Annotated in this window: 53 protein-coding genes, 4 tRNA genes and 2 pseudogenes (2 of these 59 only partly in view); 9 read left to right on the top strand and 50 right to left on the bottom strand. The window is 69.2% G+C overall.

What is annotated here, in order from left to right:
• From ON759_RS01400 to ON759_RS01305, 20 genes and pseudogenes are all read right to left on the bottom strand, one after another.
• Positions 1 to 488, bottom strand: the 5' portion of a protein-coding gene (locus ON759_RS01400) for a glycosyltransferase (RefSeq protein WP_271678563.1). Its footprint begins 529 nt before the window's first position; the window shows 488 of its 1,017 coding nt (coding positions 1-488); it begins with the start codon at positions 486 to 488; its stop codon lies beyond the left edge, outside the window.
• Between the two features lie 28 nt (positions 489 to 516).
• A complete protein-coding gene (locus tag ON759_RS01395) occupies positions 517 to 2,025 on the bottom strand; it encodes an O-antigen translocase (protein WP_271678562.1) in 1,509 nt (502 codons plus the stop codon).
• A 4-nt stretch (positions 2,026 to 2,029) separates the two neighbouring features.
• Positions 2,030 to 3,144: pseudogene (locus ON759_RS01390) on the bottom strand (DegT/DnrJ/EryC1/StrS family aminotransferase).
• The gene (locus ON759_RS01385; RefSeq protein WP_271678561.1) at positions 3,141 to 3,587 is read right to left on the bottom strand and encodes a sugar 3,4-ketoisomerase; all 447 of its coding nucleotides are present in this window, start codon (positions 3,585 to 3,587) and stop codon (positions 3,141 to 3,143) included. Before ON759_RS01385 ends, ON759_RS01390 begins: the two are co-directional and overlap by 4 nt.
• On the bottom strand, positions 3,584 to 4,528 hold the full coding sequence (locus tag ON759_RS01380) for a GNAT family N-acetyltransferase (protein WP_271678560.1): 945 nt from the start codon (positions 4,526 to 4,528) through the stop codon (positions 3,584 to 3,586). Before ON759_RS01380 ends, ON759_RS01385 begins: the two co-directional genes overlap by 4 nt.
• Positions 4,529 to 4,532: 4 nt before the next feature.
• Positions 4,533 to 5,366: a methyltransferase domain-containing protein gene (locus tag ON759_RS01375; protein WP_271678559.1), complete on the bottom strand. Its 834-nt coding sequence runs from the start codon at positions 5,364 to 5,366 to the stop codon at positions 4,533 to 4,535.
• A 63-nt stretch (positions 5,367 to 5,429) separates the two neighbouring features.
• Positions 5,430 to 6,272, bottom strand: coding sequence for a hypothetical protein (locus tag ON759_RS01370; protein ID WP_271678558.1), 843 nt, complete (start codon positions 6,270 to 6,272; stop codon positions 5,430 to 5,432).
• A 92-nt stretch (positions 6,273 to 6,364) separates the two neighbouring features.
• Positions 6,365 to 7,567, bottom strand: coding sequence for a glycosyltransferase (locus tag ON759_RS01365; protein ID WP_271678557.1), 1,203 nt, complete (start codon positions 7,565 to 7,567; stop codon positions 6,365 to 6,367).
• Entirely contained in the window at positions 7,567 to 8,493 is a 927-nt protein-coding gene (locus ON759_RS01360; protein ID WP_271678556.1) for a glycosyltransferase family protein, read from the bottom strand. Before ON759_RS01360 ends, ON759_RS01365 begins: the two co-directional genes overlap by 1 nt.
• On the bottom strand, positions 8,490 to 9,758 hold the full coding sequence (locus tag ON759_RS13925) for a glycosyltransferase family 4 protein (protein ID WP_271678555.1): 1,269 nt from the start codon (positions 9,756 to 9,758) through the stop codon (positions 8,490 to 8,492). The genes ON759_RS01360 and ON759_RS13925 overlap by 4 nt, the downstream gene beginning before the upstream one ends.
• A 52-nt stretch (positions 9,759 to 9,810) precedes the next feature.
• Positions 9,811 to 11,769 carry an acyltransferase family protein gene (locus ON759_RS01350; RefSeq protein ID WP_271678554.1) on the bottom strand — a complete coding sequence of 653 codons (1,959 nt, stop codon included), beginning with the start codon at positions 11,767 to 11,769 and terminating at the stop codon, positions 9,811 to 9,813.
• Positions 11,770 to 11,818: 49 nt separating this feature from the next.
• Positions 11,819 to 12,166: a sugar 3,4-ketoisomerase gene (locus tag ON759_RS01345; protein ID WP_271678553.1), complete on the bottom strand. Its 348-nt coding sequence runs from the start codon at positions 12,164 to 12,166 to the stop codon at positions 11,819 to 11,821.
• Between the two features lie 72 nt (positions 12,167 to 12,238).
• Positions 12,239 to 13,585 (bottom strand): hypothetical protein, encoded by a 1,347-nt coding sequence (locus ON759_RS01340; protein WP_271678552.1) that lies wholly within the window; start codon positions 13,583 to 13,585, stop codon positions 12,239 to 12,241.
• A 55-nt stretch (positions 13,586 to 13,640) separates the two neighbouring features.
• A complete protein-coding gene (locus ON759_RS01335; protein WP_271678551.1) occupies positions 13,641 to 15,038 on the bottom strand; it encodes a nucleotide sugar dehydrogenase in 1,398 nt (465 codons plus the stop codon).
• Positions 15,039 to 15,075: 37 nt separating this feature from the next.
• A complete protein-coding gene (locus tag ON759_RS01330) occupies positions 15,076 to 16,470 on the bottom strand; it encodes an O-antigen ligase family protein (protein ID WP_271678550.1) in 1,395 nt (464 codons plus the stop codon).
• Positions 16,471 to 16,567: 97 nt separating this feature from the next.
• Complete coding sequence (locus tag ON759_RS01325; RefSeq protein WP_271678549.1) at positions 16,568 to 16,999, bottom strand: hypothetical protein; 432 nt, start codon at positions 16,997 to 16,999, stop codon at positions 16,568 to 16,570.
• A gap of 122 nt (positions 17,000 to 17,121) precedes the next feature.
• Entirely contained in the window at positions 17,122 to 18,321 is a 1,200-nt protein-coding gene (locus ON759_RS01320) for a tetratricopeptide repeat protein (RefSeq protein ID WP_271678548.1), read from the bottom strand.
• An 8-nt stretch (positions 18,322 to 18,329) separates the two neighbouring features.
• Positions 18,330 to 19,721 carry a J domain-containing protein gene (locus tag ON759_RS01315; RefSeq protein ID WP_271678547.1) on the bottom strand — a complete coding sequence of 464 codons (1,392 nt, stop codon included), beginning with the start codon at positions 19,719 to 19,721 and terminating at the stop codon, positions 18,330 to 18,332.
• Positions 19,722 to 19,724: 3 nt separating this feature from the next.
• Positions 19,725 to 22,019: a GumC family protein gene (locus tag ON759_RS01310; protein WP_271678546.1), complete on the bottom strand. Its 2,295-nt coding sequence runs from the start codon at positions 22,017 to 22,019 to the stop codon at positions 19,725 to 19,727.
• A 22-nt stretch (positions 22,020 to 22,041) separates the two neighbouring features.
• Positions 22,042 to 22,758: a polysaccharide biosynthesis/export family protein gene (locus ON759_RS01305; RefSeq protein ID WP_271678545.1), complete on the bottom strand. Its 717-nt coding sequence runs from the start codon at positions 22,756 to 22,758 to the stop codon at positions 22,042 to 22,044.
• A 152-nt stretch (positions 22,759 to 22,910) separates the two neighbouring features.
• Here ON759_RS01305 and ON759_RS01300 point away from each other — a divergent pair.
• The 3 genes from ON759_RS01300 (at position 22,911) to ON759_RS01290 (ending at position 25,423) form a co-directional block, all read left to right on the top strand.
• Positions 22,911 to 22,985: transfer RNA gene (locus tag ON759_RS01300), tRNA-Val, on the top strand.
• Positions 22,986 to 23,188: 203 nt separating this feature from the next.
• On the top strand, positions 23,189 to 24,082 hold the full coding sequence (locus tag ON759_RS01295) for a hypothetical protein (protein WP_271678544.1): 894 nt from the start codon (positions 23,189 to 23,191) through the stop codon (positions 24,080 to 24,082).
• 459 nt (positions 24,083 to 24,541) lie between these two features.
• Entirely contained in the window at positions 24,542 to 25,423 is an 882-nt protein-coding gene (locus ON759_RS01290; protein WP_271678543.1) for a hypothetical protein, read from the top strand.
• Between the two features lie 72 nt (positions 25,424 to 25,495).
• Here the strand turns inward: ON759_RS01290 and cysN are convergent, their stop codons facing one another.
• The 24 genes and pseudogenes from cysN to ON759_RS01170 form a co-directional block, all read right to left on the bottom strand.
• The gene (gene cysN / locus ON759_RS01285) at positions 25,496 to 27,379 is read right to left on the bottom strand and encodes a sulfate adenylyltransferase subunit CysN (RefSeq protein WP_271678542.1); all 1,884 of its coding nucleotides are present in this window, start codon (positions 27,377 to 27,379) and stop codon (positions 25,496 to 25,498) included.
• Complete coding sequence (gene cysD, locus ON759_RS01280) at positions 27,379 to 28,284, bottom strand: sulfate adenylyltransferase subunit CysD (RefSeq protein WP_271678541.1); 906 nt, start codon at positions 28,282 to 28,284, stop codon at positions 27,379 to 27,381. The genes cysN and cysD overlap by 1 nt, the downstream gene beginning before the upstream one ends.
• Positions 28,285 to 28,315: 31 nt before the next feature.
• Positions 28,316 to 29,944: an FMN-binding glutamate synthase family protein gene (locus ON759_RS01275; RefSeq protein WP_271678540.1), complete on the bottom strand. Its 1,629-nt coding sequence runs from the start codon at positions 29,942 to 29,944 to the stop codon at positions 28,316 to 28,318.
• A gap of 15 nt (positions 29,945 to 29,959) precedes the next feature.
• A tRNA-Leu gene (locus ON759_RS01270) sits at positions 29,960 to 30,046 on the bottom strand.
• Between the two features lie 116 nt (positions 30,047 to 30,162).
• Positions 30,163 to 30,236: transfer RNA gene (locus ON759_RS01265), tRNA-Cys, on the bottom strand.
• A gap of 93 nt (positions 30,237 to 30,329) precedes the next feature.
• Positions 30,330 to 30,405, bottom strand: a tRNA-Gly gene (locus tag ON759_RS01260).
• 26 nt (positions 30,406 to 30,431) lie between these two features.
• Positions 30,432 to 31,013, bottom strand: a complete 582-nt coding sequence (pgsA, locus tag ON759_RS01255) for a CDP-diacylglycerol--glycerol-3-phosphate 3-phosphatidyltransferase (protein ID WP_271678539.1) — start codon at positions 31,011 to 31,013, stop codon at positions 30,432 to 30,434.
• A 9-nt stretch (positions 31,014 to 31,022) separates the two neighbouring features.
• On the bottom strand, positions 31,023 to 32,912 hold the full coding sequence (gene uvrC, locus ON759_RS01250) for an excinuclease ABC subunit UvrC (RefSeq protein ID WP_271678538.1): 1,890 nt from the start codon (positions 32,910 to 32,912) through the stop codon (positions 31,023 to 31,025).
• A 10-nt stretch (positions 32,913 to 32,922) separates the two neighbouring features.
• The gene (locus ON759_RS01245; RefSeq protein WP_271679004.1) at positions 32,923 to 33,390 is read right to left on the bottom strand and encodes an arsenate reductase/protein-tyrosine-phosphatase family protein; all 468 of its coding nucleotides are present in this window, start codon (positions 33,388 to 33,390) and stop codon (positions 32,923 to 32,925) included.
• Between the two features lie 4 nt (positions 33,391 to 33,394).
• Entirely contained in the window at positions 33,395 to 34,174 is a 780-nt protein-coding gene (gene kdsB, locus ON759_RS01240) for a 3-deoxy-manno-octulosonate cytidylyltransferase (RefSeq protein ID WP_271678537.1), read from the bottom strand.
• A 150-nt stretch (positions 34,175 to 34,324) separates the two neighbouring features.
• The gene (lpxK, locus tag ON759_RS01235; RefSeq protein ID WP_271678536.1) at positions 34,325 to 35,344 is read right to left on the bottom strand and encodes a tetraacyldisaccharide 4'-kinase; all 1,020 of its coding nucleotides are present in this window, start codon (positions 35,342 to 35,344) and stop codon (positions 34,325 to 34,327) included.
• The gene (msbA, locus tag ON759_RS01230) at positions 35,341 to 37,080 is read right to left on the bottom strand and encodes a lipid A export permease/ATP-binding protein MsbA (protein ID WP_271678535.1); all 1,740 of its coding nucleotides are present in this window, start codon (positions 37,078 to 37,080) and stop codon (positions 35,341 to 35,343) included. The genes lpxK and msbA overlap by 4 nt, the downstream gene beginning before the upstream one ends.
• The gene (locus ON759_RS01225) at positions 37,077 to 37,517 is read right to left on the bottom strand and encodes an ExbD/TolR family protein (RefSeq protein WP_271678534.1); all 441 of its coding nucleotides are present in this window, start codon (positions 37,515 to 37,517) and stop codon (positions 37,077 to 37,079) included. The genes msbA and ON759_RS01225 overlap by 4 nt, the downstream gene beginning before the upstream one ends.
• A 9-nt stretch (positions 37,518 to 37,526) precedes the next feature.
• Complete coding sequence (locus tag ON759_RS01220; RefSeq protein ID WP_271678533.1) at positions 37,527 to 38,159, bottom strand: MotA/TolQ/ExbB proton channel family protein; 633 nt, start codon at positions 38,157 to 38,159, stop codon at positions 37,527 to 37,529.
• Positions 38,059 to 40,544: pseudogene (locus tag ON759_RS01215) on the bottom strand (DNA internalization-related competence protein ComEC/Rec2); the annotation flags it as partial. The pseudogene ON759_RS01215 and the gene ON759_RS01220, both read right to left, overlap by 101 nt.
• Positions 40,545 to 40,616: 72 nt before the next feature.
• Positions 40,617 to 41,303 (bottom strand): lipoprotein-releasing ABC transporter ATP-binding protein LolD, encoded by a 687-nt coding sequence (lolD, locus tag ON759_RS01210; RefSeq protein ID WP_374383752.1) that lies wholly within the window; start codon positions 41,301 to 41,303, stop codon positions 40,617 to 40,619.
• 4 nt (positions 41,304 to 41,307) lie between these two features.
• Positions 41,308 to 42,555 carry a lipoprotein-releasing ABC transporter permease subunit gene (locus ON759_RS01205; protein ID WP_271678530.1) on the bottom strand — a complete coding sequence of 416 codons (1,248 nt, stop codon included), beginning with the start codon at positions 42,553 to 42,555 and terminating at the stop codon, positions 41,308 to 41,310.
• A gap of 105 nt (positions 42,556 to 42,660) precedes the next feature.
• Complete coding sequence (locus tag ON759_RS01200) at positions 42,661 to 43,125, bottom strand: hypothetical protein (protein ID WP_271678529.1); 465 nt, start codon at positions 43,123 to 43,125, stop codon at positions 42,661 to 42,663.
• The gene (locus ON759_RS01195) at positions 43,082 to 43,327 is read right to left on the bottom strand and encodes an FAD assembly factor SdhE (protein WP_271678528.1); all 246 of its coding nucleotides are present in this window, start codon (positions 43,325 to 43,327) and stop codon (positions 43,082 to 43,084) included. The genes ON759_RS01200 and ON759_RS01195 overlap by 44 nt, the downstream gene beginning before the upstream one ends.
• Positions 43,328 to 43,330: 3 nt before the next feature.
• Positions 43,331 to 44,119, bottom strand: a complete 789-nt coding sequence (locus ON759_RS01190) for a succinate dehydrogenase iron-sulfur subunit (protein ID WP_271678527.1) — start codon at positions 44,117 to 44,119, stop codon at positions 43,331 to 43,333.
• A gap of 18 nt (positions 44,120 to 44,137) precedes the next feature.
• Positions 44,138 to 45,925, bottom strand: a complete 1,788-nt coding sequence (sdhA, locus tag ON759_RS01185; RefSeq protein WP_271678526.1) for a succinate dehydrogenase flavoprotein subunit — start codon at positions 45,923 to 45,925, stop codon at positions 44,138 to 44,140.
• A gap of 4 nt (positions 45,926 to 45,929) precedes the next feature.
• On the bottom strand, positions 45,930 to 46,328 hold the full coding sequence (sdhD, locus tag ON759_RS01180) for a succinate dehydrogenase, hydrophobic membrane anchor protein (RefSeq protein WP_271678525.1): 399 nt from the start codon (positions 46,326 to 46,328) through the stop codon (positions 45,930 to 45,932).
• The gene (gene sdhC, locus ON759_RS01175; RefSeq protein ID WP_271678524.1) at positions 46,325 to 46,747 is read right to left on the bottom strand and encodes a succinate dehydrogenase, cytochrome b556 subunit; all 423 of its coding nucleotides are present in this window, start codon (positions 46,745 to 46,747) and stop codon (positions 46,325 to 46,327) included. Before sdhC ends, sdhD begins: the two co-directional genes overlap by 4 nt.
• A 48-nt stretch (positions 46,748 to 46,795) precedes the next feature.
• On the bottom strand, positions 46,796 to 46,975 hold the full coding sequence (locus ON759_RS01170; protein WP_271679003.1) for a DUF1674 domain-containing protein: 180 nt from the start codon (positions 46,973 to 46,975) through the stop codon (positions 46,796 to 46,798).
• A 40-nt stretch (positions 46,976 to 47,015) separates the two neighbouring features.
• Here ON759_RS01170 and ygfZ point away from each other — a divergent pair, with 40 nt between their 5' ends.
• Positions 47,016 to 47,870, top strand: a complete 855-nt coding sequence (ygfZ, locus tag ON759_RS01165) for a CAF17-like 4Fe-4S cluster assembly/insertion protein YgfZ (RefSeq protein WP_271678523.1) — start codon at positions 47,016 to 47,018, stop codon at positions 47,868 to 47,870.
• Here the strand turns inward: ygfZ and ON759_RS01160 are convergent, their stop codons facing one another.
• From ON759_RS01160 to ON759_RS01140, 5 genes are all read right to left on the bottom strand, one after another.
• Positions 47,871 to 50,144, bottom strand: coding sequence for a thiamine pyrophosphate-dependent enzyme (locus ON759_RS01160; protein ID WP_271678522.1), 2,274 nt, complete (start codon positions 50,142 to 50,144; stop codon positions 47,871 to 47,873).
• A gap of 48 nt (positions 50,145 to 50,192) precedes the next feature.
• A complete protein-coding gene (locus tag ON759_RS01155; RefSeq protein ID WP_271678521.1) occupies positions 50,193 to 50,834 on the bottom strand; it encodes a glutathione S-transferase family protein in 642 nt (213 codons plus the stop codon).
• Positions 50,831 to 51,379: a GNAT family N-acetyltransferase gene (locus ON759_RS01150; RefSeq protein ID WP_271678520.1), complete on the bottom strand. Its 549-nt coding sequence runs from the start codon at positions 51,377 to 51,379 to the stop codon at positions 50,831 to 50,833. Before ON759_RS01150 ends, ON759_RS01155 begins: the two co-directional genes overlap by 4 nt.
• A gap of 55 nt (positions 51,380 to 51,434) precedes the next feature.
• Entirely contained in the window at positions 51,435 to 52,598 is a 1,164-nt protein-coding gene (locus tag ON759_RS01145; RefSeq protein WP_271678519.1) for an acyl-CoA dehydrogenase family protein, read from the bottom strand.
• Positions 52,599 to 52,722: 124 nt separating this feature from the next.
• Entirely contained in the window at positions 52,723 to 53,541 is an 819-nt protein-coding gene (locus ON759_RS01140; RefSeq protein WP_271678518.1) for a glycine zipper 2TM domain-containing protein, read from the bottom strand.
• Between the two features lie 173 nt (positions 53,542 to 53,714).
• Between ON759_RS01140 and ON759_RS01135 the strand changes: the two genes are divergently transcribed.
• The gene (locus tag ON759_RS01135) at positions 53,715 to 53,933 is read left to right on the top strand and encodes a DUF6116 family protein (RefSeq protein WP_271678517.1); all 219 of its coding nucleotides are present in this window, start codon (positions 53,715 to 53,717) and stop codon (positions 53,931 to 53,933) included.
• Positions 53,934 to 53,940: 7 nt separating this feature from the next.
• Entirely contained in the window at positions 53,941 to 54,708 is a 768-nt protein-coding gene (locus ON759_RS01130) for a TatD family hydrolase (RefSeq protein WP_284698492.1), read from the top strand.
• On the opposite strand, the gene ON759_RS01125 is transcribed toward ON759_RS01130, so the two are convergent.
• Positions 54,686 to 55,483 carry a tRNA threonylcarbamoyladenosine dehydratase gene (locus ON759_RS01125; RefSeq protein WP_271678515.1) on the bottom strand — a complete coding sequence of 266 codons (798 nt, stop codon included), beginning with the start codon at positions 55,481 to 55,483 and terminating at the stop codon, positions 54,686 to 54,688. The genes ON759_RS01130 and ON759_RS01125 overlap by 23 nt on opposite strands.
• Before the next feature lie 67 nt (positions 55,484 to 55,550).
• Between ON759_RS01125 and ON759_RS01120 the strand changes: the two genes are divergently transcribed.
• From ON759_RS01120 to ON759_RS01110, 3 genes are all read left to right on the top strand, one after another.
• Positions 55,551 to 55,991, top strand: coding sequence for a cytochrome c (locus ON759_RS01120; protein WP_271678514.1), 441 nt, complete (start codon positions 55,551 to 55,553; stop codon positions 55,989 to 55,991).
• A 58-nt stretch (positions 55,992 to 56,049) separates the two neighbouring features.
• On the top strand, positions 56,050 to 56,550 hold the full coding sequence (locus ON759_RS01115) for a DUF456 domain-containing protein (protein ID WP_271678513.1): 501 nt from the start codon (positions 56,050 to 56,052) through the stop codon (positions 56,548 to 56,550).
• 96 nt (positions 56,551 to 56,646) lie between these two features.
• Positions 56,647 to 56,817, top strand: the beginning of a protein-coding gene (locus ON759_RS01110) for a phospholipase D-like domain-containing protein (protein ID WP_271679002.1). Its footprint extends 1,095 nt past the window's final position; only the first 171 of its 1,266 coding nucleotides appear in the window; the start codon lies at positions 56,647 to 56,649; its stop codon lies off the right edge, out of view.

Raw genomic sequence — 56,817 nt, 5'->3', positions numbered from 1 at the left:
AGGTAGACATCGTTGTCGAGGACCGCTTCCGGCGAATCCACGATGTCGCGATGCGGATTCCAGCGTTCGTAGAGAAAATTTCCTGCGGCATCGACGTTCGTCACCGTTGCGTGCAGAGCCATGCGCTTGCGATCATCCGCCAGCAGAGCATCTACCGACACTTGGGTCTGCTGCGGTAGGCTGATATCATCGGCTGCGACATAGACGAGGAATTCGCCCCGGGACATGTCGACGACGGCGTTCATGTGCCCGCCGATGCCAAGGTTCTTCTGGTTCCGGTTCAGGATCAGGCGCACATCCGCCGGGCATGCCCGCGCCTCCTCCTCCATAATCTCGAACGTCCGATCGCTCGATGCATCATCGGACAGGATGATCTCGAGCGGCCGGTAGGTTTGCGCGAGGGCGGCACGCACCGCATCCCGCACGTACGCCTCCTGGTTATAAGCGAACATGGCGAATGTCGCCAAAGGTTTTTGCTCGGTTTCCATGGCTGCGTCCGTCTCCAAGCGCTCCATCTCATGCATCGCGATGACCGGTGATGCGCGCAAGACCAGGAAGCCTTCGAAGCTTACGAATCAGTGAGTGTTCATGCCCGATGCGTCCTGCGAGTTCCCGCAAGCACCAGTATCCCGTCAACAGCGCCAATATTGCCCCAATTCCCAAGGAGGCAGACTCACCAAGCAATCGATCCGATGCCATGGCGGACGCCAACAACAAGGCCGATATCGCTATCAAGCGGCGCGCGGTCGGCGAATGGCGGAATCCCAGTAATCGATGCGCGACCCACATCATGGTGAGGAAGTAGGACGCGAAACAGGCGAAGAACGCATAGGCGGCGCCCGCGGCGCCGTACAGCGGCACCCACCAAGCCACGAGTGCGGCCTGGAGGGCGATGAAGAAGATTTCCGTCGCCAAGTACCAGCGCTTGGCATTCATCGCCACCTGGATGTAACCCAGTGGCCACGACACGACACGGCCAAACACACCGAGGATCATCCAGACCAGCACCTCGCCTGCGGGAGCGAATGACGCCGAGTACAGGAGCCAGATTACCCATTTCGCGAAGACCAGCGTCGCCAGGAGTCCCGGCAGGGACAGCAGGATGCCAATTTCGGTCTGCTGGTTGATCTCGCGGGCCGCCGCAGCACGGTCGTCGATCACAGCGGCCAGCCTTGGATAGAAATCGGTTCCCATCGCCGACAGGACAAAACCTGCGAACATGCCGGACAAGGACCATGCCGCCTGGTAAATGCCTACCGCTTCCAGACCATGTCCGCGGCTTAGGATCGCACGCGTATAGAACTCCAGAAGCGTGGCCAATGCGGATGAAATCATCAGTGCCACGCCGAGCGAGACCATCGGCCTGGCCTCGTTTACTGCTTGGCGCCATGTCATCGTGATCTCGGCGACGTCCACGCGTCGCACGAACCACCAACTCATCGTCAGCGAAACCGCCGCGCTGGCGAGCAGTACCGGGACGATGCCCCGCTCCCCCAGCCATGCATACAGCGCGACGATGACTGCAGTGGTAATCAGCGCACTGGCCACCTGCGCGCGCGCAATATCCCCAATGCGGCGGAGCCCGCGCAACAACGCCATCTGCCCGCCATTGATCGCATTCAACAGCACCGTGCTGCCCAGCACCGCGATCGCCCATGCATGCGCTGTGGACTCGAAAATCATCCGGCTGAGGGGAATCGCCAGTACCGCGCAAGCCGACCAGCCCATGATGCCAGTGGCCCAGCACAGCCGGCGCAGCATGCGGATGGCGCGCGCGACTGCAATCGGGTCGTCATGGGCCTGGGCGATCGACCGTACGGCGCTGCGCTGAAGACCCAGCCCGGTCACTTCGGTCGCAAGATTCACCGTGGTGGCGTAAAGGCCGACGATGCCGACCCCGGCCGGCCCCAGCAGCACCGCCACCGCCTTGACCCGCAGTAGGCTGACGAGATGGGTGATCGCCTGCGAGCCACCCATGATCGATGACGAATGCATGATCCGCTGGTACGAACTCTGCTCGCTCATGGAATTAGCAAGAAGCGCGGACTGCGTCGATGACTTTCGCAGTCGCGGACGCGCTCTGGTGCGGGCCGATCGGCAGGCTGAGCACCTGTTCCGCCCACTCGTTCGCGATCGGGAACGCATCCGGCGCGACCTTCATCGCCGCATACGCTTGCTGCCGGTGCGGCGGGATCGGGTAATGGATCAATGTGCCGATGCCTGCCTCGGCTAGTCGTTGCTGCATTGACTCCCGCCGGGGATGACGCACAACGAAGACATGCCACGAAGGATCCGCCCACTCCCGCACGACGGGAAGCACAAGTTCGCATCCCGCGAGTCCATCCATGTACTGTTGGGCGATCGACCGCCGACGCGCGTTCCACTCATCCAGGTACCGGAGCTTGACCCTGAGGATCGCCGCCTGGAGCGGGTCGAGGCGGCTATTGCAGCCTTGGACCTCGTTGACGTATTTCAGCCGCGAGCCATAGTTGCGCAACACCCTCAGACGGTCGGCGATCTTCGGGTCGTTGGTGGTGACCGCACCGCCATCCCCAAGCGCGCCGAGGTTCTTGCCAGGATAGAAACTCCAGGCTACGGCGTCGCCGTGCGCACCGATCGTTGTCCCCTTGCAACGAGCGCCATGCGCTTGGGCGGCATCCTCCAGCACGCGGACACCATGTTTCCGGCCCAGTGCGAGGATGGCTTCCATGTCCGCTGGCTGGCCATATCCGCTGGCTGGCCATAGAGGTGCACCGGCAAGATGACTTTCGTCCGCGAAGTGATTGCCGGCTCGATGCGCGCCGGGTCGATGTTGCCGGTGAATGGATCGGGTTCGACCGGCACGAGCATCGCGCCGCATTGGCTCGCGGCGAGCCAAGTCGCGATGTACGTGTTGGAGGGCACGATGACTTCATCCCCCAACCCGACATCCATGGCGCGCAAGGCAAGTTGCAACGCGTCCAACCCGTCAGCCACGCCGATCGCATGATCCGCTCCGCAATACGCGGCCCACTCGGACTCGAAGGCCTCGACTTCCGGCCCGAGGATGTACCATCCGCTGTGCAGCACGCGAGCGATCGCAGCGTCGATTTCATCCTTCAGCTCGACATACGGCGCCTGGAGGTCGAGGAACGGAATCCTCATGCCAGCGCCTGCGCAGCGAGGTACGTGCCGTAGTCGCGGAAGTAGTCGTCTTCGTCATAGCGATTGGATGCCAGCACCATGCACACCGACCCAGACGAGAAGTTGTCCAGCTCGCGCCAGATCATCGGGCAGACGTAGAGTCCTGCGTGGGAACGGTTGAGGTGGAAGCGATGCTTCAGGCGGCCGTCATCGAGCACCACGTCGAAACTGCCCGACATTGCCACGATCAGCTGGTGCAGGGCCTTGTGCGCATGGCCGCCGCGCTCGGCGCCGCCCGGTACGTCATACAGGTAATACACGCGCTGGATCGCGAACGGGACGTGCTGCTTGCCCTCGATGAAGGTCAGGCTCCCACGCGGGTCGGAAATCTTCGGGAGATCGCGCAGCCCGCAAAAATCAATGCTTCCGGACGGCCCGGCGTGGGCCTGAAGATTAGGATTCACAGCGGTCCCTCCATGTAGTCGTGGACCATCGTGCGTGCACCATAACTCTCTTTCTGCCACAACAGTCCAGCGTTAACGTCCATTCCCTGATTGACCGTCGATACGCCGAAACTCACATGAGACGCGCCCGCAACGGTAGCCTCGGCCATCAGTTCTGCGATCACCAAATCCAGCGCACCGACGCGACGTCCCTCGTCCGAACTCGCCAGATACTGGGTGTGCCAGACATGTCCATACCTGTAGACGAGCGTCCCGGCCAGCACCCGTTGGTCGAGGACCGCGAGTCTGACAAGGATGTCCCGCGGGAATGTTGCATGCAGTTGTTCAAGCTCGGCCAAGCTATGAACCGGCGTTACCCCGTGTTGGGCCAAGAGGACGTCGCACAGCAGGCCGTAGAAATTTTCGACAGCCGCATCCGTCACGGTGACGCCCTGTTTTCGGGCCCGTCGCACGGCTTGCATCTTCGAGGTATTGAAGGGGATCGCACCAGCGAGCGGGAGCAGGCTGGACAGGTCCCTCCGCACCAACGCGAAGCCGCGTCGCCATAACCCGTAATCGACCTCGGCGGATGGATAGGTGGCCAGGATTTGCGGGAGCAACTTCACGAGACACGACGTCGCCCCCCAGTCCCGTAGAGCATCTAGCAGCGCATCGACGACAGCCAACACTGCATCGCCGCGCAACTCCCGAATCACTACAGGACCACCGAAAGTCAGGCCCGGATGGCTGACGACCTTGCGCAGGGCGGGATCGAAGGCCAACGGCATGATCGCCGATGGACGCCCGTCCACGTATGCCACCGCCGACATGTCCTCAAACCTGTCTCCGTGGTACTCGATGTAGCCGCGATCGAACTGGAAGATGCCGTTCCTTGCGTCGCGCAATACGTCTCTCCAGGCACCTGCCAGTCGCGGCTGATACCGCTCGATCGTGATGTCCATTCCTTCATCCTTCGACCAGGCGTGCGTCGACGAAAATTTCTGACGCAAGCTCCGGGAACTCCTCCCCGAGTTTGCCGAGCCCCGCCAAGACATCGCTACCGATCGCGGCCAGGACCAATCGCATCTGTTCATGCGTGAACGGCTTGAGCAGGATCCCGCCCTGCTTCACCGGCTGCAGCCCCGCGCCTTGCAAATCCCTGATCAGCGACTCCAGGGTGTACACCCGATGTTGCTGCAAGAGCAGATTGCGGCCGCTCATCTGCTGGAGATCGTCGATCAGCCCCATCGCTTTTGCCATTCTGCGATGCAGGCTGGTGGCATTGGCGACGCTAACATGCACGACGGCATCCGGACCCATCACCTGGCTGATCGCATGCAACATGCGTATCTGGTCGGGGACTTCGTGCAACAGTCCGGAACAGATGACCATGTCGGCGCGACCGTACTCACTGACGATCCGATCGGCGATATCCTCGAAGAACCCCTGCTCCACTGCCATTTCAGGGTGATCTGCGGCAACCATCCGCGCCGCTTCCGCAAACTTCTGCGCAGGCTCGGCAACCACCCAACGTCGGACTGCCTCCTCGCCGGATGCAAGATAATGCGGCAGCAAGGGTTCCAGCCCGCAGCCGATTTCGATGATGTAGTCAGGTTTGTGTTCTCGCAGGCTGCGAAGTGCAGCATCGCGCCGGTACCTGACCAGTATCGGCTCGAAATCATAGTCTGATGCGTAGACATTCTCGTATGCCTGGATGTCTCGTTGGCTCGGTCCACGTGTCATCAGACGCCCTTTTTGTTTCGAATCATCAAGCGAAGCATCGTTCGTGACTTGCGGCATAGCACACGCACTCGCGCGGACAGGGCAAGCCGCGACTCGCTTTGCTGTGCGTTGCGGAAACCACTAGTACCGCTGTCCTTCGATCTCGAGGCGGAATTCAAGCGCCATGCGCGTGGTGGAATGATCCTGATTGAACGCGGCGCCATGGATCAGGAACGGGGTGAATGCCAGGACCTCGTTTGCCGCGGGATTCGGGCGCACCATGGTCATGCCCACCCGCGTATCGGCGATCCCTGGAACCCGATACTGGTTTTCGCCGATCTCGGCCCCGCTGTTGGACGTGCGGAAGACATCCTTCTCGTTGATCAGGTGGCTTCCGGCGAGCACCGGAAGCGACGACAAGTCGGAACAGCCGCAGACCGGCAGCCACAGGTTCAGAACATTCTTCCAGACGTCGAGATACGCATCCCGGTGCGGTGGATTGATATCGTAGGAATTTGGCCGGCTGATGCGCAACTGGATATGGTCGCGGCCTAGTCTCTTGACATGGGAATCCAGCGTCACGCCAAGGAATCCGCCGATCCTCGATTCGATCATGTGCGGGTCCAGGCCCAGGTCGGTAAAGCGCAGTTCGCGTGTCTGCGAAATGACCTCACGGTGCAGGTCCGGGTCGGAGATCAACTCGTGGTAGCGCTCCAGCGATGGCAGGATTTGGCCGTGCAGTTGCGGGATACCGGCGATGATCCGGTCGATGACCGCCTTGACCCGGCACTTGAACTCCACCTGCTCGGTCTCGTCCAGGAAAGGCACGTTGGCGTAGCCCAGCGACTTCAGACTCGTGCCTTCCAGCACATCCGCGTCTTCGCGATAGAGCACTTCGTCCGGCCCCCAGGAAAAATTCCCCTTGAGGTCGTACTCGAAGGACCGTCCGTCGATGCTCAGCCTGCTTGAAATCGTCGTCACCACTGGTTCGCCCCTGCGGTGGCCTCTTCCCGGACCTATCGATAAATGATAACTGAATCGCCGAGGCGGTCGACCGAAGCAGACCTCTGCCAGCGTTATCGACGCGGCACCGGCGCCGAGGAAATCCCCGCGACGAGGCGACCCAGTGAATCGGCATGACAGCGCGGATGGAAGGCCTCGCGTGCGCGCGCCAGGCAGGCCGCGCGCATCCGGCCGCGCGCGTCCGGCTCGACCGCGGCCGCGCGCGCCAGCGCCGCGAGCACCGCGTCGAACTGGTCGCCATCGCACACGATCCCGGTCTCGCCCTCGCGCAGGTAGTCGCCCAGGTCACTGGTGAGGTTGCCGATCACCGGCGTGCCGACCGCGAAACTTTCCACGAACTTGGTCGGGAATCCCGCGTTCGACTGGCGTCGATCCGCGCGCACCAGCACCGTGAAATCCGAGCGCCCCACCACGCTTGCGACCTCGCCTTGGGGCAGGCGCCCGAGCGCCTGCAGCCAGGGCAATCCGGCGACATCGCGGCGTCCGAGCCGGGCCGCGACTTCGGCGGGCGCCGGCCCGGCTACCGCCAAGCGGATCGCCGCGCCGCGCGACGCCATCGCCTCCACCGCGCGCAGGACGATGCCGAGGTCGTCCTTGTGTGCGCCCGGCGAGCCTGCGTAGCACAGGCGCAGCATGCGCTCGGGCACCCAGTCGCCGGCATCGATGGCGCTGGTCGTCGGCGGCACGATGGCCACCGGCAGCGCGCGCGCGCGGTAGTAGTCGGCCAGGTAGCGACTGATCGCGATGACGCCGTCGGTCTTCGGGATGAGTCGGCGCATCGCCCATTCGATGTTCCATTGATAGGGCGAGGTCAGGTAGCCCGATCGCCGCTCGGGCTCGTACCACTCGACCGCGTCGAACAGCAGCGGGATGCGTCGGCGGCGGCACCACGGCAGCAGGCGCTGCAGGTAGGGCGTGTAGCCGCTGTAGAGGACCACCGCAGCCGGAGGCGTGGGGCGCGACGCCAACCAAGCCACCGTGCGCGCGCCCATCCACGCATAGCGGAACCGGCGCAGCGGGCGCGGCCAGTGCTCGGCCATGCGTTCCGGCAGCAGGCAGTACGAAATTCCGGGGCCTTGCGGCAGCAGGGTATCGGCGGCGTCCTCCGAATCTCCGGCACCACTGGCCACCACCACGTCGAAGCCGGCCAGCGAGAAGCTCTCGGCCATGCCACGCACGCGACGTGCGGCGGCACCGCCGTCCGGATACGGGAACGGGCCGACGTAGGCGATCCAGGGACGCGAATCCTCCCGCATCAGCGCCCCAGTCGCGTCGCCAGGGCCGGCCAGAGCGCCAACGCCTCGCGCGCCAGGCGGCCGCGCAGGGACCCCGAATAGGTCCGATGGAACGCCCGCTGGATCGCCGGATCGAGGGCCACCTGTTGCAGGCTGTAGTCGGATTCCGCGATGCGTTCGTTGATCGGCGCCCCGCTGCCGCAATGCACGCCGCTGCCGTCGTAGCCGGTGTTGCCGACCCGGTTCACCACGGGATAGACCGTGCCCAGTCCACGCAGGAACAGCGACAGCCCGAACCGGACCGACCACGAGTCGATCTTCCCCGCCATTTGCCTGCGCAAGCGGTCGTAGCGATCGTTGCCCTCGCGGTTGAATGCCCGGCGCATCGCCCAATTGCGGTCAAGGCGCTGTTTTCCGGATGCCGACCAGTCCACGCCCTCCCATACCCGCTTCCATGTCCCCCAGCCCTGGCTGGCATTGCGCATCGCCAGGAAGACATCGCCCTCGAATCCGGGAGGCATCGCCTGCAGCGGGCAGAACCCGCTGACGGCGCCCACCGCCGGGTCGTCGGCATAGAAGTCGAGGCAATCGTTCATGAAGGCGAGGAAGTCTTCCGACACCAGCAAGTCGTCCTCGAGCACGATCGCGCGGCCATCGCGTTCGATCACCCGCCCGACGCCCCCGATGATCGAATTGGCGAGCCCGAGGTTGCGCTCCGCCGCATGCACCTCGAAGGCGCCGAACCGCCCTGCCCCGCCCTCGGCCTCCAGCACCCGCCGTACCTCGGCCACCGCGGCGGCGGCCTCGGGCTTGCGCGGACCGTCCGCGAACACGACCACCCGGACATCCGCCGCAAGGCGGCATCCCGCGAGCGCGTCCAGGGTGCGTTGCAGGTGGACCGGGCGGTTGTAGGCGAATACCACCACTGGCGCGAGGGTGCGGCTCATGCGCCCACCTCGCGGCCCAGGATCGCGCGATACGCCGCCAGCAGGTCCTGCAGGTTGCGTTCCGGATCGTGGGCTTGCACCGCCCGCGCATGCGCGGCGTCGCCGAGGCGTCCGGCCAGCGCATCCGAAGCGAAGATGCGCTGCAGCCGCCACGCCAGCCCCACCGGGTCCCCGGCACGGAAGAACAGCGCCTCCTCCTCGTCGCGCGCCATGCCGGGCGCACCACCGGCGTGGCTGCTCACGCAGGGCATGCCCAGGAGCATCGCTTCGCCGAGGGTATTGGGACTGTTCTCGATCAGCGACGCCATCGCGTACGCATGGCACCCGGCCATGCGCGCGGCCATCGCCTCGGCCTCCAGCGGCCCGGTGAATTCCACCGCAGCCTGCAACCCGAGTTGCGCGATACGGTCGAGCAGGTAGGCCTGGTAGCCAAGGACCCGTCGCAGGCCACCACCGGTGCCGGGTCGCGGCCCGGCGATCACCAGCCGCGCGGATGGGAACTGCCGGCGCAACAGCAGCAGCGCATCCAGCACCACGTGCACGCCCTTGAGCGCGACCGCCGAATTGCCGAGGAAGATCGCGTGGCGCTCGCAGTCCGCGACCGCCCAGCGCCGGGCCCGGAACGCGGGGCGCAGCGTGCGTGCGCAGTGGTGGTACTGCGCGTCCGGGTTGAGCGCCCACGCCTGCGCGCGGTCCCAGGGCGTGCGACCCATGATGTGGCTGGCCAGGGCGATGGTCTCGCGCTCGCCGCGCAGGCGCGGCATGAACCGCAGCCGCTTGTTCGCCAACAGGCCGGCCATCGCCACCACCTGCCGCCAACGGCCCGCCGCCAGCATCGGAGCGAACGCCAGTCCGCCGAGGTAATGCGGTTCGATGCCGTTGATGACGCCCTGCAGGCTGAGCAGTCGCGGACCTTGCCAGGCCTGCAGCAGGCGGCGCGTGTAGGCCATCTCCGAGCCTTCGGCATGCAGCAGGTCGGGCTTGGCATCGGCCAGCAGGCGGGCGCAGTCGCCGGCCCGCGCATCCAGGCCGCCGCGCCCGGATTCGGGCAATGCGTAGTAGCGGATGCCGTCAACCTCGGCGGTCCGCAAGTCCGGAACCGGCGCGCGCATCGCCACCGACAGCTGCACGCCCGGCACCTGCGCCAGGCGCTGGGTCATGGTCGACAACCAGCCGCCGAACGGCGTCTTCGCCAGGCCCAGCGCCTCGCTTGCGGCGGGCAGCGGGACGTTCACCGCCCACAGGATGCGGAGGGGCGCGCTCACCCTGTGCTCCCGGGCACACGCGCCGCGCAGACGTGGATGTTGGCCGGCCGCATCATTGCGCGCGCCCTGCCCCAGCCGAAGCCTCGGCCATGCGCAAATGCGCGGCGGCGAAACGGGCGCCGGCGACGTTCAGGTGATCCCCATCGCGGAACAGGACCGATCCGTCGGCACGGTAGTGGCACGCCCTCTCGTCGCAGAACCAAGGAGTGGGATCGTGGAAGCGAACCTCCGGGAAACGGTGGTGCATGGTGCGCGCGACGCTCCAGAAATTGGCGACGACGCCAAGGTGGGCGTCGAGCGAGGTATCGGGTGGCGACCCGCGCCCCGTCCACTTGGACATCACGAGTTTGAACGGCAGGAGTTCCGGCGCATAGGGAGTGGGCCCCAACACCTGCACTTCGCCCGCCGAAGCACTCGCAAGCGCCAGGGTTTCCGCGAACGCCGGCGGGAAGACCCGTGGATTGCCCGTTGTGCCATCGGGACGCCGGAGGTCGTAACCGCCCTCTGCATTGGAATGCACGGGCCACGCCGCGACGAGGTAGACGATGTCCGGCCGATGCGCACGCAACCACGCGACGACGCCTCGATTGTGCGCCAAGCACTTGGGATTACGCGGATTGTGCACCTCGACCAATGGGCCGCAGGCGGAGAAAACCGCCAGCACGCCACGGATTCCGCGTGACTTGAACAAGCCATCCAGGCCCGGCGCCCAAGCCAGCGCATGGCTGTCGCCCCAGACCAGGGCCACCGTGCCCGCATCGGCTGCACCGATGGTGCAGGCGCGGTTCGCCAGGTCCGGCAATACCCCATCGCAGCGCCGGTACGGGATCTCCGGCGCGCGCAGGGCATCGAGTGCGGCGACTTCCGGTCCCACCCGCGATGGTGCGCCACCCGCTGCCAGCAACCCGCCGCCGGCCATCGCCAGGATCGCGGCCGCCAGGCCCGACGCCAGGAAGACGCGGCGGGGAGCGGCGGAACCACTCGGCCCCCGGCGCCGAAACGGCGTTTCGATCCAGCGATGACTCAGCGCGGCCAGCAGCAACGAGGCGCCCAGCAACACCAGCGCGACACCCGTGCCCGGCGGCTCCATGCCGTCGCGGTAGCGCGCCAGCACCAGCAAGGGCCAGTGCCACAGGTAGAGCGAGTACGAGACCAGGCCAACCCAGACCAGCGGTCGCCATCCCAGCAGGGCATGCACGCGCGAACCGCCCGTGCCGCCGATGTGCAGCAACACTGCCGTCGCGAGCACCGGGATCGTCGCGCGCCATCCGGGGAACTCCGCATCCGCCCGCATCCACGCAACCGTCGCGAGCAGCATCGCCAAGGCCAGCGCGGCCGCAAGCTCGCGGGCGCCACGATTCCGGATCGCGGGTACGGCGCGCACCGCGAGCAAGGCGCCCGCGAGCAGCTCCCACGCGCGGAACGGGGACAGGAAGAACACCGCCTTCGGCTTCACCCACTGCCCGGCCACGCAGGCCGCGAGCGACAGCACGGTCGCCGCCGCCAGCACGGGAACCAGCGCGCGCGGGCGCCAGCGCGCGACCACCAGCAGCAGCAAGGGCAGGCCCAGGTAGAACTGCTCCTCCACCCCCAGGCTCCAGGTATGCAGCAGCAGGTTGAAGTCCGCGCTCTCGTCGAAGTAGCCGCCCTGGGTCGCGAACAGCAGGTTCGACGCGAACAGCACGGTGGCCAGCGTCGCCTGCCCCAGCCGCGCCAGGTCGCTGGGCAGCAACAGGAACCAGCCCGCCGCCAGGACCACGCCGAGCATCGCGAACAGTGCGGGGAAGATCCTGCGCGCGCGCCGTTCGTAGAAGCGCGCGAGGGTGAAGCGCCCGGCGGCGATCTCCGCCTGCACGATGCCCGTGATCAGGTAGCCCGAGATCACGAAGAAGACGTCCACGCCGACGAACCCGCCCCGCAACCCACCCAACCCGAAGTGGTAGAGGACCACCGAAAGCACGGCGATCGCGCGCAGTCCATCGATGTCGGGGCGGTATGGCGTCGAGGTCATCGGCCACCTTCGATCCGGTCCGCGGGGGGCTCGCCGCGCACGCCACGCCTCATGGCGACACGCCCGCCAGGCGCCGGAACTCCGCGTAGTCTCGGATGTAGTCGCCGGCGTCGTAGGCATGCGAGGCGAACACCAGCAATACCGCATCCGGCGAGTAGTCGAACTGGCCGCCCCAGGTCATCGGCGGCATGTAGAACCCCAGGTTCGGGCGGTCCAGCACGTACTCCCGGCGCTCGCGGCCGTCGTCGCCGACCACCGACATCCGCCCGCGCACGCACACGAGGAACTGGTGGCAGTCCCGGTGCGTGTGCTCGCCGCGAACCTCGACCAGCGGGACCTGGTACACGATGAAGTAGCGCTTCGCATCGAACGGGACGTGACGCCCGAACTCGCCCATGTGAGATTGCCGCGCGCGTCGATGACGTTCGGCAACTCCACCAGCCCGAACGCACGCATTCCCCGGTTGTCCTCATCCACGGCTACCGCCTCCCGTCGTCCAGTGGGCATCCCGTGCCTGTGCAGCCAGCCACGCGGATGCGGTGCGTGCTCCGGCGGATGGCGGGGCGCTGGGGCGTCGCCGGTCCAGGGGCACCCCCATGACCGCCAGCGCACCCCGCGAGAACACGAACAACAGCAGGCCCCAGGCCATGAAGATGGTGTCCAGGAAGGGGAAGCCGAGCCCCACCACCAGGAATGCCAGGGCCAGGCCGACCGGCACCCGGCGGTCGCGCAACGCGCGCCAGGGCAAGTACGCCAGCAGGCCGAGGAACAGCCCGCCCAGCAGGACCCCGTACTGCGCGAAGCGGTCCAGGATCGCGGAATGCTTGCCGACCGGATCGAAGGCCAGGGTGCCGCCGACCGGGTGCTCCATCGTCAGCTGCAGGCTGCGCCCGTAGCGTTCGGTTCGACCTTCGACAGTCCCCGTGCCCTCGCCCCTCGCGAGCGAGCTGCGGACGTCGCGGACCTTCGAGGCGTATTCGGTCCCCGTCGCGACATCCTGCAACCGTTCCAGCGCGGGCTGCACCAGGCTGGTGCCGGCCAGCACCAGCAACGCCGACAGGCAGACCGACATCGCCAGCGGCAAGGGCCGGCGCGAGCGTGCCAGCAGCACCAGCGCCAACGCGGAGCCGGCCAGTACCAGGGCGATCGAATAGCCCGCTCGTATCACCAGCAGGCTGCCGACCAGCGCGTTCAACGCCAGCAAGGCCTTCCCTGCGCGCCACCACCAACCACGACCGATGCCGCTGGCGCGCGCACGCAACACCATCTGGTACAGGAACGGCAGGCTGAGCAGGACCGCGTACACGAAGCCGTAGCCGCCGATGCCCCGCTCGGACAACTCGCGCGCTTCCGCCGAAGAGCGGGAAATCGTCCTCGCAACGTCCTGGCTGATGGTCTCGATGCCGCGCAGGGTGGCCAACGACCACACCGGCAGGACCAGCAGCACCAGCCAGAAGTAGAACCGCGCATCGTCATCGCGGCCCCGCGCGAGGCTCTCCCCGACCAACAGGAAGAACAGCATGATCCAGACCTGGAAGTGGTAGGTGATGCCGGCGCTGTCCGGAACCGCCCACTCCACGCCCGCCGTGTAGAACACGAAGCCGAACGCGCCGAGCACGGGCCAGCTGGGCCGGAGCAGGACGCTGCGCGAGGCCCGCAACTCGAGCAGAAGCCACAGTCCGGTGGCCAGGATCGCGGCGACGCGCCACTGCTGTCCGTAGGCCAACGGCGGGGACAGCACCCAGACGACGAGATATCCCACGCTGGCGCGACGCAGCAGGCGCGCCAGCGGCCAGCGCCAGAACCTCAGGTCCACCCGAAGCCCCGCGGCTCGGGGATGCCGCGATGGCGGCGAGGCAAACCGCGCCAGCTCACAGCCGCCCGTCCACCGCATCCCGCGGCAACAGGCACTTCACGTCGTACACCACCGACAACGGCTTGCCGAAGTCGCGCACGCCCTGGCCGCCCAATGCCCGGAACTGGTCGTGGCCGACCGCAAGCACGACGGCGTCGTACGCGCCCGGCGCCGGCGCGTCGATCGTCGCGAGGCCATACTCGTGCGCGGCCTCGGCGGGATCCACCCAGGGATCGTGCACATCCACGCGGCAGCTGTACCCGCGCAGCGTCTCGATGATGTCCACCACGCGGGTGTTGCGCAGGTCCGGGCAGTTTTCCTTGAACGCCAGCCCCAGCAGCAGCACGCGCGCGCCGACCGGGTTGATGCCCTTGCGCACCATCAGCTTCAGGACCTGGTCGGCGACGTAGCCGCCCATGCCGTCGTTGGTGCGGCGGCCGGCCAGGATCACCTGCGGATGGTGGCCGACCTCCTGCGCCTTGTGGGTCAGGTAGTACGGATCGACGCTGATGCAGTGGCCCCCGACCAGGCCGGGCCGGAACGGCAGGAAGTTCCACTTGGTGCCTGCCGCTTCCAGCACGTCCAGCGTATCGATGCCCAGCTTGTTGAACAGGATCGCGAGGTCGTTGACCAGCGCGATGTTGAGGTCGCGCTGGGTGTTCTCGATGACCTTGGCGGCCTCGGCCACCTTGATGCTCGGTGCCTTGTGGGTGCCCGCGGTGATGATGCTGGCGTAGAGGGCGTCGACGAAATCGGCGGTTTCGGGGGTGGAGCCGGAGGTGACCTTGAGGATGTTGGTGACGCGGTGGGCCTTGTCGCCGGGGTTGATGCGCTCGGGGCTGTAGCCGATGGCGAAGAGGCCCCTCTCCCGGCGCTGCGCGCCACCCTCTCCCGCGAGGGGAGAGGGAAGATCAAGAGCCACCCCTCCCCGGCCCTCCCCTTCGCGCTGCGCGCGCAAGGGAGGGGGAAGAGCGGCGGCTTCGAAGGTGAGGCCGGAGGCGCGTTCGAGGATGGGGACGCACACTTCCTCGGTGCACCCCGGGTACACGGTGGATTCGTAGATGACGGTGTCGCCCGGCTTGAGCACGCTGCCGATCGCCTCGCTCGCCTTCACCAGCGGCGTGAGGTCAGGCCGCTTGGCGGCGTCGATCGGGGTCGGCACGGTGACGATGAAGACATTGCAGCCCGCGATGTCGGCCAGCTGGTCGGTGTAAGTGAGCCTGGCGGCCTCGGCCAGCAGTTCGGGCTCGACTTCGAGGGTGCTGTCCTTGCCCTGGCGCAACTCGGCCACGCGCGCGGCGTGGATGTCGTAGCCGATGGTGTGGTGCCGCTTGCCGAACTCCGCCGCCAGCGGCAGGCCGACGTAGCCCAAACCGACGATGGCGATGCGCGCCGCTTGCAGACGTTCCCTCATGACTTCCCGCCGGTCCGATGCCAAATGCAGCGCAGCATTATGCCGGCCGGGCACGCCCTTCGGGGTGCCTCGCCAGCCGTTGCGGCGCTTGCATGCGTCGTGCCTGCAGATCGGCCAGGGCACCCAGCATCGCGCCTGCCAAGGCGGCGGTGGTCGCCATCAGGGCGAGGGTGCGCAGCGGGTAGTCCGCCCAGGAGTGCGCCAGCACCGCGACGATCGCCACCAGGCAGGAACCGGCGAGCAAGGCATCCCCGTCGCGACCGCGGGCACGCACCACCCGCCAGGCGGCCGCGCCCAGGACGGCAACGGCAACCGCCAGCGCGAGCATCCCCGCCCAACCGGCCTCGAGCCACCATTGCGCATATTCGTTGTGGGCGTGGTTGACGTATGCATCCAGCCACAAGCGGCGCGGCGCGCCCTGTTCGAAGACCTGGACGAAGCTGCCGATTCCGCTGCCCAGCGGCGCCTGTGCATTGCCGAGGGTCCACGTGGTGCCGGCGATGATGTCGCGCAACTCATGGACCCGGTCCACCTCGAGCCAGCCCGAGCCGGCACGGATGCCGACGATGGCGAGGATGCCGGCGGCGGCGGTGCCCACGAGCAAGCGGGGCGATCGCAAGCCGCGTGCACCAAGCCCGCCACAGGCGATCCATGTCGCCGCCAGCGCCGGAAGCGCGAGTGCGATGCCCGCGCGCGAGGTCGTCAGCGGCAACAGGAGCAGGCAGCTCGCCGCGAACCCCGCGTACCAGAGCCACGCGCCCGGCCGGCCGCGCCCGGCGAGGTCGCGCCTGCGCGCGTGGATCGCCTGCCCCAGCGCCAGCACCATGCCGATCACCAGCGCGGTGGCGTGGTGGTTGGTATTGGCGAACAGGCCGCCAAAACGGGGATCGAAGCCGTGGTAAAGGCGCCACGGGCTGTCCAATGGCAACCCGGCCTGGAAGAACGCGAAGGCGACGTTGAAGCCGACCAGCAGGAGGATCCACTTCACCAGCCAGCGGCGGTGCATGGAATCCAGCGCGATCGCGGAAAGGAAGACCGCGACCGCGGGCAACAGCGCCCACAAGCCGCGCTCGGTGGCCGCAGGTACCAGCGACCAGCGCAGTCGCGGATCGTCCACGCCGGCGAACGCCAAGTCGCCGAGCAGTTGCCGGCGCCAAGCGATGGCGGAGGATCCGTCGGGCCACGGCAGCAATTGCAACGCGGGGACCAAGGCCACCAACGCCAAGGCCAGCAGTCCGGCCCACTGCAGGCGATCGCGCACGCCCTGCCCCGCGAGCACCCACGCGGCAAGCGCGATGACCGGCAGCGACAAGAGCTCGAGGATCTCGTCGGCGGAGGTACTGTCACGGGTGACGCCACCGCCCAGCCACAAGACCAGCAGCAGGGCCATCACGGCGAGGGCCAGGAGGCGGTTCAGCGGGACGTTGGCCATCGCCTGTCCGCCCATCGGCTACTGGAAGCAAACGGGGCGAGTCTTGCGACCCGCCCCGTAGGAATGCGTGGCACCTGTAGGTGTCCCGGGGAGGCGCTCAGCGCGCGCCGGTACTCACCGGGTCCGAATCCTCGTCGGTTCCGAGCATCGCCCCGCCAATCAAGGCAGCACCCGCCACCGTACCGGCCACGATGCCCTTGTTGCCGGACATCCATGCTGCGACCGGCTTGCAGGTCGCGTCGATGATGTAAACGTTCGGATCGACGTAGTCGCGGATGCACTTGTCCACCACGCGCCCTTCGTCGTCCAGCTCGTAGTAGACGACCTTCGCCTTCGGCTTGTCGCCGCTGAGCATCATGTGCTCGCCGACCACCATCTGCTTGCCGATGCTCGCAGTCTGGTACTCGCCACCGTTGCTGGTCATGACGCTGCCGGCCTTTTCCTCCAGCACGATCTTGTCCCAGTCGCTCTTGCCCTGGTCCTGTTGGGCATGCGCGAAGCCGGACATCGCCAGCAACGCGAGGGCCATCCATGCCGCCGATTGATTCACGATGGTTCGCATCAGAGTGGGGCCGCGCTTTTGGGACAATCGTCACGAAGGGTAGCAAGGGGCATGCGGTCCTGCAACATCGGCGCACCTACTTCGTTCATCTAGCGATCGATGCGCATGTCATCGACCCAGAGTTCGCCGCCGACCGCCTGCGCCGCGCCTTCGGGCGTCGGGTTGACCAGTCGCAGCCACTGTCCCGGACAACCGCTCGCCGGGATGTCGAAGGACAGGGCCTCGGTCCGCCACCCGAAGCTGCCGTCCACGGGCTCGCTGCGCGCGATCACGTTGACCGGGCCATCGCAGGCGATCTGCCATTGCAGCCCCGACTCGCTGTGGAGTGCCTGCGCGCGCATGCGCATGTGCAGCCGGTAGCTTCCCGGCGCAAGCAACAAGGGGTGTTCGAGGCCGCTGGCACCCACCCGTCGCCCCAGGAACCGCAGGTACGCGACGGGCCCCTCGCTCCCGGCCACCGGCTCGAACGCGATGAGAACGCCGGCAACGCGGGTCACGCGCCAATCGAAGCCCCCGGCGGGCTCGCCCGAAAAATCGCCGTTGTAGAGCAACGGCAAGCGCTCGTGGTCGCCGGACAGCATGCCTGCCCAGCGCGCGTAGGCCTCGCCCCAGCGCTTGCGCGCGATCAATCCGTCGAGCCAACGCGCCCGCTCCGCGGAAGACAAGCCCCCGCCACGCAGGAGAGCCCCCAGCACCATGCCGGCGGCGACAGGGTCGCCCGCCGTCGGATCCTGCAGCGCCGCCAGCATGCCTTCCCGCCAGGGTGGTTGCTGGCGCAGCACCTCCGCCAACGCCAGCGCGAAGGCGCGGTCGGAGGCAAGCTTCACGAGCACCGGCTCGAGCGTGGTGGCACGCGCGGGCGCGATCCTCAGGATGCGATCCACGTGCCCGAGCGCGGCCGCATGGTCGCCGCGCTCGAGGTAGCGCTGGGCGAGCCAGGCATGCGCACGGATGTCGCGCGGCGCGCGCGCGGCGCCGATCGCTTGCAGGCGCAGGGCCCGGCCCGCGTCGCCGCGTGCCTCTGCCGCTTCCGCCAATACCCCGAAAGCACGCCCCTGCAGCGGCTCCAGCGCCAACAAACGACGGGCGGCAGCCTCCGCCCCCGCGAGGTCGCCTTGCTTCAATCGAGATTCGGCGAGCGCCTGCAGCGCCTGCGGGTCCGCAGGCCGCCAAGCCAGGGCACGCGCCGGTTGTTGCATCGCCTCGCGCTCCGCCACCAGCATGCCCGCCACGCGCCATCCCGCGAACGACAACGCCAGCACCAGGCCGAACGCGATGAACGGCCGCATGCTGGGCATCAACGGGAACGCTCCAGGCTCAGCCCGACCACCAACCATTGGTCTTCGCGCCACACGAGGTCCGCGCTCACCGTCGCCGCATCCGCGTGCGCGCCCTCGAGGCGTGCCGTCATCACCGCCATGCCTTGGCCGATGCGCCACTCGGGGTCGCCGGTGCGCAGCCGTGCGCCGATGTCGGGCAGCTCGCCGCGGAGTTGGTCCGCGCTGGACTGGACGGCGGGACTGTTCCAGATCGGCGGGGACGCCCGGCGCCGATCCGCCATGTAACGCAGCAGTTGCTGCCCCGTGCGCCTCGCGGAGTCGATCTGCGCGGGCGAAGGCAGCGGCCGCGTCGCGGGCGGTGGACCGGATGCGGCGGGGGTTGCCGGGTTCGCCGGCGGCGGCGATGCCCGCTCGCCTGCGCCCCCAACGCTCGCCACGGCGATGCGCTGCGCCCCCGCGTCGTCGCCCGCAAGCACGATTGCCGGGACAGTCCGCGGCGATGCGCCGGAGGCGACCACGACCCTGGGAGCCACCACCGAGGTCGCCACGGCGGGCGGGAAGGCGGCAGAGGACGATGCCGGCACCTTGACCGCTTCCCGAAGGGACCGTGCGGGCACCCGGGCGCGATGTCCGGTCTCGATGGTCGCCGCACCCGGAACTGCATCCGGCTCGAAGGCGTCCTGCGGACGCTGCATGCCGGCCTGCACGCGGATCGGCAGTGGATCCTCGTCGATCCCGGGGTCGGCCGCCACCGCATCGACGGCATCAAAGCTTGCAGGTTCGACGCCCTCTGGACTGCGCCCTTGTTCACGCCAGGCCAGGACGCCCAGCACCAGGCTCGCGAGGGCAAACACGATCACCGGGGCGCGATGTCGCCACCCGGTCGGCGCTTCGGACGGCGGCGGCTGCAATCCGCTCCAAAACGCCGCCCCGTGGGTCACCGAGGACGCGATGGCGGAGGCCTCCGCCGCATCGAGCACCGCGTCGTACGCCTGCCTGCGATCGGGGTTGCGCAACTGGTTCCACGCCGTGTTGACGCGCGCCGCGAAGACGGCATCGTCGGCACTGGTGGTTCGATCCGGATGCAGCCAATGCTGCAGCAGGCGGTGATGCGCCTTGATCGTCGCCGACGCGGCGTCGCGTGGCACACCCAAGGTGCGATAGGCATCCGCGGTCGGGAACAGCAGGATCTCGCGGACGTAGAAGCGAGCCGCCTCGCGGACGCTGGCCGGGGACTCCCCGCTTGCGCGGACTGCCTGCTCCAGGAGATCCGGCGCGGCGTCGGCCGCGATCCCCAGGACCGCATCGATCCCGTCCGGGAGCACGCGCTGCCGGAGCGCATGGCGCTCCATCGGCGCCCGCGAGAGCGCCAGTGCCCATTCCAGCGCGGTCCCCTTCGCGCCCGCCACCGATCACTCCCTGGCCAGGCGGGGCTTGCCCCCGTAGGCATAGTAGGAATCGTAGTGGTGGTAACCGTAGCCGTAACCGTAGCCGGAGGCGCGGGCATCGTACTTGGACAACAACGCCCCCACCACGCGCGCGCGCGCCGCGAGCAGGCGCTTGAGCGCAAGCAGGGCCGGCTTGATCTTGGTCTTGCCCGCGTGCACGACCAGCAACGTGCCGTCCGCTGCGTTCGACAGGATCGGCGCATCCGCGAGGCCGAGCACCGGCGGGCCATCGATGATGATCTGGTCATAAACCTCGGCGGCCACGGTCAAGGCGGACACCAGCTTGCTGCCGGCGAGCAGCTCGGCCGGGCTTGGCGGCAACGGGCCGGCGAGGATGATGTCGAGGCGCGGCTCTTCGCTCTGCGTGGTGGCCTCCGACAGGGTGCAGCCGCCGGCCAGCAGGTTGCTGAGGCCAACGCCATTGGGGCTCATCGACAGCGTCCTGTGCAACGACGGATTGCGCAGGTCCGCTTCGATGAGCAGCACGCGCTTGCCGAGCTGGGCGAAGTGGCGGGCCAGGGTCAGGGCCGTGGTCGACTTGCCCTCGCCCGGGCGCGTGCTGGTGATCAACAGGGTCTTGGGGACGCCGTGGTCGGTCGCGAACTGGAGCGCGGTGCGGATGGAGCGGTACGCCTCCGAGAACGCCGATCGGGGATCGTCGACCACGTCGGCCACGTTCTGGCGCGCCGCGAGCTTGGGCACCACGCCGAGCACCGCGAGGCGCATCTTCTGCTCGATGTCCTCCGGGGTCTTGACGGTGTCGTCGAGGAACTCCAGCAGCAACGCGGCGAGGATGCCAAGCAGCAGCCCGGCCAGGAGCCCCAACGAGAGGTTGCGGCTCAGGCTGGGCTTGATCCGCCAGCCGTCGTCGGCCCGGTCGATGATCGAGATGTTGTTGGCCCGCACGTCGCCGGCCACGCCCACTTCCTTGTAGCGCTGCAACAGGTTGTCGTAGAGCTGCCGGTTGGTGTCCGCCTCGCGCTTGAGGATGTTGTAGTCGATGCTGCGGCCGTCGACCGACAACGCCTCGTTGCGCAGTGCGGCGATCTGGGCCTTCAGCATGCCCTCCTGCGACGACGCCGCATCGTATTCGGCCTTGACCGACGCCCGCACCCCGGCGACCTCGCGCGCGATCTGCTGGCCGAGGTCGTCGAGCTGGCCCTTCAGCTGCCGCATCTCGGGATAATCCGGCTTGAAGGTCTGCAGCTTCTGCTGGTACTGGCCCTGCAACTGCGCCTGCTGTTGCTGGAGGATGCGGATATTCGAGTTGCCGATCATGTCCGCTGGCAGGGCCCCACCGGACGACGCCTGGCGCCAACGCGCCTGCGCGCGGATCCTCTGGTCTTGCGCAGCCGCCAGTGCGGCATTCAGCTGGGTCAGGTTCTGGGTGGCGAGCGATTGCCCGTCCTCCCCGGTGTTGACGAGGCTCTCCTTCTGCGCGAACGACACCAGCTTGCGCTCCGAATCCTCGAGCTTGGCCTTCGCCAGCTTCAACTGGTCCTCGAGGTACGTCTTGGCGTACGAAGTCGCGCCGAAGCGCCGCTCCAGCCCGGCGGCGATGTAGCCGTCGGCGATCGCATTCGCCACGCGCGCCGAGAACTGCGGCGAGACACTGTCGAAATTGATCCGCACCAACCGCGAATCGCGCACGGGCTCGACCACCAGCCCGGCGCGGATCATCCCGGCGGCCGCATCCAGGTCGGCCTGCGCGTCCTTGGCGGAAGCCGCTGCGGTCGCTTTCGCGGGTGGGCGGGGCTGCGGCCTGAGCAGCGCGAGGATGCGCCCGACCGGGCCAGGCTCGTTCAGGCGCTCTACCGCCGCACGATCCAGCGCAAGCTCGTTCGCAACCCGCTCCGCCAGCGACTTGCTGCGGATCAGTTCGTACTGGGTTTGCAGGAATTCCGGATCCCAACCGCCGAAGTCCCCGGGTTGGAGACCGCCGACCTGGACGACCTGGGTCCCCTCCTTCTGCAACTCCAGCAGCACGCTGGCGCGATACACCGGCGTCGTCATCAACGCCGACAGCAGGGACAACGCGAGCACACCCGCCGCTACGCCCAGCACCAGCCAACGCCGCTTCAGCAGGATGTGCCAGTAGGCCAGCAGGTCGATGCCGTCCTCGTCGCGCCGATCGTCCTGGGTTTCGAGCAACGCCGGCAGCACGCCCCGGGTCTGCGCCAGCGGATAGGCGGCCTCGTGGCGGGCGGGAAGATGACCGCCGGCATGTCCCGGGCCGACGGGGAGTTGCGTGTCGCTCATGCGGTTGCTTGCTCCCTGGATCTCAGAACCAGGCGAAGATGCCCAGGGCCGGAACCGATTCGATGAAACGCCTGAAGGCGGTCTTGCTGCCGGATTGCTCGACCACCACGATGTCGTCGCCGTAGAGCTGCGGATCCTCGACCAGGCCCTTGCGCACCTGCCGCAAGTCGAATACCGCCGCCTGCTTCCGCCCGTCGACCTTGCGCATGACCACGATCCCGCCGAGGTCGGCGGTGCGGTCATCCACGCCTTCGGCGAGGGCGATCGCCTGTAGCAGGCTTGTGCGGCCAGTGATCGGATAGATCCCCGGCTTCTTCACCGCGCCCTCCACCGTGATGCGCTGGCTGGTGAACTCCTTCACGAATACGGTGACCTGCGGCCGCTGCAAGTAGCCCTCGGCGTACTTCTTGGCCAGGTCTGACTCCAGTTCCGGGATCGTCCGCCCACCCGCCATCACCGTCCCGACCAGCGGCAACGAAATGTGGCCGTTGGAGTTGACCCGCACGTCGCGGGTGAGCTCCTCGACCCCGAAGACGCTGATGTTGAGCAGGTCCTGCGCGCCGATGCGGTAATCCGACGCGCCTTCGTAGGCACCGGAGGCCGTGGTGGAATCCGGCGCCGGCAGGGACGCGGCGGGGAGCATCGGCTGGTCGGCGCGCACGCTGCCGCCGCTGGCGCAGGCGGACAGCAGCCCTACCAGCAGCATCACCACCCACCAACGCAACCATGGTCTGGGCATGGATCGAGGATTCCTTTCGCAGGAACGACATTATGCGGCGCATGCGCGGGGATGCCAAAGCCGTCACGATCCAGCTTGGACCGCATGCCGCGCCGGCCGCCGCGGCGAGCGTTGATCGCCGGATCGGTTCATGTACAATGCGCGCCCCACCCGGGCGGTTAGCTCAGCGGTAGAGCATTGCCTTCACACGGCAAGGGTCGCAGGTTCGAACCCTGCACCGCCCACCAGATCGATCGAGAAGCCGGCCACGCGCCGGCTTTTTGCTGCCTGCGGCATGCCCGGGATGGGCACTTCCGGACGCATCGCGCTTGCGCATGGACATGGAGCGTCCATCGCCGCGCCGTGCGTGCAGGTCGCACATCGAATACCCGACTTCGTTTGGCTAGACTCCCGCCATCGCCCGCCAAAGGGCAGAACATGGGGAGATGTCATGAAATCACTGATCGGCAGCACCGGTGCCCTGTTGTGCGGGCTCGCAATCGCAGCAGCACCGCAAGCAGCGAACGCGGGGATCGTGGGTGAGTACATCAACCCGGCATGCAATCCCGAGAACCTCAGCGTGCCGGTGGCAGCCGCGGGCCACACCTGGGTGTCGGTGGCCACCTTGGACGCAGCCTCGCTGCAGAATCTCGATGCACTGATCCTGCGCACCTGCAGCACGTACGGAGGGGATGCCGACGTTGACGCCGCGGTGGCCAACGGCATGGACCTGATCCTCGATACCACGGGGGTCAACAGCGGGGTGTTGCCGGGCGCACCGGCACTCGATTTCAACGCGGGCGGCTGCGACGTGAACTATTCGCTGGCGCCGGCATCTCCGGTGACCACGGGTCCGGGAGGAACGCTGACGGATGACAGCCTCGACGTTGGCGGACCCGGTGGCACGGGCGGATATTGCTCGATCATGGGCGCCACCTCCATCGCCGCACTGCCTGCCGGCGCCATCCCGTTCGTGACCACCGCGGATGGCCTGAACGCCGGCGCGCTCGGCTACAGCCATGGAGCCGGCCAGGTCGCGGTGTCGAATTCGCAGTGGTCGCACACGCCCGTCTACACCCCGAGCCAATACCTGTACCCGGGCATCAAGACCTATTTCCTCAACGCCTTGGGCTGGGCACTCGGAACGATCGGGGAACCGCCCGTGACTTGCGCCAGCGAGGGCTACACCGGGACCAAGCTGACCTGGTGCCAGAACATCTGCGAGAAGGGCTACACCGGCGCCACCCTCGACATGTGGATCCACCGCTGGGTCAACCGCTACCGCGACCTGCCCTACTGCGCCCGCGAGGGCAACGAGGAGCCGGTGCCGCAACTGCAGCGCTGAGCAGCTTCCACCGTGACACCCGGGAGGCCCGCGCCACGGCGCGGGCCTCTTGCGTGTGCGCGACCGCCGCGCTCAGCCCAATCCCAGCGCCACCGCCAGCGGGGTGTCCACAAATACTCGCCCGGCGCGAACAGCGAACGCGCCATGTCGCGCTCGGCCCGGAACGGGCCGATGAAGCTGACCGGCACGATGGACACGAAGACTTAGGTATGTCCACACGGCAAGGGTCGCAGGTTCGAACCCTGCACCGCCCACCAGATCGATCGAGAAGCCGGCCACGCGCCGGCTTTTTGTTGCCTGCGCCCTGCCCAGGATGGGCACTTCCGGACGCATCGCGCTTTTGCATCGACGTGGAGCGTCCATCGCCGCGCCGTGCGTGCAGGTCGCACGTCGAATGCCCCGATTCCTTTCGCTAGACTCCGCCCATCGCCCGCCAGCCGGGTCCACAGGGGGATTCACATGAAATCGCATTTGAAGTCCATCGGCCTGGCCGCGTTGGCCGGTATCGCTTCGCTGTTCGCCAGCGGCCACGCGCAGGCCGCGACCGTCGCCTACCATGGCCTCTGCTATCCGGGCAATCCGGAGGCAGAGATCATCGCCGCCGGCCATACCCCGTTGGCGCTGTCGGCTGCGCCCAACGCCACCAACCTGGCCGGGGTTTCGATCCTCTGGGCGGAGAACTGCGGCTCCCTCACCGACCCGGGCGTGGCACAAGCCGTCGCCAACGGCATGGTCTTGATCGTCCACGACAGCGGGTATACGAACGGCGCGTTCCTGCCTGGCGGCGCGAACCTGGTCAAAAACAACATCGGCGGCACGGATATCGACTTCACCGCCTCCGCGCCCTTCCTGACCGGGCCGGGTGGCACGCTGACCAATACCAGCCTCGATAACGGCAGCTGGTCCAACCACGGCACGGTGTTGCCCGCTTCGCTGCCGGCCGGCTCGACGACATGGGCGACCACGGCCGATCCGGGCCAAGTGGTGACCTTCACCTACGGCTACGGCGCGGGCCAGGTGATCTACTCCACCATCCCGCTGCAGTGCTACCTGGGTTCCCAGTGCGCCAGCGTGACCGCCGCCGTCCCCGGGATGAAGGCCTATGCCACCAACCTGATCGCCTGCACACTGGACAGCGAATGCGCGCCGCCGCCGCAGACCACCTGCGCCAGCGAGGGCTATACCGGGACCAAGCTGACCTGGTGCCAGAACATTTGCGAGAAGGGCTACACCGGCGCCACCCTCGACATGTGGATCCACCGCTGGATCAACCGCTACCGCGACCTGCCCTACTGCGCGCGCGGGGGCAACGAGGAGCCGGTGCCGCAACTGCAGCGCTGAGCAGCTTCCACCGTGACACCCGGGAGGCCCGCGCCACGGCGCCGGCCTCTTGCGTGTGCGCGACCGCCGCGCTCAGCCCAATCCCAGCGCCGCCACCACCTGGTCCGCCAGGCGCGCCGGGGCCTCCACGCCGGTGTCCAGGCGCAACTCCGGCGCTTCAGGCGCTTCGTAAGGCGAGTCGATGCCGGTGAAGTTGCGCAGCTCGCCGCGCCTCGCCTTCGCATAGAGCCCCTTCACGTCGCGCGCCTCGGCCACCGCCAGCGGGGTGTCCACGAATACCTCGAGGAACTCGCCCGGCGCGAACAGCGAGCGTGCCATGTCGCGCTCGGCCCGGAACGGGCTGATGAAGCTGACCAGCACGATCAGGCCAGCATCCGTCATCAGCCGCGCCACCTCCGCGACCCGGCGGATGTTCTCCACGCGGTCCTCGTCGGTGAAGCCGAGGTCCTTGTTCAGGCCATGGCGGATGTTGTCGCCGTCCAGCAGGTAGGTGTGCTGCCCCATCGCGAGCAGCTTCTTCTCGACCAGGTTGGCGATGGTCGACTTGCCGGCGCCGGACAGGCCGGTGAACCACAGGCAGCGCGGCTGCTGGTGCTTGATCCGCGCGCGCGCGGCCTTGTCCACGTCCAGGTGCTGCCAATGGATGTTGCCGGCGCGGCGCAGGGCGAAGTCCAGGGTGCCGGCGGCGACGGTCGCGTTGCTCTGCCGGTCCACCAGGATGAAGCCGCCGAGCGCATGGTTGCGGGCGTAGGGTTCGAAGGCGATGGGCTGGTCGAGGTGCAGGTTGCAGTAGGCGACCTCGTTCAGTTCCAGATGCTTCGCCGCGAGATGCTCCTGGGTATTGACGTCGACCTTGTGCTTGATCTCGGTCACCGACGCGCCCACCGTTCGCGCGCCGACCTGCAGCAGGTAGGGACGCCCCGGGAGCAGGCGCTCGTCGCCCATCCACAGCAGGTGCGCGGCAAACTGGTCGGCCACCTCCGGCGGGTCGCCGGCGGCGGCGATCACGTCGCCGCGGCTGGCATCCACCTCGTCGGACAAGGCCAGGGTGATGGCACGACCCTCGCCGGCCTCGGCCAGGTCGCCGTCGGCGGTCACGATGCGCGCGACGGTCGAGCGCCGGCCCGAAGGCAGCACCACGACTTCGTCGCCGACCGCCACCACGCCGGCCGCCACGGTGCCGGCGAAGCCGCGGAAGTCCTGATGCGGGCGATTCACCCACTGTACTGGCAGGCGGAAACCGTCCTGGCGCGGCGGCGGCGCGACTTCCACGGTTTCCAGCCAGCCCAGCAGGCTGGGGCCGGGGTACCACGGCGTCGCGGCGGACGCCGAGGTCATGTTGTCGCCCTGCAGCGCCGACAGCGGCACCGCCTGCACCTGCGCGATGCCGAGTTGCGCGGCCAGGTCGCCATAGGACGCGACGATCGCGTCGAACACCGCCTGGTCGTAGCCCACCAGGTCCATCTTGTTCACCGCCAGCAACACGTGGCGGATGCCCAGCAGCGACACGATGTAGCTGTGCCGGCGGGTCTGCGCGAGCACGCCCTTGCGCGCGTCCACCAGCACCACCGCGACGTCGGCGGTGGACGCCCCCGTGGCCATGTTGCGGGTGTACTGCTCGTGGCCGGGGCAGTCGGCGACGATGAACTTGCGCGCATCGGTGTCGAAGTAGCGGTACGCGACGTCGATGGTGATGCCCTGCTCGCGCTCGGCGGCCAGGCCATCGACCAGCAGCGCGAAGTCGATCGCATCGCCCTGCGTCCCGTGGCGCCGGCTGTCGGCCTCGAGCGCGCGCAACTGGTCGTCGAACAGGCGCTTGGTGTCATGCAGCAGGCGCCCGATCAGGGTGCTCTTGCCGTCGTCCACGCTGCCGCAGGTGATGAAGCGCAGCAGGCCCTTGGTCTCGTGCTGGCGCAGGTAGGCGGCAACCTGCGCGTCGGCGTCGTCAGCACGCATCAGAAGTAGCCCTCCTGCTTCTTCTTCTCCATCGACGCGCTCGGGTCATGGTCGATCACCCGGCCCTGGCGCTCCGAGGTCGTGACCACCAGCATCTCGGCGATGATCTTCTCCAGCGTGTCGGCGCCGGACTCGATCGCGCCGGTCAGCGGATAGCAGCCCAGCGTGCGGAAGCGGACCGACTTGCGCATCGGCACCTCGCCCGGACGCAGCGGCAGCCGATCGTCGTCGACCATGAGCAGCGCGCCGTCGCGTTCCACCACCGGGCGCTCGGCCGCGAGGTACAGCGACGGCACCGGGATCTTCTCGCGGTAGATGTAGAGCCAGATGTCGAGCTCGGTCCAGTTCGACAGCGGGAACACGCGGACCGACTCGCCCTTGTGGATGCGCGCGTTGTACAGGTTCCACAGCTCCGGGCGCTGCTGCTTCGGGTCCCAGCGGTGCTGCGCGCTGCGGAAGCTGAAGATGCGCTCCTTGGCGCGCGACTTCTCCTCGTCGCGGCGCGCACCGCCGATCGCGGCATCGAAGGCCCAGTGGTCCAGCGCCTGCTTCAGCGCCTGGGTCTTCATCACGTCGGTGTGCACGGTCGCGCCATGGCTGACCGGGCCGATGCCGGCGGCGAGGCCGTCGGGGTTGGTCCAGGTGCGCAATTCGACGCCGGTTTCCGCCGCGCGGCGATCGCGGAAAGCGATCATCTCGCGGAACTTCCAGGTGGTGTCGACGTGCAGCAGCGGAATCGGCGGGCGCGCCGGGTGGAAGGCCTTGACCAGCAGGTGCAGCAGCACCGAACTGTCCTTGCCGACCGAATACAACATCACCGGGTTGCGGAAGACGGCCGCGACCTCGCGCAGGATGTGCAGGCTTTCGGCTTCCAGCCGGTCGAGGTGGGACAGTCCGGTGTTCAAGGCAGGCGGGCCACGGTGCAGGCCCCGCAGTTTACCAAGCGCCCTGCCCCGGCCGCGCCGACCCCACGTTGGCCGGCGGCGCGAAGGCATCGCTCCTGGCCACCTGCCAGAAATTGCGGAACACCGCGTGCTCGGGTACACGCCCATCGAGCAACTCACCCGGGGCCAGGAAACGGTACAGCGCCCCCAGCGAGCGCACCTCGGTCGGGCTGACCCGGCGCAGGATGTGCTCCGGGCCCAGCTGGTCGGGGTGCTGCAGGCCGGCCGCGCACAGCAGGTCGCGCAGCGCGTGCAGGGTATTGCGGTGGAAGGCCGCGACCCGCGCGGCCTTGTCGGGCACGTCGAGCCGGCCCCAGCGCCGCGGATCCTGGGTGGCGATGCCGGTCGGGCAGCGGTCGGTGTGGCAGCTCAAGGACTGGATGCAGCCCAGCGCGAACATGTAGCCGCGCGCGGCGTTGCACCAGTCGGCGCCCATCGCGAGGGTGCGCGCGATGTCGAAGGCGCTGACGATCTTGCCCGCCGCGGCGACCCGGACCTGGTCGCGCAATCCCAATCCGACCAAGGTGTTGTGGACCAGCATCAGCGCCTCGTGCATCGGCAGGCCGACGTGGTCGATGAACTCCGCCGGCGCGGCGCCGGTACCGCCCTCTGCGCCATCGACGACGATGAAGTCGGGGAGGATGCCGGTTTCCTGCATCGCCTTGGCGATCCCGAACCATTCCCATGGATGCCCGATCGCCAGCTTGAAGCCGGTCGGCTTGCCGCCCGACAGGTTGCGCAGGCGTTCCACGAACGCGAGGAGACCCCGCGGGCTGTCGAAGGCGGCGTGCGCGGCGGGCGACACGCAGTCCTGCCCGACCGGGACCCCGCGCGTGGCCGCGATCTCGGGGCTGACCTTGGCCGCAGGCAGCACGCCGCCATGCCCGGGCTTCGCGCCCTGCGACAGCTTGACCTCGATCATGCGCACCTGCGGGTCGCGGGCATTCGCGGCGAAGCGCTCTTCGCTGAAGCTCCCATCGTCGTTGCGGCAGCCGAAGTAGCCGGAGCCGATCTCCCACACCAGGTCGCCGCCGGCCTCGCGGTGGTAGGGCGAGATCGAGCCCTCGCCGGTGTCGTGGTAGAAGCCGCCCTGCCTGGCGCCGCCGTTCAACGCGCGGATCGCCGCCGCCGACAGCGAGCCGAAGCTCATCGCCGAGATGTTGAACACGCTGGCCGCGTAGGGCTGCGCGCGCCCGGCGCCGACCACGATGCGGAAATCGGCGGACGCGATGCGCGCCGGCGCCAGCGAATGGTTGATCCATTCGTAATCCACCGCGTACGGGTCGTGCAGGCTGCCGAACGGGCGCACGTCGTTGACGCCCTTGGCACGCTGGTAGACCAACGCGCGTTGCTCGCGCGAGAACGGCACCTCGGCGGTGTCGGACTGGATGAAGTACTGCCGCATCTCCGGCCCGATCGCCTCCAGCCCGTAGCGGAAATGGGCGAGGATCGGATAGTTGCGGCGCAGGGTGCTGCGTCGCTGCAGCAGGTCCAGCGTGCCCAGCGCGGACAGGCCGCCGAAGATCGCCGCGCCCCACCACCATGCGGGTTCGATGCGCGCCAGCCACAGGCAGGCGAGGGTCAAAACCAGGCTCGCGGCATACGCGGCATATCGGGACATGGCACCTCCGGTCGATGGTGCCTGGGGAGGGACTCGAACCCTCATGGCCTCGCGGCCGGCGGATTTTAAGTCCGATGCGTCTACCGGTTTCGCCACCCAGGCTTGCGCGGCAGCTTAACGCCTGCGGCAAGGGCGCATGTCATGGATCTCTCGCCGCATGCATGTCATGCAATGCGCCCTCCGGAAACAGGACACCCCGCCGGAGCGGGGTGTCGTGTTGGAGGCCGAGGTCGGAATTGAACCGGCGTACGCGGATTTGCAGTCCGCTGCATAACCACTCTGCCACCCGGCCGAAACTGATGGCGTGCTGCATTCTTCCACAAGCGTCCGTGCATGCGAAGCCCGGATGCGACAAGGCCCCGCGAACGGGGCCTTGTGCGGAACCTGGAGCGGGAAACGAGACTCGAACTCGCGACCCCGACCTTGGCAAGGTCGTGCTCTACCAACTGAGCTATTCCCGCGTTGAGCCCGCCATTTTACGGGCCTTTCATGGGCTGTCAACAGTTTTTGTCTCTTCCGCGCGCAGGGCCGGCCACGCCGCGCGCGCGTACTCGAACCCGGACCACAGGGTGAGGATCGCCGCCGCCGCGAGCAGCCATTCGCCCACCACGAACACCGGGATCCCGAGCAGCGGCTCGCGGTAGAGCAGGAACCCGAGCGCGACCATCTGCACGATGGTCTTGATCTTGCCGACCGTGGCCACCGCCACCTTCGCGCGCTGGCCGAGCTCGGCCATCCATTCGCGCAGCGCCGACACCGCGATCTCGCGGCCGATGATCACGCTGGCCCACAACGCCATCCACACCGTGTGGTGGTACTGCACGGTGATCACCAGCGCCACCGCGACCATGAGCTTGTCGGCCACCGGATCGAGGAACGCGCCGAACGCCGAGTACTGCTGGTAGCGGCGCGCGATCCAGCCGTCCAGCCAATCGGTGATCGAGGCGAATACGAAGATCGTGGTCGCCGCGACGTTGGTCCATCGGTAGTCGAGGTAGTACACGACGACCAGCACCGGGATCAGGGCGATCCGCGCCAGCGTGAGCCACGTCGGGATGGTCAGCTTCATGCGGCGATTCTATGCTCCCGGCGTCGGTTCCTGCCCGTCTCGCGCCAGTCCGTGCAGGCTGGCCCAGATGCGCTCGGCCAGCGGGCGGTTGATCCCCTCGACCCGTGCGATGTCGTCCACCGCAGCCGCCTTCAATCCACCCAAGCCGCCGAAATGGCGCAGCAACGCCGCCCGCCTGCGCGGCCCGATCCCGGCGATGTCCTCCAGGCGACTGGTGGTCCGCGCCTTCTGGCGCTTACCGCGATGGCCGGTGATGGCGAAGCGGTGGGCCTCGTCGCGCACCTGCTGGACCAGTTGCAGCGCCGGCGAGGCTGCGCCCGGGCGCACCTCGCGGCCATCCGGCAACAGCAACGCCTCGGCGCCGGCCTTGCGCTCGGGGCCCTTGGCCACGCCGACCAGGGCCACCCCGGCGACGCCGCTCTCCTGCAGGACCTCGCGCGCCTGCGCCACCTGCCCAGCGCCGCCATCGATCAGCAGCACGTCGGGCAGCACGGCCTCGGCCTCGCCCTCGGCCGCCGGGCGGAAACGCCGGCGCAGGGCCTGGTGCATGGCGGCGTAGTCGTCGCCCGGGGCGATCCCGTCGCTGCCGCCGGTGGCGATGTTGTAGCGGCGGTACTGGCTGCGCACCGGGCCATTCGCGTCGAACACCACGCACGAGGCCACGGTCGCCTCGCCCAGCGTGTGGCTGATGTCGAAGCATTCGATCCGCTGCGGCGGCTCGGCCAGGCCCAGCAGGTCGCGCAATGCCTCCACCCGCGCCTGCTGCGCGCTGCTGCTGGTCAGCTCGGTGGCCAGCGCCAGCTCCGCGTTGCGCCGGACCAGGTCCAGGTGCGCGGCGCGTTCCCCGCGCACGTTGCTGCGCAGCTCGACCTTGCGCCCGACGTGCCCGGACAAGGCCTGCTCGATCAGCTCGCGCTCCGGGATCTCGCGGTCCAGCACGATCTCGGCGGGCGGCGGCTGCTCCGCGTAGTACTGCGAGACGAACGCCGCCAGCACTTCCTCCGCGCTGTCCTCGCCGTTGGTGCGCGGGAAGAAGGCGCGGGTGCCGAGGTTGCGGCCGTCGCGGAAGGCCAGCAGCAGGACGCAGGCGCTGGCGCCCTGCATCGCCACCGCCAGCACGTCGAGGTCGGCGTTGCGGCCGTCCATGGTCTGCCGCGCCTGCAGCTTGCGGATGGTGCCGATCAGGTCGCGCAGGCGCGCGGCCTCCTCGAACTCCAGCGCGTCGCTGGCGCGCTGCATCGCGTCCGCCAGCTCGTCGCCGAGCTCCTGGCTGCGCCCGTCCAGGAACAGCGCGGCGCGGCGCACGGATTCCGCGTAATCGCCCGCCTCGACCAGGCCGACGCACGGCCCGCTGCAACGGCCGATCTGGTATTGCAGGCAGGGACGGCTGCGGTTCTTAAACACGCTGTCCTCGCAACTGCGGAGGCGGAACAGCTTGTGCATCAGGTTGAGCGTCTCGCGCACCGAGGCCGCGCTCGGGTAAGGGCCGAAGTAGCGGCCGCCGGTCGCGCGCGGGCCGCGATGGAAGGCGATCCGCGGCCACGCCTCGCGGGTGAGCAGGACGAAGGGATAACTCTTGTCGTCGCGCAGCATCACGTTGTAGCGCGGCTGCAGCGACTTGATCAGCTGGTTCTCGAGCAGCAGGGCGTCGGCCTCGCTGCGGGTGACGGTCACTTCGATGCGCGCGACCTGCGCCAGCATCGCCATGATGCGGGTCGGCTTCGGCGTCGCGTTGAAATAACTGCCGACGCGGTTGCGCAGCGCCCGCGCCTTGCCGACGTACAGCGCGTCGCCGGCGCCGTTGAGCATGCGGTACACGCCCGGGGCCAGCGGCAGCGCCGCGGCGGCGGCCTTGCCGTCGAAGGCCCGGGTCGCGTCGTCGGGCTTGCGCTTGCTCACCACGGCCCGCTCAGAAACGGCCCTGGCGGATGCGCTCGACGATCCCCTCGGCCGCGGCGTCGGCCAGCGACCAGGCACGCTCGAAGTCGCGCGCATGGCCGTAGTACGGATCCGGCACGTCCTTGCGCCCCACCCCGGCCCAGTCCAGCAACAGCTCGACCTGCCCATGCGCGGTGCGCGGCTTGCGGATGCCGGCATCGTGCAGGACCGTGCGGTCCGCGCACAGGATGAAGTCGAACCCGTCGAAGTCGTCGACCGACAAAGCGCGTGCGCGCTGCGCGTCGATCGCGACGCCATGGCGCGCCGCGCAGGCGATCGCGCGTTCGTCCGGCGGCTGCCCGGCGTGGGCGCGGCTGGTGCCGGCCGAATCCACCCGCGCGCGTTCGCCCAGGCCGGCTGCCTCCAACCTTGCGCGCAACGCGCCCTCGGCCATCGGCGAGCGGCAGATGTTGCCCATGCACACCATCAGGATCCCGATCGGCCTAGCCATGGGCAGCCTGCATCGATGCGTGGAAGCGCTCGGCGCGGGCGAGGTCCTCGGGCGTGTCGACGCCGGGCGGGAACGGCGACGGCGCCAGCGCCACCGCGATCCGCCATCCCGCTTCCAGCGCGCGCAACTGTTCCAGCGCCTCGAGTTGTTCCAGCCGGCCCGCCGGCAACCCGGCGAACGCGCGCAGCGCCGCGACCCGGTAGCCGTAGAGGCCGATGTGCCGCAACCATTCGCCCGGCGGCAGCGTCCCGCGGTCGCGGGCGAACGCATCGCGCGGCCATGGCACCGGGGCCCGGCTGAAGTAGAGCGCATCGCCATTGGCGGCACGCACCACCTTCACCGCATTCGGGTCCAGCAGCGTCTCCACTGCGTCGATCGGCGTGCACAGGGTGGCGATGCCGGCGCCGCTGTCGGCCACCGTGCGCGCCACGCAGGCGATGCCGTCGGCCGGGGCGAAGGGTTCGTCGCCCTGCAGGTTGACCACGATGGCATCGTCGGCCCAGCCGGCGATCGCCGCGCATTCGGCCAGGCGGTCGGTGCCCGAGGCGTGCCCGGACGAGGTCATCGCGACCTGCACCCCGCGCCCGTGCAGGGCGTCGGCGATGCGCTGGTCGTCGGTCGCGACCCAGACCTCGCGCGCACCCGCGGCGAGCGCGCGACGGGCGACGTGCAGGACCATCGGCTCGCCGCCGATCGGCAGCAACGGCTTGCCCGGCAAGCGGGTGGAGGCATGGCGCGCCGGGATGGCGACGACGAATTCGGGAACGGTCATGCCGGCATTATCTACGACGCAGCTTTTGATCTTCCCTCGCCCCTTGCGGGAGAGGGTGCCCGAAGGGCGGGAGAGGGGAATGGGCGTGCGTTCGCCCCTCTCCCGATGCGCTGCGCGCATCGACCTCTCCCACAAGGGGAGAGGTGAAAATCAGGCGCGGCGCGGCAACTTGGCACACAACGCCACCCAGAAGGCCTCGGGCAGCCGCGCATTCGCGGGCACCGCATGCCAGCCCGGCTGCGCGAAGCCCCGGCACTTCACCGCATCCTTCTCGGTCATCAGCACGGGCAACGGACTGCCGAAGGCGAAGTCGCCCGGACCATAGGCGTGGTGGTCGGGGAAGGCATGCGGCACCACCGCGATCCCGGCATCGCGCAGGGTCGCGAAGAAGCGCTCGGGGTCGCCGATGCCGGCGACGGCGTGCACGCGCTGTCCGGCGAACGCCGCCAGCGGCTGCGCACGCCCGCCTTGCAGCGGCATCGCCACCTGCACCTGCAGGCGCATCGGCCATTCGCCGAGGCCGGCCTGCGCCGCGAGCGCATCCTCCGCGACCGCGCCGAGGTTGAGCACGCGGAAGGCGCAGTCGGCGGCGCGCTCCAGCGGCTCGCGCAAGGGGCCGGCCGGCATCAGCAGGCCGTTGCCGTAACGGCGACGGGCGTCCAGCACCTCGATTTCGATGTCGCGCGCCAGCCGATAGTGCTGCAGGCCATCGTCGCAGACCACGATGTCGCAACCCGCGTCGCGCAGCGCGCGCGCGGCCGCAACCCGGTCGCGGTCCACCCGCACGCGTGCGCCGGTGCGGGTGGCGATCAACAGGGGCTCGTCGCCGGCCAGCGCGGGAGCGTCGCCCGATGCCACCCAACGCGCGATGCCGGCGTCTTCGCGGCCATGCCCGCGGCTGGCGACGCCCGGCGTCCAGCCCGCCGCACGCAGCCGCTCGACCAAGGCGATCACCAGCGGCGTCTTGCCGCTGCCCCCGGCGACGAGGTTGCCGACCACGAGCACCGGCACCCCCGGGTGCACGCGCTTCCGCCACCCCCGCCTGTACGCACTGCGCCGCAGCGCGACGAGCGCGCCATACACACCCGCGACGAGGCGCGCGTGCCAGGGCGGCGGGCTCCCGTCGTACCACCAGGCCGGCGGCCCCGCGGGCCGGCGTGCCTGGCTCATGGCGCGTCCCGGAATTGCATCGCATGCAGGTGGGCGTACACCCCGCCGCGCGCCAGCAAGTCCGCGTGCGTGCCCTGCTCCACCAGGCGGCCGGCCTCGAGCACCAGCACCTGGTCGGCGTGTTCGATGGTCGACAGGCGATGCGCGATCACCAGCGTGGTGCGATCGGGGATCAGCTTCGCCAACGCGTCCTGCACCAGCCGCTCGGAGGCGTTGTCGAGCGCGGCGGTGGCCTCGTCGAGGACCAGGATCGGGGCGTCCTTGAGCATGGCGCGGGCGATCGCCAGGCGCTGCCGCTGGCCGCCCGAGAGCTTGCCGCCCTTGGCGCCGATGTGCGCCTCCAGCTGGCCGGGCAGGCGCTGCACGAACTCCATGGCATTGGCATCGCGGACCGCGGCCTGGATGCGCTCGGGATCGGCGCGCTCCAACTCGCCGTAGGCGACATTGCCGGCGACGCTGCCGTCGAACAGCATCACCTGCTGGCCGACCATGGCGACCTGCCGGCGCAGGTCGGCGAGCGGGTAATCCGCAAGCGGCAGGCCGTCGAGCAGCACCTCGCCCGCCGCGGGTTCGTAGAAGCGCGGGATCAGCTTGGCCAGGGTCGACTTGCCGCTGCCGGAGCGGCCGACGATCGCGGTGACCGTGCCGGGCCGCGCGACGAAGCTGACGTCGTGCAGGGCCAGCCCCTCGCTGCCCTCGTAGCGCGCATCGACATGGCGGAACTCGAGCAGGCCGCGGGCGCGCGCCAGCGGTTGCGTGCCGGCATCCCGCTCCGGCGCGGCGTCGAGCACCGAGAACACCCGCTCCGCCGAACTGATGCCCCGTTGCAGCATGCTCTGCACGTTCGTCAGCTGGCGCAGCGACGGCACCAGGCTGACCATCGCGGTCATCAGGGTCATGAAGTCGCCGGCGGTGAGCCGCCCCTTCGCGGCCTCCAGCCCGGCCACCACCAGCATCACCGCCACGCCCAGCGCGCCGAGCACCTGCACCAGCATCGACAGCGTGCCGCGCGTGACCTCGATCTTCAGCGCCAGCCGCAGGTTCTGCAGCGTCTGCGCGCCGTAGCGGCCCATCTCGGCGTCCTGCGCGCCGTACGCCTTGACGTCCTGCTGCGCGTTGAGCGCCTGGTCCGCGGTCTGCAGCATCTGCGCCGCCGACTCCTGGATCGCGTGGTTGAGCCGGCGGTAGCGCTTGCCCACCTTGCCCATCATCCACGCCATCGCCGGCGCCAGCAGCAACAGCACCAGCGACACCCGCCAACTGGTCCAGACCATGATCCCGAGGGTGGCGACGATCCCGAGGACGTTGCTGACCATCACCTTGAGCGCGTCGACCGCGGCCTGCGCGACCTGCTCGCTGTCGGCGCCGAGGCGGGTCAGCATCGACGGTACCGGCTCGGCGTCGAAGCGCGCCCCCGGCAGGCGCAAGTACTGCGCCATCAGTTGCAGCCGCAGGTCGCGGGCGACCCCGCGACCGGAACGCGCGATGGCGTAGTCGGCCACCAGCCCGAACAGTCCGCGCGCCAGCAGCAGCAGGACCAGCCCGCCCGGCAGCCAGTAGCTGAAGGCATGGCGCACGAAGATGTCGTCGACGATCGGGCCCAGCAGCTTGAGGGTGCCGGCGCTCGCCGCCGCCTCCAGCGCCATCGCCAGGATCCCGATCGCGATCAGGCCGCGGTAGGGGCGTGCATACCGGCGCAGTCGGCGGTAGGTGGCCTGGGTGGCGTCCTCGCTCACTTCGGCGCGGCCCCCGTTGTGGCCGGCTCCGGCGCGGTGGCGATGGCGATCCGGCGGAACCCGAGTTGCCCCAGCGCATCCAGCGCGGTCACCACCGCCTGGTGCGGCGTGCGGGCATCGGCGCGCAGCAGCACCGGGCGGTCGCGATCATCGCCGGCGACCTCGCGCAATGTCGCCTTCAGCGATTCCACGTCGGTGCGCAGCGCCTCGCGGTCGCCCACGAAGTAGCGTCCCTGCGCGTTCACCAGCAGGCTCAGCGCCTTGGACGGCGCCTCCGCGGGCTGTCCATCGGCGCGCGGCAACTCGAGTTTCAGCACCGAGCGCGCATCGAAGGTCGTGGTCACCACGAAGAAGATCAGCAGGCACAGCAGCACGTCGATCAACGGCACCAGGTTGATCTCGGGGATGTCGTCCTGGCGGAAGTCCTGGATCCGCATGCCGCGGCCTCAGCCCTTGCGCGCCTGCGTGGCGGCCGGATGGGCGTCGAGCACGTCGAGCAGGCGGATCGCCTCGTGCTCCATGTCCACGATGGTGGCGGCGATGCGCCCGCGGAAATAGCGATGGAACGCAAGCGCCGGGATCGCCACCACCATGCCGGTGGCGGTGCAGATCAGCGCCTTGCCGATGCCGCCGGCGAGCTGGTTGGCATCGCCGATGCCGTGGTCGAGGATGCCGAGGAACATCTCGATCATGCCGACCACGGTGCCGAACAGGCCCAGCAGCGGGCCCGCGGCGGCGATCGTGCCCAAGGTGTTGAGGTAGCGCTCCATCCGGTGCACCAGGTGGCGACCGACGTCCTCCACGCGCTCGCGGATGACTTCGCGGCCGCGCATGCGGACGTCCAGCTCGGCGGCGAGCAACGCGCCCAGCGGCGAGGTCGAGCGCAGCGAATCGATGTGCGCGGGTTCCAGCGGCTTGCCGCGCGCCACCCAGGCGCGCACCTCGTCGCCCAGGCCCGGCGGCATCACCCGGTCCCGCCGCAGGCTCCAGAAGCGCTCCACGATGATGCCCAGGGCGACCGCCGACAGCAGCAGCAAGGGAATCATCGGCCATCCGCCGGCCCGGACCAGTTCCAGCACGCGTCGATCCTCCGGCCCTCATGGCCGCTGCGTTTCCGCCGCGTAGCATAGCCCAGCCGTTCCGTGGCGACGGCGCGCGGCGTCCCACAACCGCGCATGCGCCATCCGCCGCTCCTCGACCTGCAGGCCGCGCGCGCCCAGCCAGATGCGCAGCGCGCCGCTGCGCGAGGTGTCCAGCAACTCGGCGCCGGCCTCGCACCAGCGACGCACCACGTCGCGGCGCGGATGGCCGAACCGGTTGCCGGCGCCGGAGGACACCACCGCCAGCCGCGCGCCCGTCGCCGCGACGAAGCCAGGATCCGACGATCCCGCGCTGCCGTGGTGCGGGACCAGCACCACCTCGCTGCGCAGGCGGGCGCGGTCGCGCGCCGCCAGCGCACGCTCGGCGTAGTGGCCGATGTCGCCTGCCAGCAACACGGCGCCATGTGCACCGACGACGCGCAGGACGCAGCTTGCTTCGTTGCCGAGGTAAGGGAAGTCCGCGCCGGGGTGCAGCACCTCCACGCGCACGCCATCCCACTGCCAGGACATCCCCGCATGGCAGGCCTGCAACCCAGGCACTGGACTGCCCGCCGGCGCCAGCACGGCGGCGACCGGCAACGCGCGCGCCACCGCCGTCCACCCGCCGGCATGGTCGTTGTCGCCATGGCTGAGCACCACCGCGTCCAGCCGCCGCACGCCGAGGGCGCGCAAGGTCGGCACCACCGCGCGTTCGCCGGCATCGAAGCCATCGGCTTCGGCCGGGCCGGTGTCGTACAAGAGGGCGTGGGTGGCGGTGCGGACGAGGACGGACAGGCCCTGCCCCACGTCGACCACGACCACGTCGACCTCGCCCGGCCGAGGCACTCCCCGATCCGGCCACAGCAGCGGCAGCCACAGGCACAAGGCCAAGGCCTTCCCGGGGACGCCGCGCGGCAGCAGCAGCCAGAACGCCCCCAGCAGCGCCAGCGGCAAGGCAAACCAGCGCGGTTCCGGCAACCAGGCCATCGCCAGCGGTCCGTCGGCGATCCATGCCAGCCCGGGCCACAGCAGGTCGAACGTCCAGGCAGCGGCCTGCCACACCCCGTTGCCCCATCCCGCATGCAGCGTGTCCAGCAGCAAGCCCAGCAAGCCCAACGGGATCACCACCAGGCTCCACCAGGGGACCGCCGCGATATTCGCCAGCGGGCCGGCGAACGAGGCCTGCCCGAACAGCACCACGGTCAGCGGCAACAGGCCGATGGTCGCGACCACCTGCGCGCCGACAAAGCCATGCACCAGCGCCCAGCCGCGCGGCCCCTGGTCCGCAGGCAGGCACCACAGCAACCACGCGACCCCGGCGAAACTCAGCCAGAAGCCCGCCCCCAGCACCGCCAGCGGGTCGAGCAGCAGGACCAGGATGCAGCCCAGCGCCAGCGTGTCGACCAGCCGCTGGCGACGCCGCAACCAGCGGGCGGCGACCAGCACCGCGATCATCACCGCCGTACGCAGTGTCGGCAGCGCGAAGCCGGTGACCGCCGCATACGCGAAGGCACCCAGCACCGCACCCAGGCCGGCCCCGAATGGTCGCGGCAGCCACCACGCCAGGCGCGGCAGGCACCACCAGATCCCGGCCATCACCAACGCGAAGAAGCCGGCAACCAGGCCCACGTGGAAGCCCGAGATCGCGATCAGATGGGTCAGGCCCGCCGCGCGCAAGCGCGCCCAGTCGGTGTCGTCCAGCCCGCGGGTATCGCCCAGCACCAGCGCCCGGATGAAGCGTGCGCTGTCGCGATGGATCGCCGCATCGATGCGCCCGCTCATGCGTTCGCGCCAGCCGGCAATGCCGTCCGGCGGCGCCAGGCGTTGCGCCAACGCGGGCTCCAGCACGTATCCCGTCGCCACCAGCCGGGACGCGAGCGCATATTTCTCGCCATCGCCGGCGCCCGGGTTGCGCAAGGCCTGCGGTGGCCGCAATTGCACCGGCAGCCGCCAGCGACTGCCTGCCACGAGGGCGCGGCGCGCCACCGGATCGTCTTCGTACCAGGCCAAGCGCAAGCGTCGCCCGCGCAGCGACTCGGGTTGGCCGGTCGCAGCGTCCACCTGGAACTCGAACCGGGTGCGGCGTGCCTCGTGCAACGGCAGGTCGACGATGCGGCCTTCGACGATCAGCGGCCGCCGCTCCAGCGTGCGCGGCAATTGCGCCTGCAGTACCGAGGTTGCATGCAGCGCGGTGAAACCGATGCCTGCCAGCACGATGCCGGCCAGCCGTGCGAAGCCCGGCCGCACGGCCAGCGGCAGGCCGATCGCCAGCAGGCACAGGGCGAGCGGGATCGGCATGGCGACCGGCAAGGCAAGGCTGGCGCACACGCCGGCCAGCAAGGCGAGCGCCGCGGCGGGACCGAACAGCGGCATGGCGGCAGGCATCGATGCAGCCTGCCGATCGGTCGCGCGCCGCGGGATCGGGCGCAGCCGCGCCCGTGGGTCAGGCTTTTCCGGTCACCCCATGACCGCCGGGCGCAGGCGCCCTTCGTGCAGCTCCAGTACCCGGTCCAGGCGTGCAGCAAGGCGGCGGTCGTGGGTGACCAGCACCAGGCTGGTACCCTGCGCGCGATTGAGGTCCAGCATCAGCGCGAACACGTTCGCCGCGGTCTTTTCGTCGAGGTTGCCGGTCGGCTCGTCGCCCAGCACGCAGGCCGGCTGGTTGACCAGTGCGCGCGCCACCGCGGTGCGCTGGCGTTCGCCGCCCGACAGTTCGCCCGGCTTGTGCTGCAGGCGATGGCCCAGACCGACCGATTCGAGCAACGCCTGCGCGCGCGATTGCGCCACCTCGATCGCCTGCCCGGCCAGCAGCACCGGCATCATCACGTTCTCGAGCGCGGTGAACTCCGGCAGCAAGTGGTGGAACTGGTACACGAAGCCCAGCGCGCGGTTGCGCAGGCGTCCGCGCTCGGCGTCGGACAACGCGCTCATCCGATGGCCGGCGACGAAGACCTCACCCGCGGTGGGCACGTCCAGGCCGCCCAGCAGGTGCAGCAGGGTGCTCTTGCCCGCGCCCGACGCGCCGAGGATGGCGACGGTCTCGCCCGCGGCCACCCGGAACTCCAGCCCGTCGAACACCGGCGTGCGCAGCGAGCCTTCCGCGTAGGTCTTGCCGAGTCGCTCGGCGCGGATCACGTCGTCCATGGCCTCACTCATAGCGCAGTGCCTCCGCGGGTGCGGTGCGTGCCGCGCGCCAGGCCGGGTACAGGGTGGCGACGAAGGCCATCGCCAGCGCCACGCAGGCGATGGTGGCGACATCGTGTGCCTGCAGGTCGGTCGGCAGGCCGGTGATGTAGTAGACATCCTCCGGCAGCAACTGGACCCCGAGCACCGCCTCGATCCCGCGCAGGATGGCATCCAGGTTGAGGGTGAGCAGGATCCCGCCGACCACGCCGGCCACGGTGCCGATGATGCCGATCAGGCTGCCCTGCACCATGAACACCTGCATCACCTGGCGCGGGGTCAGGCCAAGGGTGCGCAGGATGGCGATGTCGGCCTGCTTGTCGGTGACCAGCATCACCTGTGAGGACACCAGGTTGAACGCGCCCATCGCGATGATCAGCGACAGCAGGATCGCCATCACCGTCTTCTCCATCTTCAGCGCACGGAACAGGTTGGCGTTGTCCTGGCTCCAGTCGGTCACGCGGAACGGGCCGCGCAGCTTCAGCGCGAGGTCGCGCCCGACTTCGAAGGCCTGGTCCATGTCGTGCATCTTCAGGCGCACGCCGGTCACCCCGTCGCCCATCCGCAACAGGCGCTGCAGGTCGGCCAGGGCGACCACCGCCAGCCCCTTGTCGAATTCGTTGTAGCCGGCCTCGAAGATGCCGCTCACCCGGAACCGCTTCATCGTGCCCATGCCGCCGCCCACCGGGGTGCTGCGGAAATCGGCCAGGGTGACCACCACGTCGTCGCCGACGCCGACGCCCAGCCACATCGCCAGCTCGCGGCCCAGCACGATGTTGAAGCGCCCGGGCGCCAGCTCGGACAGCTTGCCCTGCACCATCTTGTCGCCGAGCACCGAGACCTTGCCCTCCTCGGCGGGCACGACGCCGCGCAGCATCGCCGGCTGGTTGTTGCTGCCGGAGAGCAGGGCCTCCTTCTCGATGTAGGGCGCGGCGCCGGCGATGCGCTTGTCCTGCATCGCCACGTCCACCGCGTGCCGCCAATCCTGCAGGGGCTCGCCATAGCCGCTGACCGTGGCATGCGCGGCCATCTGCAGCATGCGGTCGCGGATCTCGCGCTGGAAACCGCTCATCACCGCCAGCGTGGTGATCAGCGCGGTCACCCCCAGCGCGATGCCGAGGATGGAGGCCAGCGAGATGAAGGAAATGAAGCCGTTGCGGCGTTTCGCGCGCAGGTAGCGCAGGCCGATGGCGACGGGGACCGGTTTGAACATGGAACTCCTTGGGGATGCCCGCCACGCGGCAGCGTGCGCCGGATGCGCCTGCGCGCGGCCCGCACAGTCTACGGGGCCTTGCGTGAGTGCTGGCGTCGACGGCGCTCATCCTGCCATCGGGTCTCCCGTCGCGGCGGATTCGCGTCGCTGCAGCGCCAGCTTCAGTTCACGTCGGCCGGCTGCATCGAGCACGTCCGGCCCCAGCGCATGCCGGCACCATCGCCCGTTGCCGCCGCGCCAGGCCACGAAGGCCAGCGGTCCCCGCCAGGACACGCGCAGGCCGGGCATGGACATGCCATCGCAGGTGGGCTGGCCACGCCCCGGCGGGATGATCCAGCGCATCGAAGGCTGCCGCCGGTGGCGGCGCGCCAGGACGATGCCGTGCAGGCCGGCAGCCAAGGCGAGCGGCCAGGCCCAGGATGCAGGCAGGTCGCTCGCCAGCACCGCGCACGGGGTCAGCAATGCCAGCGTCCACAGGGCACCGCCCAGCCAGGCCGATGGCCGCCAGCGAATACGGCAAGGCAGGTCAGGGATGGCGGATGCGTTCGACGAGCGCCGCGGTTTCGACATCGGGGGGACTCTCGTGGCCGAGGAACCAGCGCCAGAGTGTGTCGTCCTCGGTGTCCAGCAGGCGCAGGAAGACCTCGCGCTCGCGGGTCGGACTTTGCCGCCATGCCTGGTCGAGCCAGCGCTCGAGCAGTTGGTCCAGCTCGCGCATCCCGCGCCGGCAACGCCAGCGCAGCTTGCGGAGCTCGACCTCGTCGTCGTTCATGGGTCAGGCGCGACGCGCCAGCATCAGCTTCTTGATCTCGGCGATCGCCTTGGCCGGGTTGAGCCCCTTCGGGCAGGTCCGGGCGCAATTCATGATCGTGTGGCAGCGGTAGAGCTTGAACGGATCCTCGAGGTCGTCCAGCCGCGCGCCGGTGTCCTCGTCGCGGCTGTCGACGATCCAGCGGTAGGCCTGCAACAGGATCGCCGGGCCGAGGTAGCGTTCGCCGTTCCACCAGTAGCTCGGGCAGGACGTGCTGCAGCACGCGCACAGGATGCATTCGTACAGGCCGTCCAGCTTGGCGCGGTCGTCCTTCGACTGCAGGCGCTCGCGGCTGGGCGCAACCGTCTGCGTGCGCAGCCACGGGCGGATGCTCGCGTACTGCGCGTAGAAATGGGTCAGGTCGGGCACGAGGTCCTTGACCACCGACATGTGCGGCAGCGGGTAGATCGGCACCTCGCCGTTGCCCTTGCCGCAGTCGTCGATCGCCTTGGTGCATGCCAGCGTGTTGGTGCCGTCGATGTTCATCGCGCACGAGCCGCAGATGCCCTCGCGGCAGGAGCGGCGGAAGGTCAGCGTCGGGTCGATCTCGTTCTTGATCTTGATCAGCGCGTCGAGGACCATCGGCCCGCAGGTCGCGAGGTCGACGTCGTAGGTGTCCACGCGCGGGTTCAACCCGTCGTCCGGGTTCCAGCGGTAGACCTTGAAGGTGCGCGGCTGCTTCGCGCCGGCCGGCGCCGGGAAGTGCTTGCCCTTCTGGATGACGGAGTTCTTCGGGAGGGTGAATTCGGCCATGGTCGTGGTCTCTCCCGCTCAATAGACGCGCGGCTTCGGCGGCACGACGTCGACGTCGCCGCTGAGCGTGTACATGTGCACCGGGCGGTAGTCGATGCGGGTGTTGCCCGCATCGTCCACCCAGCACACGCTGTGCTTGTGCCAGTTGGCGTCGTCGCGCTCCGGGTAGTCCTCGCGCGCGTGGGCGCCGCGGGACTCGGTGCGGTTCTCGGCCGAGACGATCGTGGTCAGTGCCTGGCCCAGCAGGTTCTGCAACTCCAGGGTCTCGACCAGGTCCGAGTTCCACACCAGCGAACGGTCGGAGACGTGGACGTCGGCGAAGCTGGCGTGGATGTCGCGGATCGCCTTGACGCCCTCGGCCAGGGTCTCGCCGGTGCGGAACACCGCCGCGTCCTTCTGCATCGCCCGCTGCATGTTGCTGCGGATCACCGCGGTGGGGGTGCCGCCGTGCGCGTTGCGCAGCTTGTCTAGGTTGGCCAGCGCCTTGTCGCAGGCGTCCGCCGGCAGGGTCTTGTGGGTCGCGCCGGGGGTGATCGTCTCCGCGCAGCGGTTGGCCACCGCGCGCCCGAACACCACCAGGTCGAGCAGCGAGTTGGAGCCGAGGCGGTTGGCGCCGTGCACGGACACGCAGGCCGCCTCGCCGATGGCGTACAGGCCCGGCACCACCGCGTCGGGATCGCCATTGCGCAACTGCACGACCTCGCCGTGGTAGTTGGTCGGGATGCCGCCCATGTTGTAGTGCACGGTCGGAATCACCGGGATCGGCTGCTTCTCGACGTCGACGCCGGCGAAGATGCGCGCGCTCTCGGCGATGCCCGGCAGCTTCTCGTGGATGTCCTTGGGGTCGAGGTGGGTGAGGTCGAGGAAGATGTGGTCCTTGTGCTCGCCCACGCCGCGGCCTTCGCGGATCTCGATGGTCATCGAGCGGCTGACCACGTCGCGCGAGGCGAGGTCCTTGGCGTTCGGCGCGTAACGCTCCATGAAGCGCTCGCCGTTGCTGTTGCGCAGGATGCCGCCTTCGCCGCGCACGCCCTCGGTGATCAGGCAGCCGGCGCCGTAGATGCCGGTCGGGTGGAACTGCACGAACTCCATGTCCTGCAGGCCGAGCCCCGCGCGCAGCGCCATGCCGCCGCCGTCGCCGGTGCAGGTATGCGCCGAGGTCGCGGAGAAGTAGGCGCGGCCGTAGCCGCCGGTGGCCAGCACCACGCCCTGGGCACGGAACAGGTGCAGCGTGCCCTCGGCCATGTCGAGGGCCAGCACGCCGCGGCAGGCGCCCTCCTCGTCCATGATCAGGTCGAGCGCGAAGTACTCGATGAAGAACTGCGCGTCGTGCGCCAGCGACTGCTGGTACAGGGTGTGCAGGATCGCGTGGCCGGTGCGGTCGGCGGCGGCGCAGGTGCGCTGCGCGATGCCCTGGCCGTAATGCGTGGTCATGCCGCCGAACGGACGCTGGTAGATCTTGCCGTCCTCGGTGCGGCTGAAGGGCACGCCCTGGTGCTCGAGTTCGATGATCGCCGGGATGGCCTCGCGGCACATGTACTCGATCGCGTCCTGGTCGCCCAGCCAGTCCGAGCCCTTGATGGTGTCGTAGAAGTGGAAGCGCCAGTCGTCCTCGCCCATGTTGCCGAGCGCGGCCGAGATGCCGCCCTGCGCGGCCACGGTATGGCTGCGGGTCGGGAAGACCTTGGTGATGCAGGCCGTCTTCAGGCCCTTCTGGGCCAGGCCGAAGGTGGCGCGCAGGCCGGCGCCGCCGGCACCGACCACCAGCATGTCGAACTTGTGTTCCTCGATCCTGTATGCGGACACGTGCTCAGACTCCCAGGGTGGCGATGCGCAGCACCGCCAGCACGCCGGCGATGGCCGCCAGCGCGCAGACGAAGATGTTGGCGAGATGCGCGATGCCGGCCAGCAGCGGCGCGTGGATGTAGTCCTCGATGATCACCTGCAGCCCCAGCTTGGCGTGCCAGAACGCGGCGACGACGAAGGCCAGCAGCACGCTGGCGTTGAACGGATCGGACACGATGGCCCGCGCGAAATCGTAGTCAGCGCCGGACAGGCCGATCAGCAGGCCGAGCAGGTAGATCCCGGCCAGGACCAGCGCGATCGCGGTCACCCGCTGCCACAGGAAATGGCTGGTGCCGTCCTTCGCCGAGCCCAGGCCGCGCGCGCGCTTGAGCGGCGTCCGCAAATCCCTTCCGATTCCGCTCATGCCTGCCCCCAACGCGCCAGGACCACCACCCACGCGAGCACGACCAGGACCACGCTGCCGATCACCGAGATCCAGCTGCTGCGGATGAAGTCGGGGATCGCGAACCCATGCCCCGCGTCCTGCACCAGGTGCCGGATGCCGTTGATCAGGTGGTAGGCCAGGGCCCAGGTGAACCCGAACAGGACCACCTTGCCGAGCGGGGATCCCACGCAGGCGACGAATTCGGTCCAGGGCCCACGACCGGCGGCCAGGGCGCCCAGGCCCCAGACCATCGCGAGCGCTCCCACCGCGAGGACCATGCCGGTCGCGCGATGGGTGATCGAGGTCATCATCTGCACCTGGCGCTTGTAGACCTGCAGGTGCGGCGACAGCGGGCGTTCGCGGACCCGCGGCGACGCGGGCGAATCAGGAGCAGCCATGGCGGGTACGCTCTCCGGGCTGGGCGGCGGGGGCCGCGAGGCGGTGGCTCAGAAGTCGATGCATCGGCCGTTCTTTTCCCAGTCCCCGTAGCGCGTGGGCTCGGGACCGTCCCGGCCGCCGACCTCGGCGGGGCACGGGGACGCCTTCGGCGCTCCGTCGGCCGGCGTCCCGGCAGGCGGGACCTGGGCGTCTTCGGGCGCTGGGGCGGGAGTGGCTTGGCCTATCATCGACGCGTTCACAACCCCGCAAGTTTACGACCCGCCCCCGATGCCCGACAACCCGCAACCCGCGCCAGGCCACGAATTCGCCCTGCCCGGCCATGCCGTCCTCGCCATCGCCGGGCGCGATGCGGTGGCGTTCGCGCAGGCGCAATGCATGAACGACGTCGCCGCGCTGGGCGATGGCCAGTGGCAGTGGAACGGCTGGCTCACGCCCAAGGGCCGGGTCGTCGCGCTGTTCGCCCTGCTGCGGCACGACGCCGATACGCTGTGGATGCTGCTGCCGGATGCATCCGCCGCCACCCTCGCCGCCGACCTGCAACGCTTCGTGTTCCGCAGCAAGGTGACGCTGACGCCGCTGGACATGCCGGTGGCGGGTCGCTTCGGCGCGCCCCGGCAAGCACAAGGCATTACGTTCGCCAAGGCAGGGGACGGCGGGGTCGAACTCGACATGGGGGGCGATGGCGGGCCGCGCACCCTGCGGATCGGCCCGATGCCGGCATCGATCGATGCCGATGCCCTCGCCTGCTGGAATGTCGCCGACCTGGCGCATGGCCTGCCCCGGCTGGACGCCGAACAATCGTCGCAATGGACGCCGCAGCAGCTCTCGCTCGAACGCCTGCGGGCCTTCAGCGTGAAGAAGGGCTGCTATCCCGGCCAGGAGATCGTCGCGCGCACCCACTTCCTCGGCCAGGCCAAGCGCGGGCTGGCCCTGTTCGACGCCACCCCTGCGCCGGCAGCCGGCAGCGATGTGGTCGCAGGCGGACGCGACATCGGCACGGTGGTGTCGGCGGCCTCAGGCGCGTGCCTGGCGGTGCTCCCGCTGGAACGCGAACCCGGGCCGCTGCAGGCCGAAGGCATCGCCCTGCACGACCGCCCACTGCTCGGCGGGCTGGCGCGCTGATCAGCCCGCCAGCGCGTCGGCCGCGGCGACGATGTCCTCGTCCTTCGGGATCACCAGGAACGCCGCACCGGCCAGCGGCGTATAGGTGTCCGCGCCGACCACGCGCCTGATCGGCTTGCCGCCGAAGCCCGCCTCGGTGATCGCGGTGATCACGCCCTCGCCGATGCCGGCGCTGAAGCGGCCTTCGTCGACCACCAGGATGCGGTCGCAGCCGCCCGCATGCTTGGCGATGGCCGCATGGTTGAGCGGCACCAGCCAGCGCAGGTCGACCACGCGCACCTTCCAGCCATGCTTGCGCTCGATTTCGCGCGCGGCACGCAGGCTCATCGGCATGCCGTTGCCAAAGCTGAAGATCACGCAGTCGGTGGCATCCGGGTTGTAGACGCGCTCCTCGCCCGGCACCAGCGCCTGCTCTGGCGCCGGGTACTCGGTCAGCCACTGGCCGTCGCCGGCCTCGTACAGGTCCTTGGTCATGTACAGCGCGATGGGTTCGAGGAAGGCGGTGACGCGGCCGTCCACCTTGGCCAGCGCCGCCAGCGTGCGCAGCATCATCGCGGCATCGTCGCCGCGCGACGGGCAGCCGACCACCAGGCCCGGGATGTCGCGCAGCGCGGTCACCGAGTTGTCGTTGTGGAAGTGCCCGCCGAAGCCGCGCTGGTAGCCGAGGCCGGCAATGCGCACGACCATCGGGTTGCGGAACTGGTCGTTGCTGAAGAACTGCAGCGAGCAAGCCTCGCCGCGCAGCTGGTCGATGGCGTTGTGCAGGTAGGCCAGGTACTGGATCTCGGGGATCGGCAGCATGCCCATGTTGGCGAAGCCCTGGGCCATGCCCAGGATCATGGTTTCGTCGAGCAGCGTGTTGAACACGCGCTTGTTGCCGAACGCCTTGTGCAGGCCCTTGGTGACCGTGTACACGCCGCCCTTCTGCGCCACGTCCTCGCCGAACAGCAGCGTCTCCGGGTACTTGGCGAACAGGTCGTGCAGGGCCTGGTTGATCTGGATGACCAGGTGCTTCGGCACCTGCTGCTCGGGCAGCTTGTCCTCGCCGCCGAAGGCCTTGATGCGGGCTTCATGCGATGGCGCGCGGGTGGCCTCGGCCATCACCTTGTCCGGCGTGTACGGCGCCAGCGGTCGCATCACGTGCGCCAGCGTCTCGATGCGCGGGCGGCGATCCGCGTCCTCGGCGGCGGCGAAGCACTTGCGGCGGGTGTCCTCGTACTGGGCGAGGACCTCGTCCTTCGTCATCGCCCCGGACTCCAGCGCGATCGCGGCCGAACGCAGCAACGGATCGCCCGCCTCCACCGCGCACAGCTCCTCGATGCTGCGCCACTCGATCTCGAAGTCGGTGCCGGCGTGGCCCATGATCCGCTGGGTGCGCAGGTGCAGGAAGGTCGGGCGGCGCGTGCGGCGGCAGTGTTCGGCCGCGCGCAGCACGTCGCCGTAGCCGCTGGCCAGGTCGAGGCCGTCGGCGAAGAAATAGTCGAGGTCGGGGCGGTTGCGGAAGCTCTCGCCGATCCAGCCGGTCGGCGTCTTCACCGAGATGCCGATGCCGTTGTCCTCGCACACGTACAGCACCGGCGCCGGCAGCTTCTGGTAAGCGGTCCACGACGCGGCGTTGAACGCCGTCTGCGCGGTCGCGTGGTTGGCCGAGGCGTCGCCGAACGAGCAGATCGCGATCGAATCGTCGGGGATCGGCAGGCCGACGCCGAGGCGCTTGCCGGCTTCGATCGCCACCGCGGTGCCCAGCGCCTTCGGCAGGTGCGAGGCGATGGTCGAGGTCTGCGGCAACACCCACAACGGCTTGCTGCCCCACACCTTGTGGCGCCCGCCGCTGGCCGGGTCCTCCGCGCTGGCGGCGAAGCTCAGCGCCGAATCCATGATCGGATCCATGCCCGGCAGCTTGCGGAAGCGCTCGGCCATGAAGCCGCCGCTGCGGTAGTGGAGGAACGCCGGGTCGGTGTGGCGGGTCGCGCGCGCGACCATCGCGTTGCCTTCGTGGCCACTGGAGCCGATGGTGTAGAAGACCTTGTTCTGCACCCGCAGCACGCGCGCCATCAGGTCAAGGTGGCGCGAAATCAGCTGCGATTCGAACAGCTCGCGGAAGCCCCGGGCATCCAGCGCGCTGCCGTCGAGGATGGCCTCGCCAGGTGCCGGCTTCGGCAGCGACTCGCCCTGCCAGTCGCGCACGAAGGCCTGGAAGTTGACGTCGCAGATCTCGGCGCGGTTGAGGCCCTTCATGCGGGCCGGGATGGGGTTGGGAACGGTCGCGAACATGCGCTTCTCCCCCTCTCCCGCGTGCGGGAGAGGGCTGGGGTGAGGGTGTCAGGAAGAACGGTCGATCAGGGCATGCGCCACGGCGCCAGCGTCGCGCATCGGCACGAAGCCGGGGGTCTGAGCCACCCGCTTCAGCCAGCGCTCGACCTGCGGGAAGCCGCCGAGGTCGAAGCCGCCCTCCTCCGCCACGTGGGTGTAGGCGAACAGGGCGATGTCGGCGATGGTGTAGCACTCGCCGCCGAACCACGGCAGCCGGTGCAGGTGGCGCTCCATCGCGGCCAGCGCCTCCTCGCCCGAGGCCTTCAGCGCCGGCAGCGAGGCACGCCGGGGATGGTCGGCGGCGAGGTACTTGTGGATGAAGCGCGAGACCGCGATGCAGGGCTCGTGGCTGTACTGCTCGAAGAACATCCATTGCAGGGTCTTGGCACGCGTCCAGCGATCCGCGGGCAGCAGCTCGGAGCCCTCGGCCAGGTAATGCAGGATCGCGTTCGACTCGGCCAGGGTGCGGCCATCGCCGAGCTTCAGCACCGGCACCTTGCCGCGGTCGTTCATCGCCAGGAACTCCGGCGAGAGCTGCTCGCCGCGGGTGATGTCGATCTCTTCCCAAACATGGGCGATGCCGAGCTGCGCGCAGGCCAGCTGCAGCTTGTAGCAATTGCCCGAGCTGGACATGCCGTACAGCGTGATCATGCGAGGCGCGTCCGGTTGAGGGCCCACTCGGCGCGGGTCTGGCCCCAGACGTCGACGGCATGCACGTCCAGCGGCGGCGGCAGCGCGCCCGGGCCGCGGTTGCGCGAACCGAGGCGACGCGCGACCGCCTGCGACGCCGTGTTGGCCGGCGCGATCGAGTGGATCACCTCGTCCCAGCCCAGCACGTCGAAGGCGAAGTCCATCGCCGCGGCGCAGGCCTCGGTGGCGTAGCCCTGGCCGCGCGCATCCGGGTGGAAGGAATAGCCCACTTCGGTCCCGGGCCAGCCATCCGGCTGCCAGGGGCCGGCCTGGCCCAGCCATCGGCCGCTGGCTTTCTCGACCACCGCGAACATGGCGAACCCCTGCAGCATCCACGCGCCCGGCATCTGCAGGAAGCGCCGCCAGGCATCGTGCCGGGGCACCGGGCCGCCGATGTGCACCGACGACGGATCCGCCAGCATCGCGGCGAAGCGCTCGAAGTCACCCGCCTGCGGCACGCGCAGCAGGAGGCGTTCGGTCTCCAGGGTCGGCCCGACGTTCGTCATCCGCTCACCACCCTCACCCCATCCCTCTCCCGCCAGCGGGAGAGGGAGAAAAAGATCAGAACGCGTTGATGCCGGTCAGCTCGCGGCCGATCACCAGCTGGTGCACGGTCTCGGTGCCTTCGTAGGTGATCACGGATTCGAGGTTCAGCGCGTGGCGGATCGCCGCGTGCTCGGTGGTGATGCCGGCGCCGCCGAGCAGGTCGCGGCATTCGCGGGCGATGTCGATCGCCATCCGGCAGTTGTTCCACTTCGCCAGCGAGACCTGCTGCGGCTGCATCGTGCCCGCATCCTTCAACCGGCCGAGCTGCAGCGACAGCAACTGCGCCAGGGTGATGCGGCGGGCCATGTCGGCCATCTTGATCTGCGCGCTCTGGGTCGCCGCGACCGGGCGCCCGAACAGGATGCGCTCCTTGGTGTAGTCCACCGCCTCGGACAGGCAGGCGACGGCCGCGCCGATCGGGCCCCAGGTGATGCCGTAGCGGGCCTGGGTCAGGCAGCCCAGCGGCCCCTTCAGGCCCTTCACGTTCGGCAGGCGGCTGCTGTCCGGCACGCGCACGTTGTCGAAGAACAGCGCGCTGGTCACGGACGCGCGCAGCGACATCTTGTGCTTGATCTCCTGGGCGGTGAAGCCGGGCATGCCCTTCTCCAGCAGGAAGCCCTGGATGCCGTCCTCGGTCTGCGCCCAGACAATGGCGATGTCGGCCAGGTTGCCGTTGGTGATCCACATCTTGGAGCCGTTGATCACCCAGTCGTCGCCGTCGCGCTTCGCGTGGGTCTTCATGTTCGCGGGGTCGGAACCGCCATGCGGCTCGGTCAGGCCGAAGCAGCCGATCACCTTGCCCGCGGCCATGTCCGGCAGCCAGCGCATGCGCTGCTCCTCGGAACCGTAGGCGTAGATCGGGTACATGCACAGCGAGCTCTGCACCGACACGAAGCTGCGGATGCCGGAATCGCCGCGCTCCAGTTCCTGGCAGATCAGGCCGTAGCTCACGCCGTTGAGCCCGGCGCAGCCGTATTGCTCGGGCAGCGAGGAGCCCAGCAGGCCGAGTTCGGCGATTTCCGGGATCAGCTCGCGCGGGAAGCGCCCCTGGTCGAAGGCGTCGCCGATGATCGGGATCACGCGCTCGTCGGTGAAGCGGGCCACGGTGTCCTGCACCGCGCGCTCTTCTTCGCTCAGCAGGGAACGGACGTCGTACAGGTCGTAGGGATGCAGGGCCATGGCGGAAGCGGTTTCGGACGATCCGCCATTGTATTCGTGCAGGCCGCGCAAACGGTACGTGCGATCCGTAAAACAAAGGCCGGCGATCTGCCGGCCTTTGCGGGAAAGCCTTGCGTTTCGATGGTCAGCGGGAGACCGTGCCGTCCACCGCCGCCACCTGCGTCACGACCTGGCCATCGATGACCGGCAGGCGCGTGCCCGGCTTCTGGTCCATGCGGATGGTGCGGGTCTCGCCGTCGAAGCTGTAGCGCACGTCGTAGCCGACGGTGCGGGTGTCGTCGCCGAGGGCGATGCGCTTGCCCGGCTTCGCGTCGGTGCGCATGGTGCCGGTGCTGCCGTCCGGATTACGGTAGGTGACGTTCCAGGCCACGGTGCGCGACTGCGTGGAGGTGCGGTCGACGGTGCGGCAGCGGCGATCGGTGCGGCTCACCACCTGGCCCCCGACGTGGTTGCGGTCGACGCGGTTGCCGATCACGCCACCGGCGACAGCGCCAGCCACGGTCGCGGCCTTGCGGCCATCGCCGCCGCCGACCTGGTTGCCGACCAGCCCGCCGATCAGCGCACCGGCCACGGTGCCACCGACGTTGCCGTCGCGCTCGGGCATGCGTTGCTGCACCACCACGTCCTCGCAGACTTCCTGCGGGCTGCTGCTGGTGCTGGTTTCGCGGACCGGCTCGCTGCCGATCACGGTGGCGTACAAGGGCTCGCGCTCGGTGATCGGGGTGACGTCGAGGACGTCCGCGTATTCAAGGCGCCCCGAGGCCGGGATGGCGGCATCCAGCGGCAACGGCTCGCCGTTCGGGCCCAGGATGTCGGCGTTGGCGTTCAACGGGGCCGCGACAGGCGCCGGCTGGCTGTCGCCGCGGCTGTTCATGTAGCCGGCGGTGGCAACGCCGCCCACCAGCAGTGCGGCCAAGGCGATGACGAGGGTGTTCTGCTTCATGCGCGACTCCACGATGTCGTCTGCTTCGACGGGACGGTCCCTGTTCCGCGCCGATTCCAGCAGGCCAGGGCTGAATCGCGGTGAAGCACCCGCCATGACCGACGCTTGCCGTTCACGCGCGTGAACGCCATGTGCATGCTAGCGTTCCATCCATCCGATGCCGTCGATCCGCCATGGCCAATCCCCTGCTCGCCCCCGTCCTCGGCTTCCTCGGCAAACTGAGCTATCCGCGGCTGTTCACCCTGAGCGCGATCCTGTTCGCGATCGACCTGGTGGTCCCGGACTTCATCCCGTTCGCGGACGAGTTGCTGCTGGGCCTCGGCACCCTGCTGCTGGCCAACTGGAAGAAGCGCAAGTCGCCATTGCCCCCGCCGGGCGACCCCGCGCGCTGACGTGCGCCTGGTCGACAGCCACAGCCACTTCGACGCCGCGGAGTTCGACGCCGACCGCGCCGCCGCGCATGCCCGCGCGGTCGCCGCGGGCGTGGTCGCGCAAATCGTCCCGGCGGTCGACGCCGCGGGTTGGCCCAAGCTGCGCCAGACCTGCGCCGGCCTCCCCGGCCTGTGGCCCGCGTACGGCCTGCATCCGATGTACCTGGACGCGCACCGCCCGGAACACCTGCCGGCATTGCGCGCGTGGATCGAGCGCGAACGCCCGCTGGCGGTCGGCGAATGCGGGCTGGACTATTTCGTCGAAGGCCTCGACGCCGAGGCGCAGTCGTTCTACTTCGACAGCCAGCTTCGCCTTGCCCGCGAATTCGACCTGCCGGTGATCGTGCACGCCCGCCGCGCGGTCGATGCCGTGATCGCCGCGATCCGCCGCATCGGCGGACTGCGCGGAGTGGTCCACAGCTTCTCCGGGAGCGCCGAGCAGGCGGCGCAGCTGCACCGGCTCGGCTTCCTGCTCGGGATCGGCGGGCCGGTGACCTATGCGCGCGCCAACCGCCTGCGCGGGATCGTGGCCGGCATGCCGCTGGAGCAGTTGCTGCTGGAAACCGACAGCCCCGACCAGCCGGGCGCCGCGCATCGCGGCCAACGCAACGAGCCGGCGCACCTGCTGGAAGTGCTCGACGCCATCGCCACGTTGCGCAAGGAGCCGCGGGACGACATTGCCGCCGCGACCCGCGACAACGCGGTGCGCCTGTTCAACCTGCCCGCTTCGGCTTGAGCAGCAGCTCGATCGCCTTGCCCACCGCCGCGAACGCGAAGGCCCCGGTGACATGGGTCGCCGCGCCCAAGCCGGCGCCACAGTCCAGCTTCAGCGCCTCGTCCTTGCCCAATTGCGGACGGATGCCGCAGACGCTGCCATCGGCCTGCGGGTAGCGCACGTTCTCCAACGAGTACACCGCCGGCACGCCGAAGTAGCGGTCGTGGTTCTTGGGGAAATTGAACTCGCCGCGCAGCTTCTTGCGGATCAGCGAGAGCATCGCATCGTGCTCGGTGCGGGAGAGGTCGCGCACCCGGATCTGGGTGACGTCGCTGCGCCCGCCGGCAGAGCCCACGGTGATGATCGGCTGCTTGCGGCGGCGGCAGTACGCGATCGCCTCGACCTTGCTGCGGAAGCTGTCGCAGGCATCCAGCACCAGGTCGCCGGGGACATCGAGCAACTCGCCGAGGTTGGCCGGGGTGAGGAACTGTGGGCGGAGGTCGAGCACGATGCGCGGGTTGATCGCACGGCAGCGCTCGGCCATCGCCTCGATCTTGGCGCGTCCGTACTGCCCATCCAGCGCGGGCAGCTGGCGATTGGTGTTGGACACGCACAGGTCGTCGGCATCGACGAGGGTCAGCTTGCCGATGCCGCTGCGGGCCAGTGCCTCGACCGCCCAGGAACCCACCCCGCCCACCCCGACCACGGTGACGTGGCAGGCCCCCAGGCGCGCCAGCGCACCCGCCCCGTACAGGCGGTCGATGCCGCCGAACCGATTCCGCGCCTGCTCTGCCATGGCGCCCAGTTTAAGCGGCGCAAGCGCGTGGTATCGTCCCGGGCAATCCATCGCAGCAGGAGCCGCCATGTCCTCCGTCGACCCGAACCGCCGCCCCTCGAATGCCGGCCGCTACCTGTTCCTGCTGATCCTGGGCCTGGTGCTCGGGGTGGTCGCCACGGTCATGGCGATGCGAGCGCTGGAGCAGCGCAAGGACCATTTCCCCGAGGCGCTGATGCACGTCCAGCAATGGCACATGGGCCAGCTCAAGGGCGACATGGAGCAGAACCGCTGCAACGCCACCGACGTCCTGCCGCATTTGCAGGCACTGCGCCTCTCGGCGAACGACCTCGAGGCCGCCTTCCCCGACCTCCGCGACGATGCACGCTTCAAGACCGCCGCATCGGCGATGCGTGCCGCGGCCGACAAGGCGGTGGCCAACCCGCCGCTGACCTGCGAAGGCGTGGGCGCCGCGATGAAGTCGCTGGGCGAGTCCTGCAAGGCCTGCCACCAGGACTTCCGCAGCTGAGCCGCATGCCGCCGCGACTGCCGCTGGACATGCTCGATCGCCACCCGCCGCGCGCGCGATGACCGCCGAGTGGCTCCTGTACCTGCTCGCGGGCCTGCTCGTGCTGGCCGGCCTGGCGGGCACCGTGTTGCCTGCGCTGCCCGGCGTGCCCCTGGTCTTCGCCGGCCTCCTGGTCGCCGCATGGACGGATGGATTCGAACGGGTGTCGTGGGGGTGGCTGGCGCTGCTGGGCGTACTGACCCTGTCGTCGATCGTCGTGGACCTCTGGGCGGGCGCGGCCGGCGCGAAACGCGTGGGCGCAAGCCGGCTGGCGGTCGTCGGGGCGACCGTGGGCACGCTGGGCGGACTCTTCCTCGGGCCGCTCGGCTTGCTCGCGGGTCCATTCCTGGGCGCGCTCGGCGGCGAGCTCCTGCATCGGCGCAGCATCGAGGCCAGGCACATGGGCGATGCCGCCAAGATCGGCTTCGGCACCTGGCTCGGCCTGCTGCTGGGCGCCGTGCTGAAGCTGGCGCTGGCGTTCGCGATGCTGGGCCTGTTCGGACTGGCGTGGTGGCTGTGAGGCTCGGCTTCACGCCACGCTGAACGGGCTCCGCCCACAGTGCGGCCTGCCTTCCCGGGACCGACCCCGATGCCCGCACGCTGGAGCCGCAAGCGCATGGCTTGGACGATCGTCATCACCATCCTGGCGACGCTGCTGGTCGTCGCCCTCGCCGCCAATTTCAAGACGCCGGAGAAATCGCTCGAACGGAAGATCGAGCATCGCTACGCGACCGACGACCCGCAGTTCCGCCGCGAGATGGGGGTCATGCTCGGCCCCGGCATCATC

The sequence above is a fragment of the Thermomonas mangrovi genome (assembly GCF_028201335.1).
Classification (GTDB): domain Bacteria; phylum Pseudomonadota; class Gammaproteobacteria; order Xanthomonadales; family Xanthomonadaceae; genus Thermomonas; species Thermomonas mangrovi.
This window is presented reverse-complemented; position numbering and strand designations above follow the sequence as displayed.

Coding starts and splice junctions, on each gene's coding strand:
- ON759_RS01205 (WP_271678530.1), bottom strand. CDS start 42,555: ATGTTCAAACCGGTCCCCGTCGCCATCGGCCTGCGCTACCTGCGCGCG.
- ygfZ (WP_271678523.1), top strand. CDS start 47,016: ATGCCCGACAACCCGCAACCCGCGCCAGGCCACGAATTCGCCCTGCCC.
- ON759_RS01375 (WP_271678559.1), bottom strand. CDS start 5,366: ATGCCGCAAGTCACGAACGATGCTTCGCTTGATGATTCGAAACAAAAA.
- ON759_RS01395 (WP_271678562.1), bottom strand. CDS start 2,025: ATGAGCGAGCAGAGTTCGTACCAGCGGATCATGCATTCGTCATCGATC.
- sdhC (WP_271678524.1), bottom strand. CDS start 46,747: ATGGCTGCTCCTGATTCGCCCGCGTCGCCGCGGGTCCGCGAACGCCCG.
- ON759_RS01195 (WP_271678528.1), bottom strand. CDS start 43,327: ATGAACGACGACGAGGTCGAGCTCCGCAAGCTGCGCTGGCGTTGCCGG.
- ON759_RS01160 (WP_271678522.1), bottom strand. CDS start 50,144: ATGTTCGCGACCGTTCCCAACCCCATCCCGGCCCGCATGAAGGGCCTC.
- ON759_RS01170 (WP_271679003.1), bottom strand. CDS start 46,975: ATGATAGGCCAAGCCACTCCCGCCCCAGCGCCCGAAGACGCCCAGGTC.
- ON759_RS01140 (WP_271678518.1), bottom strand. CDS start 53,541: ATGAAGCAGAACACCCTCGTCATCGCCTTGGCCGCACTGCTGGTGGGC.
- ON759_RS01345 (WP_271678553.1), bottom strand. CDS start 12,166: ATGGGCGAGTTCGGGCGTCACGTCCCGTTCGATGCGAAGCGCTACTTC.
- ON759_RS01380 (WP_271678560.1), bottom strand. CDS start 4,528: ATGGACATCACGATCGAGCGGTATCAGCCGCGACTGGCAGGTGCCTGG.
- kdsB (WP_271678537.1), bottom strand. CDS start 34,174: ATGACCGTTCCCGAATTCGTCGTCGCCATCCCGGCGCGCCATGCCTCC.
- cysN (WP_271678542.1), bottom strand. CDS start 27,379: ATGCGTGCTGACGACGCCGACGCGCAGGTTGCCGCCTACCTGCGCCAG.
- ON759_RS01320 (WP_271678548.1), bottom strand. CDS start 18,321: ATGCGGCCGTTCATCGCGTTCGGCCTGGTGCTGGCGTTGTCGTTCGCG.
- lpxK (WP_271678536.1), bottom strand. CDS start 35,344: ATGAGCCAGGCACGCCGGCCCGCGGGGCCGCCGGCCTGGTGGTACGAC.
- sdhD (WP_271678525.1), bottom strand. CDS start 46,328: ATGAGCGGAATCGGAAGGGATTTGCGGACGCCGCTCAAGCGCGCGCGC.
- ON759_RS01150 (WP_271678520.1), bottom strand. CDS start 51,379: ATGACGAACGTCGGGCCGACCCTGGAGACCGAACGCCTCCTGCTGCGC.
- ON759_RS01305 (WP_271678545.1), bottom strand. CDS start 22,758: ATGCCCAGACCATGGTTGCGTTGGTGGGTGGTGATGCTGCTGGTAGGG.
- ON759_RS01155 (WP_271678521.1), bottom strand. CDS start 50,834: ATGATCACGCTGTACGGCATGTCCAGCTCGGGCAATTGCTACAAGCTG.
- ON759_RS01275 (WP_271678540.1), bottom strand. CDS start 29,944: ATGTCCCGATATGCCGCGTATGCCGCGAGCCTGGTTTTGACCCTCGCC.
- ON759_RS01350 (WP_271678554.1), bottom strand. CDS start 11,769: ATGACCTCGACGCCATACCGCCCCGACATCGATGGACTGCGCGCGATC.
- ON759_RS01135 (WP_271678517.1), top strand. CDS start 53,715: ATGGCCAATCCCCTGCTCGCCCCCGTCCTCGGCTTCCTCGGCAAACTG.
- lolD (WP_374383752.1), bottom strand. CDS start 41,303: ATGGACGACGTGATCCGCGCCGAGCGACTCGGCAAGACCTACGCGGAA.
- ON759_RS01335 (WP_271678551.1), bottom strand. CDS start 15,038: ATGAGGGAACGTCTGCAAGCGGCGCGCATCGCCATCGTCGGTTTGGGC.
- ON759_RS01125 (WP_271678515.1), bottom strand. CDS start 55,483: ATGGCAGAGCAGGCGCGGAATCGGTTCGGCGGCATCGACCGCCTGTAC.
- ON759_RS01120 (WP_271678514.1), top strand. CDS start 55,551: ATGTCCTCCGTCGACCCGAACCGCCGCCCCTCGAATGCCGGCCGCTAC.
- pgsA (WP_271678539.1), bottom strand. CDS start 31,013: ATGAAGCTGACCATCCCGACGTGGCTCACGCTGGCGCGGATCGCCCTG.
- ON759_RS01295 (WP_271678544.1), top strand. CDS start 23,189: ATGAAATCACTGATCGGCAGCACCGGTGCCCTGTTGTGCGGGCTCGCA.
- ON759_RS01200 (WP_271678529.1), bottom strand. CDS start 43,125: ATGTCGAAACCGCGGCGCTCGTCGAACGCATCCGCCATCCCTGACCTG.
- ON759_RS01325 (WP_271678549.1), bottom strand. CDS start 16,999: ATGGCCCTCGCGTTGCTGGCGATGTCCGGCTTCGCGCATGCCCAACAG.
- ON759_RS01225 (WP_271678534.1), bottom strand. CDS start 37,517: ATGCGGATCCAGGACTTCCGCCAGGACGACATCCCCGAGATCAACCTG.
- ON759_RS01330 (WP_271678550.1), bottom strand. CDS start 16,470: ATGGCCAACGTCCCGCTGAACCGCCTCCTGGCCCTCGCCGTGATGGCC.
- ON759_RS01360 (WP_271678556.1), bottom strand. CDS start 8,493: ATGAGCCGCACCCTCGCGCCAGTGGTGGTATTCGCCTACAACCGCCCG.
- ON759_RS01115 (WP_271678513.1), top strand. CDS start 56,050: ATGACCGCCGAGTGGCTCCTGTACCTGCTCGCGGGCCTGCTCGTGCTG.
- ON759_RS01365 (WP_271678557.1), bottom strand. CDS start 7,567: ATGCGGGAGGATTCGCGTCCCTGGATCGCCTACGTCGGCCCGTTCCCG.
- ON759_RS01145 (WP_271678519.1), bottom strand. CDS start 52,598: ATGGCCCTGCATCCCTACGACCTGTACGACGTCCGTTCCCTGCTGAGC.
- ON759_RS01310 (WP_271678546.1), bottom strand. CDS start 22,019: ATGAGCGACACGCAACTCCCCGTCGGCCCGGGACATGCCGGCGGTCAT.
- ON759_RS01290 (WP_271678543.1), top strand. CDS start 24,542: ATGAAATCGCATTTGAAGTCCATCGGCCTGGCCGCGTTGGCCGGTATC.
- ON759_RS01190 (WP_271678527.1), bottom strand. CDS start 44,119: ATGGCCGAATTCACCCTCCCGAAGAACTCCGTCATCCAGAAGGGCAAG.